Raw genomic sequence first — 51,409 nt, forward strand, 5'->3', positions numbered from 1 at the left:
GGGGGCGCGTCGGCCGCTGATCAATGCCAAGGTGGTCTCCTCGGTCATGGATGTGGCCGCCGTCCGCTATGACAAGAAGGGCGACGATCACTACGACGTGGCTTCGGCCTTCATCAAGTCCATGCGGGGTTCTGACGTGGATGCGGCCCTGCACTATCTGGCTCGGATGATCCGGGCAGGCGAGGATCCGCGCTTCATCGCCCGACGGATCATGATCGCCTCTGCCGAGGAGGTGGGCATGGCCTCTCCGGAGGTGCTGGAGATCACGGTCGCGGCAGCCCAGGCCGTGGCCATGGTGGGCATGCCAGAGGCCCGGCTGATCCTGGCCGAGGCAGTCATCGCCGTGGCCACTGCACCCAAGTCCAACGCCTCCTACCTGGCCATCAACCAAGCCTTGGAGGACGTGGACGCCGGGCATATCGGCCAGGTGCCCCTTCATTTGCGCAACGCTCCCACCAAACTGATGAAGGCCTGGGGCAACCATGAAGGCTATCAGTATGCGCACGATGCGCCGGATGCAGTAGCACCGCAGCAGTACATGCCGGACGAACTGGTCGGGCGACGCTACTATCACCCCAATGATCGGGGCTATGAGCGTCAGCTGGGTCCACGTCTGGAGGCCATCAGGGCCATCCTGGACAGGGCCGCCGGGCCGGAGGGAAACGCCGGGTCTGGGCAATGACCGTCCAGACTCCTATACTGGTCACCCAATAGACGTTGAGCAGCCACACAATGACCGAAACGCCGCAGGGTTCAGGCCTTCCATATTGACGGTCGCCATGCTCCCACAAGGAGCCTGTCGCTGTCGGCAGGTCTGGCATGGACGCATGGGGCATGCCTCATGCACGGGCGCGAGGGTGACGATGTCGACAGCGGTCATTGACAATGCAGACATATCCGAACAATCCAAAGGTCTCGGCGTGGCCGAGGACGACCTGGCGGTCCGCGAGATTACCCGGCGAGTAGACAATGCTCGTGAATCGGCTACTTTTTACAAGATCGTGGCCCTGGTGGCCGCGGGAATGCTCATGGACAGCATCGATGTCTATGTGGGCAGCGCTGTAGCCAGTTCAGCCTTGAGCACCGGATGGTCCACGGTCGCCCAGAACTCGCTCTTCCTGTCGGCTGGCTTCCTGGGGCTCCTGGTGGGCTCGTTGCTGGCCGGATTCATCGGAGACCTGCGGGGGCGCAAGACCGCCTATCAGATCAACCTGCTGCTCTTCGGCGGCTTTACCCTGCTGGGCGCTCTGGCCCCGAACATGGCCATCCTCTCGGTCTGCCGGCTGGGGGCTGGCCTGGGGCTGGGCGCCGAAATCGTCACCGGATTCTCCATGGTCAACGAATTCGCTCCCATCAAGCATCGCGGCCGTTGGAGCGCCATCGTCTCACTGGTGGCCAACACCGGAGTGCCTCTGGCCATGCTTCTGTGCGCCTGGATCATTCCGCGCTGGTCCTGGCGGCCGCTCTTCGTGGGCATTGGTCTGGCAGCGGCGTTGATCTGGTACCTGCGGCGTGACATCCCTGAGTCCCCTCGCTGGCTGGCCCTGCATGGGCGGATGGACGAGGCTGTCCAGGTGGTCGAGCTTCTGGAGGCCGATAATGGCCGGGGAGGATCAAGCTCCGGTTCTGCCAGCGGTTCCGCACTTGATGGAAGGAACGAGGGTGGCGAGCCATCCGCCAAGGCCTCGGGTAGCGTTGTTCGCGGCCTGATTGTGGCCACCGTGGCGGTCTCGGCCACCAACGTCTGCTCCTACGCCTTCACCTCCTGGGTGCCCACCATCCTGCTCAAGCGGGGCATAAATCTGAGCGGATCCCTGTGGATCAGCACCCTGATGATGCTGGGCGCCCCCTTGGGCTGCCTGATCGGATCCCTGCTTCTGGACCGGATCGGCCGCAAGCGGATCATCGTCACGGCCTTCCTGCTGACGGCGGTCTTTGGACTGCTCTACGCTGCGCAGACCAGCCAGGTCACGGCCATTCTGGTGGGCATCATGCTCATGGCCAGCCTCTACGTTCTCATGTCTTCGGTGGTGGCCGTCTATGCGCCTGAGCTCTTCCCGACCACGGTCCGCTTCCGTTGTGTGGGCATTGCCAATGCCGTTGCCAAGCTCTGCAATGTGCTCATGCCCGTGCTGATCGGTGCCATGCTCAGCGTATGGGGAAGCACCTCAATCTTCGTCACCATCAGCCTGGTGGCCCTGGCCTCCATGCTGGTCGTGGGCCTGATGGGTTGGGAGACCTCAGGCCGTTCGGTGGGCTGATTCTCAGTATCCGGGATCAGAGCTGATTGGCCAGCAGCCGGTTGTAGACGCAGCGCAGCTCAGTCTGAAAGGTCTCGGGGTCGATATCGGGATTCTGCTTGAACAGGTCGGTCCACCAGTTGTTGACCGACCTGATCCGTTTGCGCGCTATCTCTGCGCCCGACCTGGTCAGGGCGATGATATTGACCCGGTGATCGGCGGGGTTCTGTTCGCGACTGACCAGGCCCTGAGCTTTCAAAGCCTTGAGATCCCTGGCCAGCAAGCTGGGGTCTACGCATAGATCCCGGGCGATCTGACGCTGGCTGAGGCCTGGATGATCATAGAGATATACGATCAAATCACCTTGGGTGCCCCGTAAGGTGGAGTCGCCTGTATACCGGCTGGTGTCGTTGCGTGCATGCCGGTAGATTCCGGCTATGCAGCTACTCAGGTTGTGGTAGTGGCTCTTCTTCAACATCGCTGCTGCCCCCTAGCTGATAAGGAAGATCACAGAGTTCGGCGGACATGGTTGTCCGCATGGACCCCTTCGGCGCCGTTCCCCTTCCAGGCCTATTTTCGACAAGTCCCTAGCCTTGGCCCTATATGAACAACGCATTTTTCATCATATCAATACCGTCGACACCATGGGGATGATCCACGATCAGGACAGGGACTGCCCATTCGCGAGGCTGTTCGGGTCAGCATCTGGCGCAACAGGATCCATGGAAGTCGGGGACTATCACCGTCATTGCTCCACGGTATGCTAAGATGTTCGCTTTTTAGTGCTGAGATCTGGAAAGGACTGGCATGCGGGTACTGGACTTCGACGGCACCATCTACGATGGCGAGAGCCTGCTTGACTTCTACCTGTTCACTGCCCGCAAGGATCCGCGGGTGCTGCACTACCTGCCGATTGCCCTCTTCTACGCCGTCCGCTATCGTCTGGGCCGGGTCACCCTGGAGCAGCTGGACTCGGCCATGCGTCGGGTGGGATCGCGCTACCTGCGTCGGCTGACCTCGCGTCCCGGCTTTGACATGGACCGGCTGGTCAACCAATTCTGGGATGCCAACATGCACAAGATCATGGATTGGTACACGCCCCAGGCTGACGACGTGGTGGTGACCGCCTCCTTCGATCTGGTGGCCGGGGAGGCCTGCCGCCGACTGGGCATCACCCGCTGCATCGGCTCCACCCTGGATCTGGAATCCCTGACCGTGGGCTACCTCAACTTTGGGCCTGACAAGCCTCGGCACTTTCAGCAGATTCTGGGTCAGAAGACGGCCATCGACGCCTTTTACACCGATTCCGCCTTCGACCTGCCCATGATCGATCTGGCGCGGCGAGCCTACATGGTGGAACATGGCCGGGTTCGCCGCATCAAATAGGTCAACCCTGCCAATTGCCGCCTAGATCCGTCGGCGGGTTCAGCCCCGACCAACCCTGCTATCGTTCTGCATAGAAGCAAGTGAGCATAATGGCATGCTGAGAACGAGGGAGGGCTTCTTGTGAAAGAGCCGGCCACGATACTGATTGTCGATGATGACAAGGATCTGGGCGAGATGTTGTCGATAGTGTTGCAGACAAAGTCCTACAGGCCAGTGACCTGCACGGATGGGTCCAGGGCAGTGGAGATATTCCCTACGGTGGAACCTGATCTGGTGCTGCTGGACATCATGTTGCCCGGCATGGATGGGATTGGCATCGCCCGTTGGATCAGATCCAGATCCAATGTCCCCATCATCATGCTGACGGCCAAGTCTGATACCAAGAACATCGTCGAGGGTCTGGAGGCCGGAGCCGATGATTATGTGGTCAAGCCCTTCAGCACTGACGAGCTCCTGGCCAGGATCCATGCCCGCCTGCGCCCGGTCTCGGTCCGCACTACACAAAACGGGCAGGGATTGCCGGCCATCATTCACGGCCTGATAGAGATCAATCGGCAGAAACACACTGCGGTCAAGCGAGGCATTCAGCTTTCCCTGACCCCGACCGAGTTCGAGCTGCTCTATGTGCTGGCATCACACCCAGGTGAGGTGCTTAGTCGGGCAGAGCTGTTGCGAAAGGTCTGGGACTATCAGGACATGGGCGATACCCGCCTGGTCAACGTCCACGTGCAGCGTCTCAGGCAGAAAATCGAAGACGATCCCGAAAACCCAAGAATCATCGAGACTGTTCGTGGAATCGGTTACAAGTATGCGGCTGAGCAGCCAGGATCATGAGCACCCGCACCAGGCCCAAGGGCGCGTCCACAGTCGGGAAGTCTCTGCGCAGGCTCCGCAGAGCGGTCGGGAGCTCTTTGCAGGTACGTATGGTCCTTCTGGCGACGGTTTCGGCGCTTTTGATCGGCATCGTCTTTATGACAGCATCCCTGTATTCGGTCAGGACCTCCCTCTTGAACCAGGTTCTGCGACAGGCACAGGCCGACTTTGCTGCCGAGCTGAACAGGGCTCAGGGGGGACTTGACTCAGCAGACATCTCCGACGACGAGGGGAGCTATCAAAAGCTGGTGGTCAATATGGCAGCAAATGTTCAGAATGAGGGGGCCCCTAACATGGTTGGGGTCTTCATTTGGCCAGATGACTCCACAGCCCGCAGATTCGTCCCCGTATCGACGGCCCCGGGGGACAGCGACCTGATCACTCCGGAAATCAGGAATGCCGTCGTCTCCAATGGCAGCCACTCATACTCGCAGATGATCAATACGGCCGACAAGGGCCAGTACCCGGTCCCGGGCATCGTCATGGGGTCCATGTTGAGGCCGGCCACCACCGGAGGGATCGAGTTCTACGCCATCTACTCCTTTGCGGACCAGCAGCGCTCCGTTCTCTCCGTGCAGATGGCCCTTCTCGCGGTCAGCGTGGTGACCAGCGTGGTGATGGGGATCATCGTGTTCCTGGCCCTTCACTCGGTCATCCGTCCGGTGACCAAGGTGGCAGGTGCCGCCAAGGGATTGGCCCAAGGGGAGTCGGACGTCCGGGTCACCGAGGACCGAACCGATGAGCTGGGCACCCTGCAGCGTTCCTTCAACGTGATGGCTGATTCCATCAATGAAAAGATCGGTCAGCTGGAGGAGGCCGAAGCCTACCAACGCAGGTTCGTTTCGGACGTCAGCCATGAGCTGCGAACCCCGGTCACCACCATCCGCATGGCCACGGACCTGCTTTTCCAGAGTCGGGACGACCTGGATCCAAACAAGCGCAGGACTGTGGAATTGCTGGATAAACAGGTGTCGCGCTTCGCCAGCATGCTTGAGGATCTTCTCGAAATATCCAGGTACGAGGCTGGTCAGACATCGCTGAATCCGGACCTGTGCGATGCCTGCGATCTGGTTCGCAAGGTGGTGCAGCAGGTCGCCCAGATAGCCGGAACCAAGGGGGTTGCAGTGAATGCGCTCCTTCCCGACCACAAGGTGATGATCACCGTCGATGCCAACCGTTGTACTTCGATTCTGCGCAACCTGGTCAACAATGCCATCGATTTCGCTGAGGACGGGCCGGTGCAGCTGCGGCTGGCCGTCTCGGAGCAGGCCGTGGTATTCAGTGTGCGCGACTGGGGAACCGGCATTGCGCCCGAAGACCTGACTCATATATTCGAACGGTTCTGGCGAGCCGATCCCTCACGGTCTCGATTGACGGGCGGTACAGGTCTGGGGCTGTCGATAGCTCTGGACAATACCAATCTCATGCATGGGCTGCTCCAGGTGCGCTCGCAGATCGGGCAGGGGACCTGGTTCCTGCTGACCCTGCCCAGGGATGTCTCCGAGCAACTGGATCAGGGCAGTGCGCCGGTTCGATTCCAGCCTGGCCAGGGTCTGGATGTGGAAGGCTCCTTTGAAGAGGCTGCATCATGAGTGTTTTCAGATCCTTCCGTTGGCCAAGAGCCCTTCGCTCTGTGCGGATGCTGGGTCTGTGTGCCGCCATGGTGGTTGCCCTGGTCGCCGGAGGTTGCTCCATTCCATTCGGACTGCCTACTTCCGGGTCGGTTCGTCAGCTCAGTCCCGTCGAGAATCAGCCCCATCGGGTCTTTTCCTCCCCGGAGGGTCCTGTGGACGGAGCCGGACCTGAGAGCATCGTCAAGGGCTTCCTGGCGGCTCTGCCTACCGGCATTCAAAGCGATGGCTTTGCTGTCGCCAAGTCCTACATGACCAAGCGGGCCTTTGCGGGATGGGACTTCAATGCATCCGTCTCGATCTACAAGGGTTCCCCTGTCTATGACCGCGTGGATGACGAGGGCAGCGGGAAGAGGACCGCCCTGGACCTGACGACCGAGTGCATCGGCTCCTTGGACGCCCATGGCATATTCTCCGTCACCGAGCAGGACTGCGGCTCAGGGTACAGGACCGAACGGTTTGAGCTTGCTAAGGTTCGCGGTCAATGGCGGATCAGCAAGGCCCCGGCGGGGATAGTGATCTCTTCGGATGATTTCATGCAGGTCTACCGTCAGGTCGTCATCTATCAGTTCCCCCTGGCCAAGGGTGTGCCTGTTCCTGACAACCGTTGGTTCGGCTGGCGCAACTGGAGGACCCTGGCCCTGAAGGAACTGCTGAAGGGCCCTCCGGCTTGGCTACGGGATTCCGTGACGAACTTCAATACCGCCAAGGTCTCCCTGGCGGTCGACGCGGTGCAGCAGGTCAAGGGAAGCATGGAAATCAAAGTCAGCAGCTCCTTCGCCACCCTGAGCAGCGAAAACAAGGCCATGCTGGTTCATCAGATGCGGATGCTCTTGGGCGACGGCAACGGCGAGTTTGATCTGCGCGTGATCGATGCGTCAGGGATTGATTACTCCCACGCGGATGATGATCTGACCCTGGCCTCAGGGCAGACTTCCAACCGCATCTACAGTCTGGGCAGCAGCGGGGTGGTAGGTTTCAACTCCTCGAACCTGATCAGGGTCGGACAACCCCCCGTCTTTCATGAGCCCAAGGGGCTGGTCTTTTCCTCCAATGGCGGAGCGCTGCTGTCCGATCATGGCCAGGTGACCTGTCTGAAGCCTGATGCTTCATCCTGCGGGAAACTGTTTGCCGACACGCCCATTGCCGCCATAACCGGCAGTCTGACCGATGAGATCTGGGCGGTCAGGCAGAGCGATTCCGCCATCCTGGTCGATACAGGCAAGCCGGACGCCCTGGAATTCACCCTGCCTTGGCTGCATGGGCGGCGTGTGGTTGCCCTGGCTCTGGCGCCTGAGGGGCAGCGTCTGTGCCTGGTGCTCGACGACGGCTCGCAGGGTATGAACACCCTGGTCATGCTGGGTATTGTCCGAGGCGAGAATCAGCGGCCCAAGGGCTTGAGCGACCAGATCCAGGTCATCGCCCGACATCGGGACATCAGGGCCTTAACCTTCTACAACGACAACACCCTGGTATACAAGGATGGCGACATGGATGCGGGCGGCCATTCCCAGATCGCCCCCGGCCCGGAGACGGTCCAGCATCTACCGGCCGGAACCACAGGCTTGGCTGCAGGGCAGGTCAATCAGATGCAGAGTCTGATCGCCCTGGACCGTTCGGGCATTGTCCATTGCTTGTCCGGAGCCTTGGAGGGCATGTGGTACATCATTGATTCCCAGGTGGATACGGTTACCAGCGGCAGGTAACAAACACAAGGATGCGCGGTATCGACTGCGGATCGACTGTGGCCTATTGGTCAATGTGATTGAACTGTTATCGATTTGTTATCGCAGCGCCTTGAGCTCGGTGAGCGGAAAAACCATACTGAAAATCGTGGATGTCATCATCGATGATCATAATGCTGTGGCTTCGATGCTGACTACTCAAGGAGGAGAACAATGAATACAGTACTGAAGAAGGCGCTGACCATCGCCACGGCCTCGGCTGCGGTCTTGGCCATGGGAGCTTGCGGGTCTTCCGGATCCAGCTCCAGCAAGGGCGGCGACAAGCAGAAGACCATCGGGTTTGTGGCTGTAGGTCCCGAGGGCGGCTTCCGTACGGCTAACGAGAACGATCTGAAGAAGGCCTTCAAGAACGCCGGATTCAACATGATCTATTCGCCGACCCAAAACAACGATCAGCAGAAGCAGATCCAGGCCTTCAACAAGTTCGTCAATGACGAGGTGGATGCCATCGTCCTGTCCTCCACTGAGGACAGCGGCTGGGACGAGTCCCTGAAGAAGGCCAAGGAGGCCGAGATCCCGGTCTTCCTGGTCGACCGCAACGTGCAGACCAAGGATGAGAGCCTGGTTGCCTCCCACATTGGGCCTTCCAACGAGTGGGCAGGACAGCAGGCTGCGGAGTTCGTCAACAAGAACTTCCCTGATGGAGCCAATGGCCTGATCCTGGAGGGCCCTGCCGGCCTGTCGGTGGTCAAGGACCGCCAGAAGGGTTGGGATTCCAAGGTCGGTGGCAACATCAAGGTTCTGGAGAGCCAGTCGGCCAACTGGTCCACTGACGAGGCCAAGACCGTGACCGCCGGACTGCTGGATAAGTACAAGAGCCAGAATGTCCAGTTCATCTTCGCGCAGAACGACGAGATGGGCCTGGGTGCTGCACAGGCTGTCGATGCCGCAGGTCTCAAGGGCAAGGTCAAGATCATCACCATCGATGGCACCAAGCCTGCTCTGAAGGCCCTGATCGACGGCGACCTGTCGCTGGTGATCGAGTACAACCCGCTCTTCGGCGAAACGACCGCCAAGACCGTCAAGGATTACCTGGACGGCAAGAAGGTCAAGAAGAACATCGTCATTGATTCGAAGGTCTTCACCGCCGATGAGGCCAAGAAGGTCATCGATTCCAGAGCGTACTGATCTATCGCTGATCGCATAGGAAACAGGACGGCGCACCCGGGAAGGTTGCGGTACGCCGTTTTTCATGGGCGGGAAAGGGTCTTGGGACCTCGGTACCGCCCCTCGATCAGCATTCAGTTTGATGAGGCAAGACAATGACAAAAGAAGAACCCTTGGTCTCCATGAAGGGAATCAGCATTGAATTCCCTGGTGTCAAGGCGCTCGACAATGTCGATCTGCGTCTGTTCCCCGGTGAGGTCCATGCCCTCATGGGGGAGAACGGTGCAGGCAAATCGACCATGATCAAGGCGCTCACCGGGGTATACAAAATCAACGCGGGAACCATCACCGTCAACGGCCAGAACAGGATTTTCAACGGCACAGCCGATGCGCAGAACGCCGGCATCGCCACGGTCTACCAGGAAGTCAACCTGTGCACCAACCTGAGCGTGGGCGAGAACGTTATGCTCGGGCACGAGGTGAGGGGGCACCTGGGCATTAACTGGCGCAAGACCCATGAGGCAGCCAAAACCTATCTGGCCCAGATGGGACTGACGGATCTGGATCCCCACACTCCGCTCAATGAGATATCCATAGCCATGCAGCAACTGGTGGCCATCGCCAGGGCCATGGTCATCGATGCCAAGGTCCTGATCCTGGATGAGCCGACATCTTCGCTGGATGCCAATGAGGTTCAGGATCTGTTCCAGATCATGCGCAAGGTCAGGGACAGGGGCATCGCCATACTTTTCGTTTCCCACTTCCTGGACCAGGTCTACGAGATCGCCGACAGAATGACCATTCTGCGCAACGGCAAATTCGTCGAGGAGACCATGGTCAAGGACATGCCGCGCGATGTCCTTATTACCAAGATGATCGGCAAGAACGCCGACGAGCTCTCGCTGATCGGTACCAAGTCGAGGAAGGAAATACCCCAGGCTACAACGGACCGGCCCCTGGCCAGCGTCCGCGGCTTCGGCAGAAAGGGCAGCATCTACCCCTTCGACATGGATCTCTTCAAGGGCAAGATCATGGGACTGGCCGGCCTGCTGGGTTCCGGCAGAACCGAAATCGGCCGTCTGCTCTTCGGCGCAGACAAGCCCGACAAGGGCACCTACACCTTTGATGGGAAGAAGATCTCCATCGACAGCCCGGCCACCGCCCTGAAGAACCGAATCGCCTACTCCACGGAGAACAGAAGGGATGAGGGCATCATCGGCGATCTGACGGTCAGGGAGAACATCATCCTGGCCCTCCAGGCCACCCGGGGCATGTTCAGGCCTATCCCCAAGAAGGAAGCCGATCGGATAGTCGACAAGTACATCAAGGAGCTCAACGTTCGCCCGGCCGATCCCGATAGGTTGATCAAGAACCTGTCAGGCGGAAACCAACAGAAGGTCCTACTGGCCAGGTGGCTGGCTACGGATCCGGAGCTGCTGATCCTGGATGAACCGACCAGGGGAATCGACATCGGCGCCAAGGCGGAGATTCAGCAGACGGTGCTGGATCTGGCCGCCCAGGGCATGAGCGTGGTCTTCATCTCCTCCGAGCTCGATGAGGTCGTCCGCTTGTCCGATCAGATAACCGTCCTCAAGGACCGTCACAAGATCGACCTGATGGACAACGACGATACGGTTTCCCAGCAGACCATCGTGGAAGACATAGCCAACACCTCGGTCTCTGGACAATCTCAAGGAAAGGAGGAAAGATGAGCAAGCCCGCCAAGCAGCAATCGGAGGATGAAGGTCCATCCTTCCTGCGCCGTATATTCGGCAATCAGCTGATTTGGAGCGTGGTCGCCTTCCTCGCGCTGATTCTGGTCTGCACGCTGGTTGATCACTCCTTCCTCAGCCTGTCATACAATCCGCGTACAGGTGGCCTGGCAGGACCCCTGATCACCATGATCCAGGAGTCTGCACGATACCTGATGATCGCCACCGGCATGACCCTGGTCATCTCGACCTCGGGCATCGATCTCTCGGTCGGCTCGGTCATGGCCGTGGCCGGAGCTGCAGCCATGCAGATGCTGATCAACGGGGTGAACGTCTGGATGGCCATTCTGATCTCCCTGGCCGTGGGTCTGGTCCTGGGCTGCATCAACGGCGCCCTGGTCTCCATCCTGGGACTCCAGCCCTTCATCACCACGCTGATCATGATGCTGGCAGGCAGGGGACTGGCCAAGGTCATCACCAATGGCCAGAATGCCGACGCTTCAGGTGTGGCCGGCAGCGGACCATTGCGCTGGATGGCCAACGGTTTCATTCTGGGAATCCCGGCCAATTTCGTCATAGCAGTGATCATTGTCTGCCTGGTCGGTCTTCTGATGAGGAAGACGGCGGCCGGCATGATGATCGAGTCGGTGGGCATCAACCAGGAGGCCAGCCGAATGACCGGCATCAAGCCTCGGCGGATCCTCTTCCTGGTCTATGCCATCTCCGGTCTGCTGGCCGCTGTGGCAGGGCTCTTCGCCACTGCATCAGTGATGAGGGTCGACGTAGTCAAGACCGGTCAGGACCTGGAGATGTACGCCATTCTGGCTGTGGTCATTGGAGGCACCTCCCTGCTGGGCGGCAAGTTCTCGCTGCTGGGGAGCGCTTTCGGCGCCGTGATTATTGCGATGATCCGCAAGACCATCATCACCCTGGGCATTGATTCAGCCGCCACGCCAGCCTTCTTCGCTGTGGTGGTCATCATCATCTGCGTCATGCAGGCGCCCAAGGTGCACAACGCGGTCGCTGAGTTCAAACGCAGGCGTGCCATGAGGCAGTCTGCAAAGGTGGTGGCATGATGAAGAAGAGTGCAAGCAGACAAACAGGTTTCCGGCTGAGCCCTAGGGCCATTCCGACAGTTGCTGCCGTGGTCATCTTCCTGCTCATGCTGATCATGGGCCAGGCGCTCTTCGGCACCTATATCCGGCTAGGATTCATGTCCTCCCTGTTCATGGATCACGCCTACCTGGTGATCCTGGCAGTAGCCATGACCTTCCCTATCCTCACCGGCGGCATCGATCTGAGCGTGGGGGCCATAGTGGCCATCACCGGCGTGGTCGGTGTCAAGCTCATGATTGCCGGTGTGCCGGCGTCACTGGTCATCGTCATCATGATCGCCATCGGTGCGATCTTTGGACTCCTGGCCGGTGTGCTCATTGAAGAGTTCAACATGCAGCCCTTCATCGCCACACTGTCCACCATGTTCCTGGCCAGGGGCATAGCCTCCATCATCTCGACCGATTCGCTCAATATGCCGCAGAACAACAACTTCAGCTGGATCGGCGGCGAGGGACTGAAGATCATCGACAACCCGAAGATTTCCAACGACCTTTCGTTGAACTTCGGTGTGATCGTCGCCCTGGTTGTCGTGGCGGTCAGCTACGTCATCCTCCACAAGACCAGGACGGGCCGTACCATCTACGCCATCGGTGGTTCACGGTCTTCGGCTGAGCTGATGGGCCTTCCGGTCAAGCGGACGCAGTATGTCATTTACCTGACCTCGGCCGTCCTGGCCTCCATCGCCTCCATCGTCTATGTGGCTGGCATCGGTTCAGCCAAGAACACCATGGGCGTCGGATGGGAGCTGGACGCTGTGGCTGCGGTCGTCATCGGCGGCACCCTGATCACCGGCGGTTACGGCTACGTGCTGGGTTCTGTCATAGGTGCGTTGGTCCGCTCGATCATCGATCCTCTGACCTCGGACTTCGGCGTTCCTGCCGAGGCCGTCACCATCGTGGTTGGTCTGATGATCCTGGTCTTCGTCATCCTCCAGCGTCTGGTGACCTTCGTCAGAAAGGAATGAAGCAGAGTTTTCCTGGATGATCTGAATGGGGGCTGATGCCGTGGCGATTGCGGCATCAGCCCCCATTTGCGCTGCTGGTTCATGATTCGAAGGGGAAGACCAATCCCCACTGACGGCGCAGAGAGTCCATGAGCTCCATGATGCGCAGGGTGTCCTTGTGGGGCATCTGGGCGCACTCGGTCTTGCCATCCAGGATGGCCTGTGCCGCGCTGGACACCTCATACTCATAACCGGTCAGCTGGTCGGGAATGGGGTAGTGCTTCTTCAATTGGTGATCCGCGTCGTACAGGTCGATGGACTCCACGTTGTTGATGTTGGCGCACTGCAGGTAACCCTGGTCTCCCCAGATGCTGCCGATCCGGTCACTGGCCGAGACCATGGAGCTGGTCGCCGCGCCCATGGATCCATCCTGGTAGAAAATGGTTGTGGAGTTCTGGCTGTCGACGCCCTCCGGGCTGCGGACCCAATCCGTGCAGACCCGCTCAATAGGCTTGGGTCCCATGACCATGTCAATGAAGTTGAGTGGGTAGACACCTACGTCGAGCAGAGCGCCACCGGCCAGGGCCGGGTCGGTCATTCTGGCCTTGCCCACGGTCACATATCCCAGGTTGGCGGTGACCGTTCTGATGGTGCCGATTTCCCCTGAGGAGACGATGTCGTCGATGATGGAACGCGAGGGCATGTACCTGGTCCAGATGGCCTCGGTGCAGAGCAGGCCGGTGCTCTCGGATGTATCAATGACTTGCCTGGCCTGATCGGCGTTGGCGGTGAAGGACTTCTCGACCAGCACGTTCTTTCCCGCCTTCATGCAGGCGATGGCCTGTTCGGCGTGGAGGCTGTGAGGCGTAGCGATGTAGACCAGATCCACATTAGGATCGTCCATGAGCTCCTGGTAGGACCCATAAGAATGCTCGAATCCATATTTTTTGGCGAAGGCGGCTGCGCGATCCCCGTCCCTGGAAGCCACGGCGTAGGGGGAGATCAGATGACTGTACTGCGAGTCCTGAGCCATCATGACCACCGTCTTGGCCAGGGCATTGGCTATCCGTCCGGCGCCGAGAATGGCAAAGTTGACCCGCATGCCCTTCTGCTCAGCCTCTTGTCGTTTGCCGTTCAATCTACTCATCCTTGACTCCTTCGTTTGGATGGTCATCTGCTGTGATGGCCTCATACAATTTCTGCAGGGTTTCCTGGGCATGGCGGGCATCCAACTGGCACTCCCAAACGGTGAATACCCGCCAGCCCATGGCTTTCAGTTTTTTGCCCTGCTCCTGATCCCGCAGACGGTTCCTTGTCAGCTTGGTAGTCCAAAATTCCACATTGGATTTGGGAAGCGAGAATTTGGCACAGCCCTGATGCATGTGCCAGAAACAGCCATTGACGAATACCATGGCCCGCCACTTGGGCAGTACCACATCAGGATGGCCCGGATACCTCTTGTCGTTTTTGCGAAACCGCAGACCGCGTGAGAAGAGATAGGACCGGACCTGGCGCTCTATTGATGTTTCCGTGCCCCTGATGCGGGACATGGTGTAGCTGCGTGTGCCGGGCTGGAATCTACTGGCTGTTTTTCTTGAAACCATCCCCGGCCCGGCTCAGAGGATTTCGACGCTGTTGATGAAGACCGGCTCAAGGGGACGGTCACCCGAGTCGGTGGCCACGGCGTCCAGCTTGTCGACCACCTTCCGGGAATCATCATCGGCCACCTGGCCGAAGATGGTGTGATGACCGTTCAGCCAGGGGGTTGGCACGGTGGTGATGAAGAACTGTGATCCGTTGGTGCCGTGGGTCTTCCCGGTGGCGGGGTCCCGGCGCAGCCCTGCATTGGCCATGGCCAGCTTATAGGGTTCGTCAAAGGTCAGGGAGGGGTCGATCTCGTCATCGAACTCGTAGCCGGGGCCGCCTGTGCCCGTACCCAGCGGGCAGCCGCCCTGGATCATGAAGTCCTTGATGATCCGGTGGAAGGTAAGCCCGTCGTAGAAAGGATCCTGACGCTTCTGGCCCGTCTCGGGGTCGGTCCAGTCCCTGCGGCCGGCGGCCAAATCGAGGAAGTTGGTTACGGTTTCAGGGGCCTGATCGTCAAAGAGGTCCAGGCGAATATCGCCCTCTGAGGTATGCATAATGACTGTGCTCATGTCCCAATCCTTTCATAAGACGGCGACGCGCACCGAGGATCCGAAGGGCATCAGGGCCAGGCGGGCCATCTTGAAGGCCTGCAGGCCGAAGGGTATGCCCACCACGGTCAGCATGGTGACCAGCCCGGCCGCCAGATAGGCCAGAGCCAGCCACCAGCCGCCCAGGATGATCCAGAGCAGGTTGGCCAGCCAGGATCCCAGTCCGCCGCCATAGATGACCTGTCGGCCAAAGGGGGTCAGGGTCAGTCTGGCCATCTTGAAAGCCTGGATGCCCAGGGGGATGCCCACTACGGTCAGGCAGAGCACGATGCCCACCAGGGCCCATGCCAGGGCGATGGCCAGTCCTCCCAGCACTAGCCAGCAGATGTTGCCGATCAGGCGCATGTTGGTCCTTCCGTCAGAGTGGCGGTGACGGCCTTGGCACAGGCGGTCACTTTCTCGATGATGCAAGTCAGTCGTTTCTCCCGCTGCTCGGGCGCAAGCTCCTGGTCCAGGGCATCAATCAGTCGCATGCCGGATTGAACGATCCCTCGCGTCACCTCCACGCCCATGGCCGGGTCTGTTGGGCGCAGGGCTGTCCATGCCTGGATCAGCGGCTGGTTGACCTGCCCGTGGAAGTCCAGCAGGGCTTGGATCTGCCGGTCTGTGGACCGATCGTTCCTTGGTGCGGGCTCATGAGGATTCGATGGGCTGCCGTAGATCAGAGCCTGGCGTAACTGCTCGTCATGCTGCTCGGCGTAGAGGTTCATCAGCCAGCCGTGTCCGTGTAGCCCCGCCTGTTCAAGATTGGTGCGGGTCCAGACCTCGATCGTCCGGCGCGGGTCCTCAGTCGTGCCCAGAGCCTGGTCCAGGGCGCGACCCCAGTCCGGCAGATGCCGTTCCATGACCATGTCGCAGAGCTGGTCGGCATCCCGGGCGTAGCGGTAGAGGGAGTTGCGGGCCAGATTGGTGCGTCGGGCCACCTCGGCCATGGTCAGCTGGCCGCGTCCGCCGGTGCGCAGGATAGCCTCGGCGGCGGCGATGATCTGATCCAGGGTTTTGGCACGGTGCTCCTGGAGCGTGGATTCGCGAATCCTGGGCATGATCCTCCTCGGTCCGGCCTGCTGGGTGCAGCGATCGTGAATCGGGCTGGGCCGGTCATGGGGCATATGATATGGCCTATTTGCAGTAGAGCCAAGTTGCCAGGACCGGTTCAGCGTGCGGCTTGTCCGCGCTGAGAGAACTTGCCAGACAAGTTTTCGCGACGTATAGTCGCAAAAAATCGCAGAACAGGGTGAGGGGAGATCTGATGACCGGATCGGCCAGTATGGACTTGAAGAAGGGCAGCCAGAAGAATCGTCAAGAGTCTCAGGAGGCGGCACCGCCCTGGCGCGCCCTCTGGGTGTTGGCTCTGGGTCTGGCCATGATCGTGCTGGATTCGTCCATCGTCAACGTCTCCATACCTTCCATCATCGCTGCCATCCACATCAACCTGGCTCAAGCCCAGTGGGTGACCGCCCTCTACAGCATCGTGCTGGCGGCCCTGCTTCTGCCTTCCGGCCGACTGGGGGACATGATTGGACGCAAGCGCATCCTGCAGGTGGGCACGGTCATCTTTGTACTGGGTTCCGTCTTCGCCGCATCGGCTTCCTCCGGCACATTGCTGCTTTTGGCCAGGTTTGTTCAGGGAATCGGCGGCTCCCTGGTTATGCCTTCCACCCTGTCTACCGTGTCCGCTACTTTCCGGGGTCGGCACCGGGCCACTGCATTCGGCATCTGGGGGGCCGTCATGTCGTCCGCAGCGGCGGTCGGCCCCTTCCTGGGCGGGGTCTTCACCAGCACCATCGGATGGCGGTGGATCTTCCTGGTCAATCTGCCCCTGGGACTGATCGTCTTCCTGGCCAGCGCAGTCTTTGTGCCAGAGACCAAGTCAGCACCCAGGCAGGCCGGCGACCGGTGGGGGATGCTTGCCGACTGGAAGGGCATACTCCTTTCGGCCCTGGGGTCGGCCCTGGTGGTCTTTGCGCTGATCGAGGGGCAGACCTACGGCTGGTGGCGTCCCCGCGCCGCACTTGAGCTGGGCCCACTGCACTGGTCTGCATCGGCGCCCCTGTCGCCGGTTCTGGTCAGTCTGCTCCTGGGGCTGGCCCTGCTGGCCGCCTTTGCGCTGACCGAGTTGGCCAGGGCGCGCAGGGGCAAGATGGTCATCCTGGATGTATCCATGTTCGCCATCGGCACCTTCGGCTGGGGCAACCTCACGGCCGCCATCGTCAACGCCGGTCAGTTCGCGGTCATGTTCATCCTGCCCCTCTATCTGATCAACGCCAGAGGCCTGAGTCCATTGGGAGCCGGATCCATCCTGGGTGTCATGGCTCTGGGGTCGGTTGTTTCGGGCGGCCTGGCCCGGGTGGTCTCGGCCCGTCTGGGAGCCGGCGGCACGGTCCAGACGGGCCTGCTGATGGAGATCGTCGGCGTGGCCCTGTCCATTCTGCTCATGCGTGGGTCGGTACCTGTTTGGCCCATGACCCTGACTCTGATTATTTACGGTGCCGGCCTGGGCTTTGCCTCGGCACAGCTGACCAGCCTGGTGCTCTCGGGAGTTCCGGTGGCTCAGTCCGGCCAGGCTTCGGCTACCCAGTCCACCATCCGCCAGTGGGGAACCGCCTTGGGCGCCGCAGTCTCTGGTTCCGCCCTCTCCCTGGCTCTGAGCCTGGTGCTGCCGAGGCATCTGACGGCCCTCAAAGGTATCTCGGCGCAAATGGCTGATGGTCTGGTCAGATCGGTTCAGTCTTCTGCCGGAAACGCCATTGTCGGCATGCGAGCTCAGGGCACCCGGGGCCGACTGGGAGCCTTGGGTCCCCAGGTGACCAATGCCTTGACCGAGGGATTCACCCAAGGCGCCCAGTGGGCCATGTGCTTCGCAGTCCTGCTGCTTCTTCTGGGACTGGTCGCCTCGGTGCTGGTGCGTCGTGCCGCCCGTAAGGCTGGCGCCGATAAGATCTGAGGCATCCGCGACCCTGCCTTCTTCGGGTTCGGCACCGCATGGGGTTGTCTGCCCGTCGGCCGGCCCTGGCACGGTTTAGAATCATGGATATGGGCATACAAGAGGAACAGCCGCGGCGGGATGGCGATCTGCTGGTGGCTCTGGCTCAGATCGACACCTGTGTGGGCGATCTTGACGGCAACGCTGACATTATTATGGACTACTCCCGAAAGGCGGCTGGGCAGGGGGCGACCCTGGTGGTCTTTCCCGAGATGAGCCTGACCGGTTACCCAATCGAGGACCTGGCATTCCGCGCCAGCTTTCGTCGGGCCGCCTGGTCTCGGGCTGACCGTCTGGCCAGGCAGCTGGAGGAGAAGGGTCTGGGCAATCTGTATGTGATTGTGGGGACCGTGGGCACCGATACGGATCAGGACCGGCCCCGCAACCGGCTGGTGGTCCTGCACCAGGGTCGGGTCGAGGCCGGCTACGACAAGCACTTCCTGCCCAACTACGGGGTCTTTGACGAGTACAGGATTTTCACCCCGGGGGATAGGACCGTGGTCCTGGAGGTGCAAGGGCACCGGATAGGGCTGGCCATCTGCGAGGACATCTGGCAGGAGGGCGACCCCATCAGTGACCTGGCTGGCCGGGACATCGACCTATTGGTGACCATCAATGGCTCCCCCTTCGAGGAGGGCAAGGGGCATGTCCGCTACGAGCTGGCGACTCGTCGGGCCAAACAGGTCGGCGCGCCTTTGCTCTACCTGAACCAGGTGGGCGGGCAGGACGACCTGGTCTTTGACGGCGGCAGTTTCGTGGTGGATCAGGATGGCACCCTGCTGGAGCGCTCGCCCAGATTCGTTCAGGATCTGTCCACATGGACCCTGCCTGCATCAGGGGAGCGCCCCCTGCCCAGCAAGTCCTGCATGGTCGAAGAGATGCCTGGGGACGAGGAGGTCTATCGGGCCTGTGTGCTGGGTCTAAAAGACTATATGGCCAAGAACCACTTCACGGGTGTCTGCCTGGGTCTGTCGGGCGGGATCGACTCGGCCCTGGTGGCCACCATGGCCGCCGATGCCTGCGGAGGGGAGCATGTGCGTGGCATCTCCATGCCCAGCCGTTACTCCTCGGAAGGTTCCCGGGATGATGCCGCCGACCTGGCCCAGCGTCTGGGCGTGCGTTACGTGGTTCAAGCCATAGGCCCGGAATTCGACGCCTTCCAAGGGCAGTTGCACCTGGAAGGAGTTGCTGAAGAGAACCTCCAGGCCCGGATACGCGGCGTCATCGTCATGGCCTACGCCAATGCCGAGGGGCTTCTGGCCCTTGCCACGGGCAACAAGTCCGAGCTGGCCTGCGGTTACTCAACTATCTATGGCGATGCAGTAGGCGGCTACGCGCCCATCAAGGATCTGCTCAAGACCCGGGTCTGGCAGCTGGCCCGCTGGCGCAACGCCCAGGCTCAGGCAAGAGGCGAACGTGAGCCCATCCCGGTCAATTCCATCGTCAAGCCGCCCTCGGCCGAGCTGCGACAAGGGCAGAAGGACTCTGATTCCCTGCCTGACTATAGCCTGCTCGATAAGGTCCTCGAGGCATACATCGAGCATGCCCACGGTCGGGCTGATCTTCTGGCCGATGGTTTCGATCCCGATACGGTCGACACGGTCATGCGGCTGGTGGATCGAGCCGAGTGGAAGCGGCGCCAGTATCCGCTGGGACCCAAGGTCACCTCCCTGGCCTTCGGTCGTGATCGTCGGCTGCCCGTCACCAACGCCTTCAGGGAGTGATCGCCATGGGTTCCGAACAGGAGAGGACGGCATGGTACTTCAACACCGTCACCGGCATACCCGAGCAGGGCAAGCTGTCTCCCGAGGACAGGCGGATGGGCCCCTACCGCAGTAGGCAGGAGGCCCTCGATGCCTGGAAGATCGCCAAGCGCCGGAACAAGGAATGGGATGAGGAGGACCGTCGTTGGCGCCAGGCCTGGGAGGGAGAACCTGAGCAGGGACAGTCATCAGCTGACAGATGAAGCTCCAGCCGGATCGGCAACCTGTCTTGGCGACCAGTTGGCTGAGCAATCAGAACGGATGGGGACTCAGGCCGTGTGCCGGGCGAGTTTGCTAGATATGGGCGTGGCGGCCATTGCGAGTCCGCCTTCAGTGTGATATAGCTCACGTCGCGATTCGGTTTCCCGTGGTATTGCGCCCCCTATACTTGAAAGTGACAGTGGTGTGAGGAAGCGCCATTGACCATATCAACAAGGAGTTGACTATGACAGCAGTTGAGACCAACACCGTCTCTCCCGCAGAGCTGCAAGCCAAGGCTTGGAAGGGCTTCAAGGGCGAGGACTGGAAGAAAGACATCGACGTTCGCGACTTCATTCAAAAGAACTACACGCCGTACACCGGTGACGAATCCTTCCTGGCACCGGCCACGGAGAAGACCAAGTTCCTGTGGAATTACCTGGACGATAACTTCCTTGCCGTGGAGCGCAAGCAGCGCGTCTACGACGTGGACACCCACACTCCGGCGGGCATTGACGCCTTCCCGGCCGGATACATCGACGGCAAGCCTGCCGGCGAGACTCAAGACGACGTGATTGTCGGCATGCAGACCGACGTTCCCTGCAAGCGTGCGATGATGCCCTACGGCGGCTGGCGCATGGTTGAGCAGGCCCTCAAGGAGGCCGGCAAGGAGCCCGACCCCGAGGTCAAGAAGATCTTCACCCGGTATCGCAAGACCCACAACGATGGTGTCTTCGACGTCTACACCAAGAGGATCAAGCTGGCCCGCCACAACAAGATTCTGACTGGTCTGCCCGATGCTTACGGCCGCGGCCGTATCATTGGCGACTACCGTCGTGTGGCCCTGTACGGCATTGACGAGCTGATTGCTCGCAAGAAGGCCGACAAGGATTCGATTCCTTACCGCAACGACTTCACCGAGGAAGAGATCGAGCACTGGATCCGCTTCCGCGAGGAGCACGCTGAGCAGATCAAGGCTCTGAAGCAGCTGCTGACTCTGGGCAAGGAGTACGGCCTGGATCTGAGCCGTCCTGCCATGAACGCCAAGGAAGCTGTCCAGTGGACCTACATGGCCTACCTGGCCTCGGTCAAGAGCCAGGACGGCGCCGCCATGTCCATCGGCCGTCTGTCCGCCTTCTTCGACGTTTACTTCGAGCGTGATCTGGCCGCTGGTCTGATCGACGAGACCGATGCTCAGGAGATCATCGACAACATCGTGATGAAGCTGCGCATCGTGCGCTTCCTGCGGACCAAGGACTACGACAACATCTTCTCCGGCGACCCCTACTGGGCCACCTGGTCCGACGCTGGCTTCGGCGACGACGGCAGGCCCATGGTCACCAAGACCTCCTTCCGTCTGCTGGCCACCCTGACCCTGGAGCACCTTGGACCCGGCCCTGAGCCCAACATCACCATCTTCTGGGATCCGAAGCTGCCCGAGGGCTACAAGCGCTTCTGCGCCCGTATCTCCATCGACACCTCCGCCATCCAGTACGAGTCCGACAAGGACATTCGCGCCCACTGGGGCGATGACGCTGCCATCGCCTGCTGCGTGTCTCCTATGAGGGTCGGCAAGCAGATGCAGTTCTTCGGCGCCCGTGTCAACTCCGCCAAGGCTCTGCTCTACGCCATGAACGGCGGCCGTGACGAGATGACCGGCATGCAGGTCATCGACAAGGACGTAATCAAGCCTGTCACCCCCAAGGAAGACGGTTCTCTGGACTTCCAGGAGGTCAAGGACAATTACGAGAAGGCCCTGGAGTGGCTGAGCGAGACCTACGTCGAGGCCCTGAACATCATCCACTACATGCACGATAAGTACGACTACGAGTCCATTGAGATGGCCCTGCACGACAAGGAGGTTTACCGCACCCTGGGTTGTGGCATGTCCGGCCTGTCCATCGCCGCTGACTCCCTGTCGGCTATCAAGTACGCCAAGGTCTACCCGATCTACAACAAGGATGCCAAGGGCACTCCTGAGTATGTCGAGGGCGCTGACGACGACCTGATCGTCAACTACAAGACTGTTGGCGAGTTCCCGATCTACGGCAACGATGACGATCGCGCCGACGACCTGGCCAAGTGGACTGTGTCCACCGTTATGGGCCAGATCAAGCGCCTGCCCGTCTACCGTGGCGCTGTGCCGACCCAGTCCATTCTGACCATCACCTCCAACGTGGAGTATGGCAAGAACACCGGGTCCTTCCCCTCCGGCCACAAGAAGGGCACCCCGTATGCTCCCGGCGCCAACCCCGAGAACGGCATGGATTCGCACGGTATGCTGCCCTCCATGTTCTCCGTCGGCAAGATCGACTATGACGATGCCCTGGACGGCATCTCGCTGACCAACACGATCACCCCTGACGGTCTGGGCCGCGACGAGGATGAGCGCATTAACAACCTGGTGGGCATCCTGGACGCCGGCAACGGCCACGGGCTCTACCACGCCAACATCAACGTCCTGCGCAAGGAGCAGCTGGAGGATGCCGTCGAGCACCCCGAGAAGTACCCGCACCTGACCGTGCGCGTCTCGGGCTACGCCGTCAACTTTGTCAAGCTGACCCGCGAGCAGCAGCTCGACGTGATCTCCCGCACCTTCCACCAGGGCGCGGTGACCGACTGATCGCACTTGTGCGATAGTCAACCGTTGATGAGACGGTGAATCATGGGGCGGGGCGCACCAAGGCCCCGCCCCCTTTTCGTCTTTTTCAGGAGGATCCGATGACGGAGACCACCACCTTCCGTACCACACAGCCGCACATGCTGAAGGAATCCAAGGTCTACCAGAGCCAGACCCTGATGGGCGGCCTTTCGGGGTTCGAATCGCCCATAGGACTGGATCGCCACGACCGAATGAATGCCCTGCGCACGGGCGACATTGGTTTTGTTCACTCCTGGGACATCAACACTTCAGTGGACGGGCCGGGCACAAGGATGACCGTCTTCATGAGCGGATGCCCCCTGCGTTGCCAGTATTGCCAGAATCCGGACACCTGGAAGATGCGGGATGGCCAGCCCGTATACCTGCAAGCCATGATCGACAAGGTGGCCCGCTACCAGGATCTTTTCAAGAGCACGGGCGGAGGAATCACCTTCAGCGGCGGCGAATCTATGATGCAGGCCGCTTTCGTCTCAAGGGTCTTCCGAGCCGCCAAGGAAATGGGCGTCCACACTTGCCTGGACACCTCGGGCTTCCTCAACCGCAACTACACCGATGCCATGATTGACGACATCGACCTGTGCCTGCTGGATGTCAAATCCGGCGATGAGGCCACCTACAAGAAGGTGACCGGCGGTACGCTGGCCCCTACGATCGAATTCGGCAAGCGTCTGGCTGCACGCGGCAGCAAGATCTGGGTTCGCTTCGTGCTGGTGCCGGGGCTGACCGACTCAGAGGAGAACGTCGAGAACGTTGCGCGGGTATGCGAACAGTTCAAGGATGCGATTGAGCACATTGATGTGCTTCCCTTCCATCAACTGGGACGGCCCAAGTGGCATGAGCTGCGTATCCCCTACCCGCTCGAGGATGCCAAAGGCCCCTCTGCGGCTCTGAAGGATCGGGTCAAGAAGCAGCTGGAGGCCCACGGCTTCGTGGTCTACTGAGCCTCAGGACCCAGGAGGAACCAGAATAATTGCTTGTAACTCCCCACGGCAGATGTCGTGGGGAGTTTTGTTTGCCTGAGTGAAGGCCCGCCGGCCAATCAGCAAATGACTGGCACGAAGAATGGATGGCTTGGGAAATGGCTGACCATGTTAATCGGTAAATTGTCGACGAGGTCTGCTCAGCAAATGATTATCGGTGGGTTGAGGCCATGGACTATGCTTTCAGGCGTGTGTTTTCCGGGCCGATCGGCCCGGTGGCGTGATGGAAGACAAACTACAAAAGAGGTTGAGCGCAGGTGACCACGGAACCTAAGACGCAGCTGCTTTCAGAGCCCGCCCAGGGTGTACCGTCGGTCATCGACGATATGGACGGATACCACCGGGCCTGTCGGTTGCTGTCTCAGGGGAGCGGTGCACTGGCCGCGGATGCTGAACGGGCCTCGGGCTTCCGCTATGGCCACGACGACTATCTGGTCCAGTTCAAGCGCCAGGGGGCGGGTATATTCCTGCTGGACCCACCAGCTCTGATGCAAGCGGGCTGCGACTGGTCGGAATTCAATAAGGCTGTCGATGGGGCCCAGTGGATCATTCATGACTCCCCTCAGGATCTGCCTGGCTTCTATGCATTGTGCATGAGGCCCTCATCGCTCTTCGACACCGAGCTGGCGGCCAGGATGCTCAACCTGGGTCATTACGGCCTGTCTGCAGTGACTGCGCACTATCTGGGACTGACGCTGGCCAAGGAGCACTCTGCCGCTGACTGGTCCTACCGCCCTCTGCCCCGTGATTGGCGTAATTACGCCGCCTTGGACGTGGAGCTGCTGGATCAAGTGCGAACGCGAGAGCTGGAGGACCTGCGCCGTCACGGCAAGGATGAGTGGGCCAGGCAGGAATTCGCCTGGCTGCTGGAGCAGGGCAAAATCCCCAAGCCGGAGCCTGAGCAGCCCTGGCGGCATATCTCGCATATCAACTCCCTGCACAATGACCGCCGAGGCCTGGCTGTGGCCCGTTCGCTGTGGACCACCCGAGACCAGCTGGCCAGAAGCAACGACATAGCACCGACGCTCCTTCTGCCTGACAAGGCCATCATCGAGGCAGGCAGGCTCAAGCCCCGCAACAACGCCCAGTTCCGAGCCATCCGATCCTTGAACGAGCGGGTCAGAATCCACACCGGCGGCGAGCAGGACCGCATGTTCGAGCGCTATGCGCCCATCCAGCGCCGGGTCAGGCCCTCGGTATGGAAGCAGGCCATTCTGGATGCCTTGCATCTGCCCACCGAGGAACTGCCGGTGCCTCCCAAGCCTCGGTGTGAAGAGACCAACGCCCCCAAGTCCATGCAGGTCTGGCGGCACCGTCATCCGGACCGGTTTGCCAGGCTGGAGGCAGCCCGCAAGGCGGTGACTGAAGTGGGACGCCAGACCAACACCCCCGACGATATTCTGATCAAGCCCCGCTACCTGCGCAACCTCTGCTGGACCGATCAACCGGAGAAGCGTGACGTAGCCGACTTCCTGCGTCAGGAGGGTGCCCGTCCCTGGCAGGTTTCGCTCCTGTCAGAGTCCCTGACTCGCGCTATTATGTAACGGTTGCCTTACTGGCAGATCAAACGGTTTGGATGAATTGGAGCGCAGCGTGAAAATCAGCGTCAGAAACCTCGAGCCCACCAAGGTCAGGCTCACCATCACCGTCGATCCCGATGAGCTGAACCCCTACCTGGATCAGGCCCGTAAGGAGATCGGCAAGCAGGTGACCATCCCCGGCTTCCGTAAGGGCCATGTGCCCGGACCCATCATCGATCAGCGCGTAGGCTTTGCCAGCGTGGCGGGCGAGGCCGTCAACGCCGGCGTGCCCGAGCTCTACTCCAAGGCCCTGGAGGAGAAGCAGCTGCACGCCATGGCCCAGCCGCAGATCGATGTCAAGGACATCCCCTCCTCCGCTAAGGACGACACCAAGCTCAAGTTCACCGCCGAGGTGGAGATTCGTCCCAAGTTCGAGCTCCCCGACATTGAGGGCATGGAGATTGAGGTCCCCAAGCCCGCCGTCACCGACGAGGACGTGGACAAGCGTCTGGACAACCTGCGTCAGCGTTTCGGCACCCTGGTCAGTGTGGATCGTCCCGCCTCCAAGGGCGATTACGCCAACATCGACCTGGATGCCGTCATCGACGGCGAGTCCGTGGACTCCCAGCAGGGGGTCAGCTACGAGTTGGGCTCCAACACCATGCTGGACGGCCTGGATGAGGCCCTGGACGGGCTGTCCGCAGGGGAAGAGACCACCTTCGAGGGCACCCTGGAGGCCGGTGAGCACCAGGGCGAGAAGGCCCAGATCAAGGTCAAGGTCAACTCGGTCAAGGCCGAGGAGCTGCCCGACCTGGACGACGAGTTCGCCAAGGAGGCCTCGGAGTTCGAGACCCTGAAGGAGCTGCGCGAGGACGTGCGCAAGCAGTGCCAGGTGGATGCCGAGGGTCGGCAGGCCACTGACGCCCGCGACGCCTTCATTGCCAAGCTTCAGGACGGCCTGGACATCCCGGTGCCCAAGGGCATCAAGCAGTCCATGGTGACCGATCAGCTCAAGAACACTGGTAAGGATCCCGACAAGGCCAGCAAGGACGAGAAGGCCGAGGCCGAGAAGAGCGTGGAGAAGGAGCTGCGCGACCAGATGACCCTGGACGCTCTGGCTGAGAAGCTGGGCATCACGGTCAGCCAGGCCGACGTGACCAACTTCCTGGCCTCCATCGCCCAGCAGTATGGCATGGATCCCAGCGCCTTCATCAACGGCATCGTCCGCAACGGACAGCTGGGTTCTGCTGTGCAGGAGGTCGGCCGCTCCAAGGGCATGCTGGCCGGCATGCGGGCCGTCACCTTCAAGGATCCCGATGGCCAAGAGGTGGACCTGAGCCGCTTCCTGGGCGAGGATGAGCCCGAGGCCCAGGAGGAGCAGGACGAGAGCGTCCAGGCGGCCTCCGCCGCGGCTGAAGTGGCTGACCAGCTCTCCCAGGATCAGGAGTAGCTTTCAAAGCAGCGAATAGGGCCGCACCCAGTGGCGAAACAGCCTGGGTGCGGCCCTGTCGTAGCGGTTGCGCAAAGAGCGGAAAGACCAAGACCGCGTCGATTGCGGGGGCTACTCTCAATACAGATACGTTTATCGAAGGAGACAGGGTGAACAACTCATTGGCAACCAGTCCCGTGATGGAGGAGGGGGAGGCCCCTGCGCCGACCGATCCCATCTTCAACCGACTGCTCAAGGACAGGATCATCTGGCTGGGGGACGAGGTCAAGGACGCCAACGCCAACGTCATCTGCGCACAGATGCTGATGCTGGCGGCCGAGGATCCCAAGAAGGATATCTGGCTCTATATCAACTCGCCTGGCGGCTCCATTACGGCCGGCATGGCCATCTACGACACCATGCAGCTGATCGAGCCTGACGTGGCCACGGTTGCGGTTGGCATGGCGGCCTCCATGGGCCAGTTCCTGCTCTCCAGCGGGGCCAAGGGCAAGCGCTTCGTCACCTCTCATGCACGGGTGCTCATGCATCAGCCCTCGGGCGGCGTCGGAGGCACGGCCACTGACGTCAGGATCAACGCCGAGCTGATCATGGACATGAAGCGCACGCTCTCCCAGCTGACGGCCGAGCAGACCGGCCACACCCTGGAGGAGATCTACCGGGACAACGAATACGATCACTGGTTCACGGCCCAGCAGGCCCTGGAGTATGGCTTCGTCGACCGGATCGTGACCACCCACGGCACTATGACCGCGGATCAAGGGAAGTGAGCACTCCACATGGCATCTGAAGAAGCGCAATTCGTAGCACGGGCCCGTCGACTGGCCGGCCCTCGCGGCCTGGCCGCCATGCCCGCCGACCGCTATGTGCTGCCGCAGTTCGAGGAGCGCACCCCCTACGGCTACAAGCGTCAGGACCCCTACACCAGGCTCTTCGACGACAGGATCATCTTCATGGGCGTCCAGGTGGATGACACCTCCTCGGACGATATCATGGCCCAGCTCCTGGTTCTGGAGAGCCAGGATCCCAATCGCGACGTGATCATCTACATCAACTCGCCGGGAGGATCCATGACGGCCATGACCGCCATCTATGACACCATGCAGTACATCAAGCCCGATGTGCAGACTGTCTGCCTGGGCCAGGCTGCCTCGGCTGCTGCCGTTCTGCTGGCGGCCGGCACCAAGGGCAAGCGGCTGATCCTGCCCAACGCCCGTGTGCTGATTCATCAGCCGGCCATGGAGCAGGACTTCGGCAAGGCCACCGAGATCGAGATCCAGGCCAAGGAGATGCTGCGCATGCGCACCTGGCTGGAGGAGACCCTGGCCAAGCACACCGGCCAGGATGTCGACAAGATCCGCAAGGACATCGAGGTGGACACCATTCTGACCGCCCAGCAGGCCAAGGATTACGGGATGGTGGACGAAGTCCTGGAGCACCGCAATTAGCTCCAGTGACTGCGCGCAAGATTGATCGTCCGGATGGCGGCGGGTCCTCGGGACCCACGGCCTCCGGACGTTTTTGGCATCATGGACGATGTCAGTCAGAATGTGATTTCGGCGATCCTTGCGGATTCTCCGGGAAGGGAGAGCCATGGGCCGTGTGGTCAGCTACAATGACGGACTGAATCGCTGCGAGTTCTGCGGCAAGGACGAGCACCAGGTGCGCCGCCTGGTCAAAGGGCCTTCCTGCGCCATCTGCGACGAATGCATACGTCTATGCGCCCAGATCATCCAGGAGGATATGGCCAAGGATGCTGCCGACCGGCGGGTGACCCTGCCTGCACCCTCAAAGATATTCGCCTATCTGAATAGGTATGTGATAGGCCAGGAGGCCGCCAAGCGCACCCTGTCAGTGGCTGTCTACAACCACTACAAGCGCGTCAATATGGACCTGGGAGACCGAGGCCGTATTGCCGACGCTGCGTTTGGAGGCAAGGATGCGGCCCCGCGCGTCCAGGTGGACAAGTCCAACATCCTGCTCATGGGTCCCACCGGCGTGGGCAAGACCTACCTGGCACGAACCCTGGCCACCATCATGAATGTCCCCTTCGTCATTGTGGACGCCACCAGCCTTACCGAGGCCGGATATGTGGGCGAGGACGTGGAGTCCGTCCTGCAGGGGCTGCTTCAGGCTGCCGACGGCAACATGGATCTGGCCCAGCGCGGCATCATCTACATCGATGAGATTGACAAGATCGCCAGAAAGTCTGGCGAGAACACCTCCATCACCAGGGATGTGTCCGGCGAGGGGGTTCAGCAGGCCCTGCTCAAGATCATCGAGGGCACCCAGGCCCGTGTGCCGGTACAGGGTTCGCGGCGGCACGGCGATGTCCGCACGGTCGTCATGGACACGGCCAACATCCTCTTCATCTGCGGCGGCGCCTTCGTCGGTCTTGAGGAGATCGTCCGCCGGCGGCTGGGTCTGCGGGAGAGCGGATTCTCGGCAACTCAGGGGAGCGATAGGGTACCCGACGATCGGGTCATGAGCCAGGTCAGGGCCGAGGATCTGGAACAGTTTGGTTTGCTTCCCGAGTTCGTGGGGCGGTTGCCGGTCATCTCCACCCTGGAGCCGCTGGGCGCCCATGAGCTGCGGCGGGTGCTGACCGAACCGGACAATGCCCTGGTCGACCAGTACCGGCGCATGTTCCTGGATGACGGGGCCGATCTGGTCTTCACCGATGCTGCCCTAGACCGTGTTGCTGCCATCGCCCTGGAGCGCAAGGTGGGCGCCCGGGGGTTGCGCGGAATCATTGAGCACACCCTGGAGGCGACCATGTTCGAGCTGCCCGACAGGACGGATGTCTCCCGTGTTGTGGTGGATGCCGATGCCGTGGACGGGACGGGATCGCCCCGCTACGAGACCGGGCAAGGCATGGCCGCAGCCACTGGTCGTCGTTTGGCCTGACCCCGCCGTGATGAGCACCGCTGTTGGCCGGGCCCGATAGGATGATCATTGATGCCGGAAGGGAGGACCCATGGGTGCTCGTAGCGCTGTCGTGGTCACGCACAGCAGGGTCCTGGCAAGCGGCCACCTGGTGGACGAGGTCGAGGAGCAGCTGCGCCGGGACGGATTCCGCGTCTCGGTTGTCGACAACATCGCCGCCCCGGAGTTCGGCAGCCCCAGCCAGAAGGTTGCCGACGACACCGAGATCGTCATCGTTCTGGGCGGCGATGGGACCATTCTGCGTGCTGCGGAGCTGGTCAAGGGCACCCAGGTGCCCATCCTGGGGGTCAATCTGGGTCATGTGGGGTTCTTGGCGGAATTCGAAAGCTTCCAGATAGGCGAGGCCATTCGTCGAGTGGCCGATCATGACTACTCCATCGACGAGCGCATGGTGGCCCATGTGGACCTGTGGATACCCGGAGCCGATCGACCACTGAGCGACTGGGCCCTTAATGACATGACCCTGGAACGATATGATCGGGGCAAGATGATCGAGGTGTCGGTCCGAGTGGACGATGTGGAGATGAGCTCCTTCGGCTGCGACGGCATGATTGTGGCCACCCCGACCGGATCGACGGCCTATGCCTTTTCGGTGGGCGGGCCCATCGTCTGGCCGGATGCGCAGTCGCTGCAGATGGTGCCCATAGCTGCCCACGCCCTCTTTGCCCGATCCCTGATCATCGGCCCGAAGTCGCAGTTCACCCTGGATATTCTGGGTGATTCCCAGTCGGCCGGCTGGATCTGCAATGACGGGCGCCGTCAACGGCCTGTGCCCAAGCAGTCCCGCATTGTGGTGCGGCAGTCCCATGACATCCTGAGGCTGGCCAGGCTGTCCGGGGTGCCCTTCACCAGACGGCTGGTCTCCAAGTTCGACCTGCCGGTGGTCGGCTGGAGGGAGCAGCATCGCCCCTCGGCGGCTGCAGACGGGCAGGACCAGGGGGAGCCGCAGGAGTCGAACAAGGAGCACTGATGCTGGAAGAGCTGGAAGTACGAGACCTGGGTCCCATCCATCATGCCCTGCTACGGCCTGCTGCTGGCATGACGGCCATCACCGGGGAGACCGGGGCTGGCAAGTCCATGCTGCTCAACGCCATCAGGCTGATCTCGGGATCCACTGCCCGTCCGCAATTGGTGTCGCCTGGAGCACATGAGTCCTGGGTCCAGGGGATTTTTGATGCTGGTGCGGCAGGAGCCGGGAATCCAGTGACCGCTGCCATAACCGAGGCTGGCCTGCCCTTGGAGGATGAAGGACAGATCTTCCTGGCGAGAACCATGCCTGTCAAGGGGCGTTCCCGTGCCGCTCTGAACGGCAGGACGGCCCCTCGTGGCCTGCTGGAGGAGGTGGCCGGCATGCTGGTCACCGTCCATGGCCAGGCGGATCAGATGCGTATGGCCAGTCCGGCCCGGCAGCGCGAATTTCTGGATGCCTATGCCGGTGACGGTCTGCAGCTGGAGGCTTTTTCCAAGGCCTGGAGGCAGTACCGACAGGCCCAGGACCATCTGGAGGAGCTGCGCAACCAGCAGTCCGGCGCTATGGCCCAGGCTGATTATCTTCGCGAGTCCATCGCCCGGATCGACCGTGTCGACCCCCATCCCGGCGAGGATCGTGAACTCAAGGCCCAGAGAGACCGGATCGAACATGCTGCCCAGATCAGTCAGGGAGTCATGTCCGCACTATCCGCCTTGGACGCCGGCCAGATTGACCCGGATGCAGACTCACCATCGGCTACGGCCCTGGTAGAACGAGCCATCGCCGCCTTGGAAGGCATCGGTGTAGAGGGGGTCTTTCAGGAGTCGGCCCAGCGGCTGCGCTCGCTGAATGCCGACCTGTCCGACCTGGTCTTCACCCTGAGCAGCCAGCTGGACGACGAAGGCCAGGAGGGCGATCTTGACAAGATCAACGCCCGCATCCACGATCTGGATGAGCTGACCCGGCGCTGGGGACCAGACATCGACGACGTTCTGGCCTGGCGCAAGAAGGCTGCGTTTGAACTTGAGGACATGGATGCCTCACCTGAGAAGCTGGAGGAGCTTCAGGTCCAGGTTGAGCAGCTTCGCGGGAGCGCCCTGAAGGCCGCGCGGAATCTGTCTGCGTCACGGGGCAAGGCTGCACGAAGGCTGAGCGAACTCGTCGACGGCGAATTGCGCTCCCTGGCCATGGCGGGCGCTGGGTTGGAGATCCGTGTCAGACCACGCCAGGACCAGGCTATGGATGCGCATGGTCTGGATCAGATCGACTTTCTCTTCAGACCATATCCAGGTTCGGACCTTCTGCCCATGGGCAAGAGCGCCTCGGGCGGCGAACTCAGCCGACTCATGCTGGCCCTGGAGCTGGTGGCCGCCGAAGGCCGGACCTCATCGGGATCTGACGGCGCTGGAGATGGGCATAATGGTCTGGATTCCCAGGTTGGCGACCCGACGATGACCTTCATCTTCGACGAGGTGGATGCTGGAGTCGGCGGTCGGGCTGCCGTCGAGCTGGGTCGTCGTCTGGCCCGGTTGGCCGTCACCGCCCAGGTGATCGTGGTCACCCACCTGCCGCAGGTGGCTTCCTGGGCCGATCGGCAGTTCGTCGTGGCCAAGGGACGTGAAGGCGGCGATGCCGTAGAGACCCTGGTCCGCCAGGTGGAGGGCGAGGACAGGGAGCGGGAGATCGCCCGGATGCTGGCGGGCAGCGAGTCCACTACCTCCCTGAAGCACGCCCAAGAGCTTCTGGCCTCCAGCAGGCTCCAGGCCCGATAGGTCTGATTGTCGGCTCAACTTTGCCATGCCGAAGTCCCTCGATTCAGCGACTTTGACCAGTTGCGACGACTTTGTTGCTGACGACTTTGTCGCTTTTTGCGGCGTGCTGCTGCATGCTCTCATTCTGACGCTTTGACGGTAGGCAATCGGCTGTTGGCGGCCGTGCGGCAACGAACATGCTGGATTTTCGTTGATGATACCGTATCCGCCCTCGACATGAACAATGCGGCGGCGACCTGGCCCAAATGGATTTTGTCTGAAATTGTGATCGGCCGGGAATTTCGGCACTAGAGACGTATCTATCAATCCATGAACTACCCCTTGGAAGATCAAGGTCGGAGTTTGTCTCCATGATTGAACTGTTATAGTGTATATATGAACACCGGCACAGCTCAGCCAGGGTCGTGCTGACAATCAATGAAAGGGGTTTGGATGAAGCTGATCATCTCATCCCTGTCCGGGCAGCCGATTTATCGGCAGATCGAGGACCAGATACGTTCGGCCATCCTGACCGGAGACCTGAAAGCGGGGGAGGGACTGCCTTCCCTGCGACATCTCTCACAGGAGCTCAGGGTGTCCGTGCTGACCGTGACCCGCGCCTATACCGAACTCGCTCAAGAGGGTTTGGTGGAGAACATCCAAGGCAAGGGGACCTTCGTGGCCGACAGCGGCGACCAGGTCATGAGGCAGCATCTGGAGGACCGCGTGCAGTCCCTGCTGGGAGAGGCAGTCGATACGGCTCGTCGGGCCGGCATGGAGCCGGATCGGATTCGCGGCCTGCTCGACGGCCTGATTGGCAACAGGGGTTCTGCGCCCGCGTCCGAAGAAGGAAAGGAATAGCAGCATGTGCGCATCACCGGTGATGACAACCTCTGGCGAAGATGTCGACTATGCCCTGCGCGTCAGTGACCTGGGGAAAAGCTACGCCAAGGCCGACGGCACGGGTTTCCGCCTGCACCAGGTCACCATGGACCTGCCCATGGGCTACATCATGGGATTGATAGGTCCCAACGGCGCAGGCAAATCCACTCTGATCCGGCTCTTGCTCAATATGACCCGCCGGGACAGCGGAGCAATCAGCATTTTGGGCCGTGATCCCTTGAGCCAGGAGGAGGAGGTCAAAGCAGACCTGGGCGTGGTCTTCGATTCCATTTATTTCCCGGAGGCATGGAAGGTCAAGGCCGTCGAGCCAGTGATGGCACCCATGTATCCCTCTTGGGACAGTGATCGCTACCACGACTATCTGCGTCGGTTCGGTCTGCAGGAAAACCGTAAGATCGGCAAGCTTTCCCGTGGCATGCAGATGAAGCTGATGCTGGCCGTCGCCCTCAGCCACGATGCAAGGCTCTTGATTCTGGACGAGCCCACCAGCGGTCTGGATGTCCTGGCCAGGGACGAGCTCATGGATATTCTGCTGGACTACATCGGCGACGGCCGTCACTCGGTGCTTTTCTCCACGCACATCACCGCGGATCTCGAACGGGTGGCTGACTTCGTCACCTATATCAATCGGGGGTCTGTCTTCTACACCGGCCCCAAGGACGAGTTGATGGAGGCTTTCCAGGTCGTAAGAGGGGGGCCGGACGATCTGGCTAGAGCGCAGATACCCTATCTGATGGGTTTGCAGCGCTCCGCCACAGGTTTCGAGGCTCTGGTGCCCACTGAACGCTTGAAGGATTTTCTGGCATCGGCTTCCCCAACCGCCATGGAGCCTTCAGAGGACCGCTACCTGGTGGAGCGGGCCGACTTTGACAACATCATCAGACTGACCGCAGGCCCACCTGCTGCGGCCGACAAGAACAAGAAGGTGGAGTCATGAAGGCGATAGCCGAGCAGATCAGGCTGGACATGCAACGTTTCTCAGGAGCAGGGAGAACTTGGGTTGGTGTGCTGATTTTCCTGTCTGCGCCCGTCATCGGAATCCTGCTGAACCTGGTCATGGCCCTGACGGGCAATGATGGGGATGATGCACGGAATGCGTTGACGGGATTGGTGGCCGGCACGGGAATCGGACTGATTGTAGGCCTGGTATCTGGTTTGTTTGTCGATTTCAGCAATGCGGCGATTCGGTTGAACGGTCTGCTGCCCATAACACGTGATCACCAGGTATTCGGACGCTATGCTGCTGTAAGTCTGCTGGTCCTGGTTCAGTCTTGCGGCTATGCAATATTCTATTTCTGCGTTGCTGATTCGTTTTTGCAGGGTCAGGACCATTGGCGTGCTACCGTCCTGTTTGCTCTGGGATTGTTCATGTCGGAGTCTTTGCTCTTTGCAGTAGCTGCGCCCCTGTTTTATTGGCTGGAAATGGCCAAAGCCGTGATAGCTTTTCTGGCGCTTCTTGGTTTGGTACCACTAACGGCCCTTGTCGGCAGTTGGCTGCCCTTTGACTGGGGGGCCGTCTGGAATTCAATCATGCGTTTTTTGACATCCGACCTGTGGCGGCCGGTGCTCCTCGGGCTGGCGGTGATTCTGGCGGCTGACATGGTTTCGATAGCCATATCTCGCAAGGTCTATGCCAGGAAGGAGATCTGAGTCAATTCGCTCAGGCTTCAGGACTGCATGACCGCGTGGCGGACGTAGTCGGACATATCTCCGGGATCGATGCAGTCCTGGAAGCGCACAGGCGCGTTTTCCAGGGTGCGCAGAGCCTTGGGGGGCCTGGTGTTGGTGGACTCGGCCAGGATGTCCATGCAGTCGAAGTCGCTGTCCGGGGTCTCCAGGCCCAGGGATTGGCAGACCACCCGGGGGAACTTATAGGGGCTGGCCGTGGACAGCAGCACCCGGGGCACGGCAGGATCCCTGTCGGTCTGCCCTGTCATGACCTGGTAGCCGCAGGCCGTGTGCGGATCGATCAGGTATCCCCGGTCCTCCCAGCAGCCGCTGATGGCTGATCCCACCTGGTCCTCGTCGGCCCAGCCGCAGGAGAAGAGCCCGCGGATTCTGGTCAGCAGGGCCTCAGGCACCTGGTAGCGTCCCTTGGACTCCAAATCGGCCATAAGCGAGGCGATCAGCTCGGTGTCGCCGCCGGCCATGTAGTAGAGCATCCGCTCCAGGTTGGAGGAGATCAGGATGTCCATGCTGGGGGAGGTGGTGGCGTAGAAGGGGCGGTTGCGGTCATAGACGCCTGTGGTCAGGAAGTCGTTGAGGACCCGGTTGCGGTCCGAGGCCACGGTCAGGCGGGCCACCGGAAGGCCCATCATCTTGGCGTAGTATCCGGCCAGCACATCGCCGAAGTTGCCAGTGGGCACGCAGAATTCGACCGGATCCCCAGGTCTGATCACTCCCCGTTCCATCAGGGACCCGTAGGTCCGGAAGTAGTAGACGACCTGCGGGGCCAGGCGGCCCACATTGATGGAGTTGGCCGACGAGAGAACCGTTGAGGCCTTCTCGTCCAGCTCATGAGCCAGATCAGCGTCGGCGAAGATGGACTTGACTGCGGACTGGGCATCGTCGAAATTGCCCCGAACCGCGCAGACCTGCAGGTTGCCGCCCTCCTGGGTGACCATCTGCAGGCGTTGGATCTGACTGACCTTGCCCTGAGGATAGAAAACAGTGATGCCCGTGCCCGGCGCGTCTGCGAAACCGGCCAGCGCCGCCTTGCCCGTGTCTCCGGAGGTGGCCGTGAGCACCATGATCCGTTCGCCATCGTCCCCGGCCAGGGCCATCAGTCTCGGCAGAAGCTGCAGGGCCACATCCTTGAAGGCCGAGGTGGGCCCGCGGAAGAGCTCCAGTACGAAGTCGTTGCCGCCCAGGTCCACCAGAGGGGTTATTGCCGGATCGGACCACTGCTCTCCGTAGGCTGCGTCCAGGCAGGAGTCCAGCTGAGCGGAAGAGTAATCGCTCAGCAGTCTCGAAAGGACCAGTTTGGCCGTGCCCTTGTAGTCCAGGCCGGCAACGTCGGCAGGGTCGATGGTCAGTGCGTCCAGTCCATCGCTGACGTAGAGTCCACCGTCAGGAGCCAGGCCTCGTCTGATGGCCTGCTTGGACTGCAGCTGCTCCTTGCCGCCTCGGGTGCTGTGGTATGTGCTCATGGTTGCCTGCCCCTCCGCCATGTCGCCGAACTGATCATTACCAGGGCATTCTACCCCGTGCAGGGGTCCGAACCATGGCCTTGCTCGGCTCGCGGAGGAAACTGTCTGTGGACGCCAGGGCCTGCCAGGGGTCGGCATGGCGTACAGTGTTGCCCACCAGCCCCTGTATCCGAGGCTGTACGTTACAGACAAAGGAGCGACCCATGGTCGAAGAGAACCCGGTACAGCAATCCTACGATGTCCTGAACTCTTCGATCTCGCAGGTGGATCCGGAGATCGCAGCACTGCTGGATGGAGAGTTGGAGCGCCAGCGCGGCGGTCTGGAGATGATCGCCTCTGAGAACTTCGTGCCCAAGGCTGTCTTGCAGGCCCAGGGCTCCGTGCTGACCAACAAGTATGCCGAGGGCTATCCCGGCAAACGCTACTACGGCGGATGCGAGTGGGTGGACCAGGTCGAGAACCTGGCCCGGGACCGCGCCAAGGCCCTGTTCGGCGCCGAATATGCCAACGTCCAGCCGCATTCGGGCGCCCAGGCCAACGCCGCCGTCTATCAGGCCCTGATCAAGCCCGGCGACACCGTGCTGGGCCTGGCCCTGGACCATGGCGGCCACCTGACACACGGCATGAAGATCAACTTCTCCGGACGCTTTTACCATGCTGAGTCCTACGGGGTCGATCCGGACACCTTCCGCATCGAGCCCGAGATCATCCGCCAGCGGGCCCTGGAGACCCATCCGGCCCTGATCATCGGCGGGTGGAGCGCCTATCCGCGCATTGAGGACTTTGCAGCCATGAAGGAGATCGCCGACGAGGTGGGGGCCAAGTTCTGGGTGGATATGGCCCACTTCGCCGGCATGGTTGCGGCAGGTCTGCATCCCAGCCCAGTGCCCTATGCCGATGTGGTCTCCTCCACGGCCCACAAGACCCTGGGCGGACCCCGGTCAGGGTTCATCCTGGCCCGTCAGGAGTATGCCAAGAAGCTCAACTCCTCGGTCTTCCCCGGCAACCAGGGCGGCCCGCTCATGCATGTGATCGCCGCCAAGGCTGTGGCCTTCAAGCTGGCCGGCACGCCTGAATTCAAGGAGCGGATGGAGCGCACTCTGGAGGGCGCCAAGATTCTGGCTGAGCGCCTGATGGCCAAGGATGTGGCCGACAACGGCATCACCGTGCTCACTGGAGGGACTGATGTCCACCTGGTCATGGTGGATCTGCGCAACAGCGAGATGGACGGCCGTCAGGGGGAGGACCTGCTGGCCAGGATCGGCATCACCGTCAACCGCAATACGGTCCCCTTCGATCCGCGTCCTGCCTCTGTGGCCTCCGGACTGCGCATCGGGACCTCCGCCCTGGCCACGCGCGGATTCGGCCCGGCCCAGTACGAGGAGGTGGCTGACGTAATCGGCACTGCGCTGGCCCAGGGTCCCCAGGCGGATCTGGATGCCCTCAAGGCCCGGGTGGACCGCCTGGTCGAGGCCTTCCCGCTCTATCCTGAGCTGGACCAGACCCACTGATCGGCCCTTGGAGGAGGCAGGCGCGGCAATGCCCTCCCTCCTCCTGTCGTCATTGCCCTCGCTGAGGGTTACAATCGGTACAGAATACGGGTCTGGCAGACCCGTGAGGGCGAAAGGATCTGACGAACATGAGTGAAGACGAGAACTCCGATCGTCAGGATGTGTTCGATCGTGTCTGTGCCATGGCCGATGCGGCGGCCGCTGCACAGGCAGGCCTGGCAGGCATGAACGGCCAGGCCAGGAATGCCCTCTTGCTGGCCCTGGCCGATGCACTGATAGATCAGGCCGATCAGATTGCCGCAGTCAATGAGCAGGACTGCACCCAGGCTTTTGAAGAAGGAATGAGCGCCGGTCTGATAGACCGTCTGCGCTTGGACAAGGTTCGTATCGCGGACGCCGCCCGGGGCGTGCGCATGGTGGCGGGGCTGACCGATCCCCTGGGCGAGGTGGTTCGCGGCCATGACATGCCCAACGGCATGCGGCTCAATCAGGTGCGGGTTCCCCTGGGCGTGGTGGCCATGATCTACGAGGCCAGGCCCAACGTCACCATCGATGTGGTGGCCCTCTGCCTCAAGTCCGGCAATGCGGCCCTCCTGCGGGGAGGTCACGCGGCCCAGCGCACCAATCGCGCCCTGGTGGAGCTGATAGGCGGGGTCCTTCGTGAGCAGGGGCTGGATCCGGCTTTGGTGGCTTCCGTGGATCGATACGGCCGCGAGGGGGCCCAGGCTCTGATGAAGGCACGCGGTCATATCGATCTGCTGGTGCCCAGGGGCGGCCGAGGGCTCATCCGCAGCGTAATCGAGCAGGCCACTGTGCCCACCATCGAGACCGGGGCAGGCAATGTTCATATTTACGTGGACCGCTCAGTGGATATGGATCAGGCCATCCCCATCATCGTCAACGCCAAGACCCAGCGGGTGGGTGTCTGCAACGCCGCTGAAAAGCTGATCGTCCACAGGGATGTGGCCGCCGACTTCCTGCCCCGTGTGGCCCGAGCGCTGACGCAGGCCCAGGTCGAGCTGCACCTGGATGCGGTCTCCATGGACATCCTCGCCGGGCATGGTTTGCCTGAAGAACTGCTGGTTCGCGCTGAGGAAGCCGACTGGGACCGTGAGTATCTGGATCTGAAGATGGGGGTGCGTGTGGTCGACTCCCTGGATCAAGCCATCGAACATATCAACCGTCACTCCACTGGCCACACCGAGGCCATCCTGGCTCGGGACTATGAGGCTGTGGAGGAGTTCTCCCGTCGGGTGGATTCGGCCGTGATCATGGTCAATGCTTCGACCAGATTCACCGATGGCGGCATGTTCGGCATGGGCGCCGAGCTGGGCATCTCCACCCAAAAGCTGCATGCCCGAGGACCCATGGGTCTGCAGGAGTTGACCACCACCAAGTGGATCGGCTACGGCAGGGGGCAGGTGCGGCCGTGAACGAGAAGATCGAAGAGCTCTTCCAGCGCGAGCACGACAATCCGCGCATCTGGCTGAGGGTGGCTTCAGAGCGGCTGAGCCTGCTGCGGTACGTCTTTCTGGTGCAAATCGAGGACGGCATCCCGGATGCAGACCAGCGCTCCTGCCTGGAGTACGCCGATGCGGTCCTGATTGGCTGGCCTGACGAACATGCCGATGATGTGTACGACCTTGACCAGGACCAGCTCAATCAGGTCAGGCACAACATCACCGTCATGGAGGAGCGGGTGCCGGTCTTCCGCAAACAGGAGCAGGAGGGGCGCATCGCCGACCTGTCCGATTCATTGGTAGCTGTCACCGGATGCGTGGCTCAGGTTCGTCGGGCCTACCAGCCGGGCTTCCCCCTGCCCACCTACTCCGAGATCCGCCGCGTGGTCCAGGAGGAGTGGAATGCCGACATGGAGCGGATCGATCCTGACCGGGTCAACCCCAGCGCCGAGCAGATGCGCCAGGAGGCCAAGTCAGAGAACGAGGAGAACGCCTCGGAAGCCAGACGGGAGGGCGAGCAGGGGTGAACCGGATGATGTCTGAACTGTCCAAGGAGGGGGAATCCGGGCAGGAGCCATCAGATATTGACGGATCCTGTAGGCCTTCTCACCATAACCGCCGACCCCGGGTGGGGATCATGGGCGGCACCTTCGACCCCATTCACAATGGCCACTTGGTGGCTGCCTCGGAGGTGGCATGGGTCTACGACCTGGATGAGGTCATTTTTGTGCCCACCGGCCGTCCGGCCTTCAAGCTGAACAAGACCGTGACCAATGCTGAGGACCGCTATCTGATGACCGTGATCGCCACGGCCTCCAACCCCAAGTTCACCGTCTCCCGGGTGGACATTGAGCGTCCTGGCATCACCTACACGGTGGACACTCTGCGCGACATCAAGCGAATGCGCCCCGACAGCGACCTCTTCTTCATCACCGGGGCGGACGCCGTGGCCGAGATCATGCGCTGGAAGGATGCCAACCGGATGTGGGATCTGGCCAAGTTCGTGGCTGTCTCCCGGCCCGGCTACTCCTCCAGCCTGGACGACCTTCAGGTGCCTGCCCAGCGGGTGGATACCTTGGAGATTCCGGCCCTGTCCATCTCGTCCACGGATGTGCGCCGTCGTTCGGCTCGGGGCATGCCCGTCTGGTACCTGGTTCCGGACGGGGTAGTGCAGTACATCAACAAGCACGGGCTCTACCGCTCAGCTTCCTGAGCTTTGCATTCCGCCTGACTCGTCAACACGGACTGCTCGGCTGTGTCAGCGCGCGCCATTATTATGGAGGCTGTCCGCTTCAGCGAAAACAACGTTTGGAGATATGGTGAGCGCGATACTCAAAGGCAGACCAGGAAAAAATCTCATACTTGTCACAGGCCGGACCCATCCCAGACTCGCGGCGGACGTGGCCGATCAGCTCGGCATCGACGTCCTGGAGACGACAGCCTACGACTTTGCCAATGGCGAGATGTATGTGCGTTATACGGAGTCGGTGCGTGGTGCAGATGTCTTCGTCCTGCAGACCCATTCCGACCCGGTCAACAAATCCATCATGGAACAGCTGATCATGATCGATGCCCTCAAGAGGGCCTCGGCGCGATCTATCACCGCAGTCTGCCCGCTCCTGGGGTACTCCCGTCAGGACAAGAAGCACCTGGGGCGCGAGCCCATTTCCTGCCGCCTCATGTTCGACCTGCTCAAGGCGGCCGGTGCGGATCGAATCATGTCGGTCGACCTGCACGCTGCCCAGTCACAGGGCTTCTTCGATGGGCCTGTGGACCACCTGATCGCCATGCCTGTGCTGGTGGACTATGTGCGCGACCGGATGGATCTGTCCAAGGTGGCCGTGGTCTCGCCAGATGCCGGCCGTATCCGGGTGGCCGAGCAGTGGGCCCAACGCCTGGGTGGCGTGCCCCTGGCCTTCATCCACAAGACCCGTGACATCACCCAGCCCAACAAGGCTGTGGCCCATCGGGTGGTGGGCGACGTACGCGGCTTGGACTGCGTGCTGGTGGACGACCTGATCGACACCGGCGGCACCATCGCTGAGGCCTGCAATGTGCTGGATGAGGCTGGCGCCAATTCCATCACCATCGTGGCCACTCATGGCGTCATGTCCGGACCCGCCGTGGAACGTCTCAAGTCCTGCCAGGCCAAGGAGGTCATTCTGACCGACACGGTTCCCATTCCCCAGGAGAAGCGTTGGGATGGATTGACTGTGCTGTCCATCGCCCCCCTGCTGGCCTCGGCCATCAAGGCGGTCTTTGAGGATGGCTCAGTGGCCCGGCTCTTCGATACGTATCCAGCTCATCACGGCCAGGGCTTCCTCTTCGCTTAAAGTCTTGCCTGTCCGGCATGGCGTGGCGTAATCGTCCGGCTGTGGCATAATAAACCTGGCGGGGCCTCAAGGGTTCCGCCCTTCCCCCATGGTGTAAAGGCAGCACACGGGTCTTTGGAACCCTTAGTCTTGGTTCGAATCCAGGTGGGGGAGCTTACGCTCGCCGATTCCGGTCGGAGACGGCCTCCTTGGGGTCGGTGACCAACCGAAAGGAACTGTCTTGGCAGTCAAGAAGATCGAAACCTGGCTCACCGACATGGACGGCGTGCTGGTGCACGAGAACACGGCCCTGCCCGGAGCTGCCGAATTCATCGACACCCTCAAGCGCAACAACCGTCAGTATCTGGTGCTGACCAACAATCCCATCTACACCCCACGTGACCTTTCGGCCCGCCTTGGTCGTTCGGGCATCGACGTGCCCGAGGATCGGATCTGGACTTCAGCCTTGGCCACCGCCGACTTCGTGTCCCGGACCATGCCGCAGGGATCGGCCTATGTGATTGGTGAGGCCGGGCTGACTACGGCCCTGCACGAGGCCGGGTTCATTCTTTCCGACATCAACCCGGACTATGTAATCCTGGGCGAGACCCGGACATACTCCTTTGAGTCCATCACCACAGCAATCCGCCTGATTCTGGGCGGCGCCCGCTTCATCTGCACCAACCCTGACGCCACTGGCCCCAGTGAGAACGGCGTCCTACCGGCAGCCGGCGCTGTGGCGGCCCTGGTGACCAAGGCCACCAACCGGGAGCCCTACTTCGTGGGCAAGCCCAATCCCATTATGTTCCGCACGGCCCTGAACAGGGTTGGCGGCCACTCAGAGACCACGGCCATGATCGGCGACCGAATGGACACCGACGTGGTGGCCGGAGTCGAGGCTGGCCTGAACACCTTCCTGGTGCTGACTGGCATCACCACACGATCCGAGGTGGAGACCTTCCCCTACCGCCCTGACCAGGTGGTGGATTCCATTCAGGATCTGATTGACATCGCCGAGAGCGGGGTGGTGGAGTTTTGAGCGGCGGGCAGACGCTGACCGCTGGTATCATCCTGGCCGCAGGCGAGGGCACTCGCATGCACTCGGCCCACCCCAAGGTTCTGCATACCTTGGCTGGCAAGACCTTCCTGCAGAGAGTCATGACTTCGGTGACCGCCCTGAATCCCGAGCTGACGGCCGTGGTGGTTCATCATCAGGCCGACCTGGTGGCGCAGGCCGCACGGTCCTACGATCCCCAGGTGCGCATCGTCCGCCAAGACAGCAGACCGGGTACAGGGCGTGCGGTCCAGTGCGCCGTAGACCAGCTGGATGGGGAGCTTCGGCATGACGGTCAGGTGCTGATCGTGGCCTCGGACATGCCCCTGCTGGACGCGGACACGCTGCAAAGCCTGCTCGACTATCATGTCAATTCCGGTGACGGGGCCACTGTGCTGACGGTCAATCTGGACGACCCTACCGGGTACGGCCGCATCATTCGTGACCAGGATGGACGGGTCCTGCGCATCGTCGAACAACGGGATGCCACCGGCACCGAGCTGGCCGTCAAGGAGGTCAACACTTCCGTTTACGTCTTCGAGGCTGATCTGCTTCGACAGGCGGTCCGTGGCTTGGACGACAGCAACGCCCAGGGGGAGTTCTATCTGACCGATGCCTTGGAAACAGCCCGTCGCTTGGGTCGGGTGGGGGCCTTTGCCGCTCCTGATCCGCTCAAGGTTGAGGGCGTCAACGACAGGATCCAGTTGGCTGATCTGGCCAAGGCCCATAACCTGCGGGTCTGCCAAGAGTTCATGCGCCAGGGGGTGACCATCTTGGATCCGTCCACCACCTGGATCGAGGACGACGTGGTCATCCAGCAGGATGCCGTCATTCTGCCCGGATGCTTCCTGCAGGGTCATACCGAGATCGCCTCGGACGCGGTCATCGGGCCCTATACAACCCTGATCGATGCCATCGTCGAGCCGCAGGCCAGGGTGGAGCGTTCCCGCGTGCAGGAGACCCGGATCGGAGCCAGGGCCAACATCGGTCCATGGACCTATCTGAGGGCCGGCAACGTCCTTGCCGAGGACACCAAGGCCGGGGCCTTCGTGGAGATGAAGAAGGCCACCATCGACCACGGGACCAAGGTGCCCCACCTTTCCTATGTGGGTGATGCCCACATAGGCCACGACAGCAACGTGGGCGGCGGGTCCATCACGGCCAATTACGACGGCGTGCACAAGAACCGCACCGAGATCGGGTCGGAGGTGCATGTGGGCGCAGGAAACCTCTTCGTGGCCCCCGTTCAGGTGGGCGACGGGGTCACGACCGGGGCCGGATCGGTCATCCGCCATCCGGTCGAGGACGGAGCCATGGTCTACTCCACCAATGACCAGCATCAGGTTCCGGACTGGAAGCCCGCCTGGGAGCGGTAATCATGGGAGCATCGGCTTCACAACAAGGAAAGGCGTGACAAGTGCCAGCATTGCAGGAATCCATCGACGCGGTCCGGGTGGCCGCTCGGGCTGCCAACGATGTCAAGGCCATGGACATCGTGGCCTTCGACGTCTCCCGGCCTATCGCCATCACCGATATCTTCATGGTGGCCACCGGCAGCAACGAACGTCAGGTCCTGGCCATCGCCGAGGAGGTGGAGAAGCAGCTCCACCTGCAGAAGAACCTGGATCCCCGCTCGCGGGAGGGCGTCCAGGAGGCCCAGTGGGTTCTACTGGACTACGGTGATTTCGTCATCCACATCATGCACAAGCAGGCCCGGGCCTACTACGATCTGGAACGGCTTTGGAAGGACTGCCCCCAGGTGGACCTGCAGCTGGAGCACCCCTTCACCCTCGCCGATGATGACCCGGATAGCCAGTTGGCCTCCAAGGCGGACGATCTGAATGGGGATGATCTGCGCAGCCGTTTCGCCGATCCGCAGGAAAGCCATGACTGACTCGATTTCCACCGTCGAGGATGGACGGCATGTGCGCTCCATGACCGTGGTCCGTCATGGGCAGACCTCATATAATGCAAAGCACCGGATGCAGGGCCAGATCGACATTCCCCTCAACAGTGTTGGCCGCTGGCAGGTGGAGAGGGCTGCCGAGGAGCTTCGGGCTGAGTACGTGGATGGCGCTCCTCAAGACCGTCATCTGCTGGTGGTTTCCTCTGACCTGGGTCGGGCTGCCGCCACCGCTCATGCCTTTGCCGACCCCTTGGGCCAGACGGTCCATCTTGATCCCGGGCTGCGCGAGCGCAGTTTTGGCGAGTGGGAGGGGGCCAGCGCCGAGGAGGTTCGTCAACGTTGGCCCGAGGACTATGAATCCTGGTCCCGGGGTGCCGGGGGAGAGCTGCTGCACGGTGCCGAGACCAAGGCCCAGGTAGGTAAGCGCGGTCTGGAAACCCTGAACCGTTGGATCCACCGGGCTGGTTCAGACACGGATCTCATGGTCTTCTCCCACGGGTCCTTCATAGCCCAGGCCCTCCAGGCTCTGCTGGGCATGGCCAGTGAATATCCCGAATACCTGGGTCTGGTCACCATGCGCAATGCCCATTGGGCGCGATTGATGCCACGAGACCTGCCAGACGGCGGTCTGCGCTGGTCCATGATCGACTACAATCGTGGTCCTGCCATCGCCATGCGTGGGGACTGGGACAATCCCCGAGGGCTGGTCCAGACCGATTGAGGTGCTTGGGCGGTCGGCCGACCATCACAGGATCGCCATGACCACCAGCTACCATAAGAGCGCAGCAACCAGCCATTGGATCAAAAGGGGTCGGAGTGAAGCAGTTCTTTCATGACATTTCCTGGGCGCAGATCGTCGCCGGCGCTCTTGCAGCCATGACCTCCTTCTGGCTGGCCGCCAAGATCGGCGTGGCGGGATCCATCATTGGTGTAGCCATCGGTTCCATCGTTTCTGCTGTGGCCTCGCAGATCTACAAGAATGTCTTGGAAGCCTCCGGTCAGAAGCTGCAGGAGTCCGTGGTTGGCAGTGCCGACCAGGATGATGACGATTCCAAGACGGATTCGAATTCCGATTCAGCCGCGGATGGACAGACCACGGTCTTGCCGGCACAGGGGAAGGGCACCTCGGACGATTCCAGCGGTGCTGCAGACGGATCCACCCAGGTCATGGCCCCGGTTGATGGATCCACCCAGATCATGCCTCCTGTCGGTGATGAACGGTCGGCGGCCAAGACGGGTCGGACCGTTTCGTCCAGCAACGGTCCTCGGGCCCATGCGGCTCCCACTGCGGCAAACAGCAAGAAGAAGCTGGATCAGCGACGCCGTAACGTCATCATTGTCTCTGTGGTCAGCGCTCTGGTGGCCGTGCTGCTGTCTGCTCTGGCCATCAATGCCCTGACCAAAGGCGAAGGCACCGACAAGGTGGTTCGTAACGTGGTCAGCCCTTCTACCAGCCAGGTAACCCCCAGCCATGAGGAAGAGACCCCTTCTAAGCCTGCACAGCGTACTGAGCAGCCAGAGGATCAGTCAACCTCGGGTGTCCCCCAGAATCAGCCATCGGGAGCGAATCAAAACCCAGGCACTGAACAGGGAACCGGACAGGGTCAACAGCAGGGAGGAAACTCCATGAGCTCGCCCTCGCCGTCTGCGGATGCGACCGGCTCCACGCCCAGCCCCTCAAATACGGCTTCCACACCTCAGTCGTCGCCGACGAGTACAACCAATTCCTTGCCTCATAACTGACCTGCCTGTCGGCGCGGCACACCCATCCCACCATGTAATGTGACTAGGGTCACTTTCAGGCGGGCCAAGAGGCCCGTCCCTAAGGACCTGGTCCCGAAGGCGGGATCAGCGATGAGAAAGGTGTATGTATGCGCAAGGTTCTGTGCTCTCCCGGCTCCTATGTTCAGCAGGAGGGCGCCATGGGAAAGCTGGCTGGAGAATACGCGGCTCTGGGCACCAAGGGCGCCCATCTGATCGTCGATCCGGTCATCGACGGGCTCTACCACGACGACATTGTCGCCTCATTTGAGCACGGTGGGATCCCCTACGAACTGATGAAATTCGGCGGCGAGTGCTCCATGGAGGAGATCGACCGTCATCGTGCCCATTTGGGCAGCAGCGACGCGGTGATCGGCATCGGCGGCGGCAAGACCTTGGATACCGCCAAGGCTGTGGCCCACTTCGCCCACCTGCCGGTCATGATTGTTCCCACGGCGGCCTCCTCGGATGCGCCCTGCTCAAGGCTGTCCGTGCTCTACACGCCCGAGGGCGTCTTTGACCGTTACCTGCCCCTGCCTGCCAACCCCAACGTGGTCCTGATGGATACCGACGTCATCGCCAAGGCTCCGGTGCGCTTCCTGGTGTCAGGACTGGGCGATGCCTTCGCCACCTATTACGAGGCAGCCGCCTGTGTGCAGTCGAACGCGGTGACCATGACCGGGGGACACGCCACCATGGCTGCCTTCGCCCTGGCCCGTCTCTGCCGCGACACCCTGCTGGAGGATGGGGTCAAGGCTGTGGCCGCTGCCAAGGCCGGTGTCCGCACAGCCGCCTTGGAGAAGATCATCGAGGCCAATACGCTGCTGAGCGGTCTGGGCTTCGAAAGCTCCGGCCTGGCTGCAGCCCACGCCATTCATGACGGGATGACCGCCCTGGAGGGCACCCACTCCATGCTGCACGGCGAAAAGGTGGCCTTCGGCACCTTGGCCCAGCTGGTCCTTGAGGATCGGCCCCTGGAGGAGACCCGCGGGGTCTATGACTTCTTCCGCAGCGTGGGTCTGCCCACCTCCCTGGAGCAGATCGGCATCGGCCAGGCCAGCGAGGAGGATCTGCTCAAGGTCGGCGAGCATGCCTGCGGCCCTGACGAGACCATGGGCAACATGCCATTCGAGGTGACCCCCACCGATGTGGCCCACGCCCTGCGCGCAGCCGATCAGCTGGGCAAGCAGCTCTGATACGTCATTCTCTAGTCCCTCGTTGAGAGGCCAAGCGGCCGTCGGCATGAAGTCGGTGGCCGCCTTTGTTTCCTCCGGTTTTGCTCGGGTCACCATTGCAGGGAGCTGGCGGCCTTTCGTATGGCTTCTTCACTTGGGCATGTGGCTGGACCCCGCTGGGTAGTGGAAAGTGCTCCTGCACAGTTGGCCAGCACCAGGGCCTCCTCAATGGGCAGACCTTGGAAGATGCCCGCGCAGAGGACGCCCGAGTGTGCATCGCCTGCACCGTTGGTGTCTATGGCATGGACCTGCGGGGTGGGAATGTACTGGCTCTGCATTGCATCCTTGGGCTGGCAGTACCAGGCACCGCGGGCGCCGGCCCTGAGAACCACAGGACTGTCCAGCTTCAACGAAAGCGAGCGGCAGAGGGATTCCAACTCAGTAACGTCGCCAGTTTCGGGTTGGCACCCCAGACGTTTCGCCAGGATTGGTCCCTCGCGTTCGTTGAGGGACCAGATAGGATGCAGACCGTTGACCGCATCAAGCACACCCAATGCAATATCGGCCACCATGGGTCCCAGGTCGAAGAGCACCGGAAATCCTTCGCCCTGGTGTTTCTCGGCAAAACCGAACAGGCTTCGGGTGTTGTCCTTGTGGCAGAAGGAATACCCACTCAGGTAGATGACATCACCGGGAACCAGATTCATGCTTTCGTAGGTGCCCTCCGGCACCCGGGTCTCTGCGCCCCTCGCCGATACGAAGGTGCGTTCGCCCGAGGGCTCGATCATGGCTACCGAGTATCCGGTGTCACAGTCATCCAGCACAGGCCCTTGTGCGGGAACCTGCAGGGCGGCAAGGGCTCCACGGGCCATGTCCGCCATCGGACCTGTGCCAATCGCCCCCATGTAGGCTATGGGCGCTCCCATCCGCCTGGCTGCCTGGATCACGTTGTATCCGCCGCCGACCTTTATAGCGCTTCGCCTGGCGAAAATGTCCCCTCCGCGTTCCGGGAGGTGGTCGATGTCCATGCTCAGGTCAATCACCACCTGACCGAGATGAAGGATGCTGGGTTCAGTCATTACCGCTGCTCCTCACCGCCACCGAGTCCTTGGAGAGGAGATGCAAAATGGCATAGAGGATTCCTCCCAAGAGGAGGGATACCAGCCATGCCAGGCCGTTCCTGCCCAGGAAGCTGCCGGCCAGCGGTCCTGAGAACCAGACCTCGTTCTTGGAGACCTGCGCTGTCACGAACAGGAAGCCGACGACTATCCCCACCAGCCAGCTGACGATGGCCGGGAGGTTGATGCCGTGCCAGTACCAGTATGGGGAATCGGCTTGAAGATTCAGAAGGCCGTCCGAATCGTAGCGCTTGCGGAAGATCATATCTGACAGGAAGATGCCTGCCCAGGTGCTCAGCGGCACTGCCAAGAGGGAGATGAAGGTGACAAAGGGGCCGTAGAACCCGTCGGAGCCCAGCGTAAAGTACAGGGCTCCGCAGGTGGTCACCACCACATCGACGACGACCGCATAGACGCGGGGAATTCTGATGCCCAAAGTGATGGTGGTCAGACCGGCCGAATATACGGACAGGTTATTTGACATGAGTAATCCGGCGAAGGCGGCAATCAGATAGGGGATGGAGACCCAGGCGGGCAGAGCGCTTCGAACCGCGGCGACCGGATCAGCGGCGGAGGCAATGGTGGAGTTGCCTGCTGTCAGGACCGATCCCAGGCCGATAACCACGACCAGGGGGATGCCGGCGCCGGCTGCTGCAGTCAGGATCAGAGAGCCCGATTTCACCGAGGTCTTTTGGTAGCGGGCCATGTCTGCGCCGGAGTTGACCCAGCCGATGCCCGTCCCCGCGGCTATGGTGCCGACGCCGATCAGGAAGGCGCTGGCTGATCCGGGTGCATTGCCGATGAAGGAGGACCAGTCGACGGTCGTGGCCAGATAGATAGCCACCAGTAGAGTGAGGGCTCCGAATATCCAGGTGGCCCATTTCTGCACAGTGAGAATGAAGGCGTGGCCGGCGGCCGAGACCACCACGGTCAAGGCCACGAAGATGGCGATGCAGACAAAGGTCAGGAAGGGGGCGCGCTTGGCATCAGCTGAGGTGCCGAAGATGATGGCGATCAGGGAGAGCAGGGCAAAAGCGCCAGTCATCGTGTTCACCGTCTCCCAGCCCAGCCTGGATAGCAGAGCCACCAGTGTGGGGCCCGCATTGCCTCTGACGCCGAAAATGGCTCGGGACAGGGTCAGCGTGGGGGCGCCGCCTCTTTTGCCGGCTATGGAAATGATGCCGACCAGTGCGAAGGATCCGAAGGCTCCGATGGTCGTGGCGAGCACGGCCTGCCAGAGGTTGAGGCCCTGGGCAATCAGGGTAGCTCCCAGAGGGATTCCCAGGATCGAGATGTTGGCGGCGAACCAGACCCAGAAGAGCTGACCGGGCGACCCGTTCCTCTGATCCTCGGGCACGGGTTCGATGCCCCTTTGCTCAACTCTGGAGAGGATGGTGCCCTCTTTTGGTGCAGTTGACATGGATTGTCTCCTTTGACTCACGATGTACTGGATGCAGCGATGGATTGTCTGGTCAGGCCTGTGGTGTGGTCTGGGTGGACCCCATGATCTCGGGGTTGACTGGATTTTCGTTCTTGTATTCCTGAAGGATTCTGTCGTGTCCGTTTTGCGCTTTACCTTAGGGTAATCAGGCCACGGGCAGTTTTCTGCAGGTCAAGGTGAGATACCGAAGCCACCTGGGAGCAGAGTGCAGGGTCGAACACCTCGGGGCCGGTGCATGCGCCGGTCATTGCGCCGGTCATGGCAGCGATGGTGTCCGTATCGCCTCCCAGGTTGACTGCGACGAATAGAGCCGATTGGGGATCGTCGGCGAATCTCCAGGCCAGGGCAAAAGCGGCTGCAACAGACTCATTGGCCTCAACCGAGGTTCCGCAGTCTTCGATGAGGTGGCGTTCGAAGTCATCCTCATCGCTGAATTCTTCGGACACTTGTATTGCCTGGCGGGCCCGAGCGGGAACCGATGCCTTGGGTGTCCAGGCTCCGGCGGTTTCCATGGCGGGTACCAGGCGCAAGGACTCATTCAGTGCCTGGCGAACGGTCATTCCTTCAAGTCCCAGACTGACTGTCGTAGCGATCAGCGCTGCGCCTTGAAAGCCTGCGACCGTGTCGTGGGTGACCTGGCAGGACTCGTAGATGCGATTGGCCAGCCGTCTGGTGTCTTCGGGCCTGTTGGCTATCCCTACCGGGGCGACTCGCATGGCCGCCCCATTGGTGGTGCCGGTCCTTCCTGTTGTCATGATGTCCGCGCCATGGCGAACCTGTTCCAGGGCCAGCTTGGTGGATGGCCCGAGCAGGTCGAGTGATCCGCGTGACTTCATGCCGTCCTCCCAGGCCAGAAGGCGCTTAGCGAACTCTTTGGGATCGATGTGTCCTCTGCCCTCGATGATCAGTTCTGCGACAATCAGTGCCTGCTCGGTGTCATCGGTCACAGATCCCGCAGGCATACCTGGAGCGATCGGCTGATCCGCAATAGCATCACGAAGGGTGTCAACCCTGCCGTAGGCCTCATGGATGGCTGCTGGACTCATGCTCTGCGTGGGCATGCCCAGCGCATCTCCCAAGGACAGCCCAGTAAGTGCGCCCAGTGCGCCCTTTTCAGTTCTGGTCATTGTTGTGCAAGCCTCCAGAGTCGTTGCGATGAGCCCATGAATCTGTTTGCAGATAGACTGCGACATTTTTAATCAGAATAATTGTAAGGCCCTTGGAGGTTTGTCGGCACAAAGGTTGTGGCAGGCATGATTCACAATGAAGAATGGGAGTCTGAGCGAGCTCTATCCTGTTAGGTGGGAGATAAAAACAATGCTGGTTAGTCGAGGTTAAAGATTTGATCGAGGTGTGGGTTCTATAGATTGCCGACAGTGATTGGCGAAGATTATCCCTTGATGCCGTAACGGAGTTTGTCGGGGTGTCCTAATCTTGGCTTCGGCATGGGT

45 protein-coding genes, 1 tRNA gene and 1 pseudogene are annotated in these 51,409 nt (G+C 61.3%); 37 read left to right on the plus strand and 10 right to left on the minus strand.

All coding sequences use genetic code 11. The annotated features are described in order from the left end of the window. Positions 1 to 682: pseudogene (locus P273_RS0107910) on the plus strand (replication-associated recombination protein A); the annotation flags it as partial. A 181-nt stretch (positions 683 to 863) separates the two neighbouring features. Continuing rightward, the gene (locus P273_RS0107915) at positions 864 to 2,261 is read left to right on the plus strand and encodes an MFS transporter (RefSeq protein WP_155804741.1); all 1,398 of its coding nucleotides are present in this window, start codon (positions 864 to 866) and stop codon (positions 2,259 to 2,261) included. A gap of 16 nt (positions 2,262 to 2,277) precedes the next feature. On the opposite strand, the gene P273_RS09360 is transcribed toward P273_RS0107915, so the two are convergent. Then, positions 2,278 to 2,718 (minus strand): MarR family winged helix-turn-helix transcriptional regulator, encoded by a 441-nt coding sequence (locus P273_RS09360; protein ID WP_024627916.1) that lies wholly within the window; start codon positions 2,716 to 2,718, stop codon positions 2,278 to 2,280. 329 nt (positions 2,719 to 3,047) lie between these two features. Between P273_RS09360 and P273_RS0107925 the strand changes: the two genes are divergently transcribed. The 8 genes from P273_RS0107925 (at position 3,048) to P273_RS0107960 (ending at position 12,774) form a co-directional block, all read left to right on the plus strand. Further along, positions 3,048 to 3,626 carry a haloacid dehalogenase-like hydrolase gene (locus tag P273_RS0107925; RefSeq protein ID WP_024627917.1) on the plus strand — a complete coding sequence of 193 codons (579 nt, stop codon included), beginning with the start codon at positions 3,048 to 3,050 and terminating at the stop codon, positions 3,624 to 3,626. Between the two features lie 120 nt (positions 3,627 to 3,746). After that, the gene (mtrA, locus tag P273_RS0107930) at positions 3,747 to 4,460 is read left to right on the plus strand and encodes an MtrAB system response regulator MtrA (RefSeq protein WP_024627918.1); all 714 of its coding nucleotides are present in this window, start codon (positions 3,747 to 3,749) and stop codon (positions 4,458 to 4,460) included. Next, on the plus strand, positions 4,457 to 6,091 hold the full coding sequence (gene mtrB / locus P273_RS0107935) for an MtrAB system histidine kinase MtrB (protein ID WP_051354177.1): 1,635 nt from the start codon (positions 4,457 to 4,459) through the stop codon (positions 6,089 to 6,091). The genes mtrA and mtrB overlap by 4 nt, the downstream gene beginning before the upstream one ends. After that, positions 6,088 to 7,836, plus strand: a complete 1,749-nt coding sequence (locus tag P273_RS0107940; RefSeq protein ID WP_024627920.1) for an LpqB family beta-propeller domain-containing protein — start codon at positions 6,088 to 6,090, stop codon at positions 7,834 to 7,836. The genes mtrB and P273_RS0107940 overlap by 4 nt, the downstream gene beginning before the upstream one ends. 192 nt (positions 7,837 to 8,028) lie before the next feature. Next, positions 8,029 to 9,003, plus strand: coding sequence for an ABC transporter substrate-binding protein (locus P273_RS0107945; RefSeq protein ID WP_024627921.1), 975 nt, complete (start codon positions 8,029 to 8,031; stop codon positions 9,001 to 9,003). A gap of 134 nt (positions 9,004 to 9,137) precedes the next feature. Continuing rightward, positions 9,138 to 10,694 (plus strand): sugar ABC transporter ATP-binding protein, encoded by a 1,557-nt coding sequence (locus P273_RS0107950; protein ID WP_024627922.1) that lies wholly within the window; start codon positions 9,138 to 9,140, stop codon positions 10,692 to 10,694. Further along, positions 10,691 to 11,770, plus strand: a complete 1,080-nt coding sequence (locus P273_RS0107955; protein ID WP_024627923.1) for an ABC transporter permease — start codon at positions 10,691 to 10,693, stop codon at positions 11,768 to 11,770. The genes P273_RS0107950 and P273_RS0107955 overlap by 4 nt, the downstream gene beginning before the upstream one ends. Next, positions 11,767 to 12,774: an ABC transporter permease gene (locus P273_RS0107960; RefSeq protein WP_024627924.1), complete on the plus strand. Its 1,008-nt coding sequence runs from the start codon at positions 11,767 to 11,769 to the stop codon at positions 12,772 to 12,774. The genes P273_RS0107955 and P273_RS0107960 overlap by 4 nt, the downstream gene beginning before the upstream one ends. 79 nt (positions 12,775 to 12,853) lie before the next feature. On the opposite strand, the gene P273_RS0107965 is transcribed toward P273_RS0107960, so the two are convergent. From P273_RS0107965 to P273_RS09630, 5 genes are read right to left on the minus strand one after another with little or no spacing between them, the layout of a single operon-like run. Further along, positions 12,854 to 13,900, minus strand: coding sequence for a Gfo/Idh/MocA family protein (locus tag P273_RS0107965; protein ID WP_024627925.1), 1,047 nt, complete (start codon positions 13,898 to 13,900; stop codon positions 12,854 to 12,856). Then, on the minus strand, positions 13,893 to 14,357 hold the full coding sequence (locus P273_RS0107970; RefSeq protein WP_029676320.1) for a very short patch repair endonuclease: 465 nt from the start codon (positions 14,355 to 14,357) through the stop codon (positions 13,893 to 13,895). The genes P273_RS0107965 and P273_RS0107970 overlap by 8 nt, the downstream gene beginning before the upstream one ends. Positions 14,358 to 14,369: 12 nt before the next feature. Beyond that, positions 14,370 to 14,909: a peptidylprolyl isomerase gene (locus tag P273_RS0107975; protein ID WP_024627927.1), complete on the minus strand. Its 540-nt coding sequence runs from the start codon at positions 14,907 to 14,909 to the stop codon at positions 14,370 to 14,372. A 12-nt stretch (positions 14,910 to 14,921) separates the two neighbouring features. After that, a complete protein-coding gene (locus P273_RS0107980; RefSeq protein WP_024627928.1) occupies positions 14,922 to 15,293 on the minus strand; it encodes a YccF domain-containing protein in 372 nt (123 codons plus the stop codon). After that, positions 15,284 to 15,991 (minus strand): TetR/AcrR family transcriptional regulator, encoded by a 708-nt coding sequence (locus tag P273_RS09630; RefSeq protein ID WP_024627929.1) that lies wholly within the window; start codon positions 15,989 to 15,991, stop codon positions 15,284 to 15,286. Before P273_RS09630 ends, P273_RS0107980 begins: the two co-directional genes overlap by 10 nt. A 206-nt stretch (positions 15,992 to 16,197) precedes the next feature. Here P273_RS09630 and P273_RS0107990 point away from each other — a divergent pair, with 206 nt between their 5' ends. The 15 genes from P273_RS0107990 to P273_RS0108060 all read left to right on the plus strand — a co-directional run bounded on the left by P273_RS0107990 (position 16,198) and on the right by P273_RS0108060 (position 34,721). Beyond that, positions 16,198 to 17,892: an MFS transporter gene (locus tag P273_RS0107990; protein ID WP_024627930.1), complete on the plus strand. Its 1,695-nt coding sequence runs from the start codon at positions 16,198 to 16,200 to the stop codon at positions 17,890 to 17,892. 89 nt (positions 17,893 to 17,981) lie between these two features. Next, a complete protein-coding gene (locus tag P273_RS0107995; RefSeq protein ID WP_024627931.1) occupies positions 17,982 to 19,655 on the plus strand; it encodes an NAD+ synthase in 1,674 nt (557 codons plus the stop codon). A 5-nt stretch (positions 19,656 to 19,660) separates the two neighbouring features. Then, the gene (locus P273_RS0108000; RefSeq protein WP_024627932.1) at positions 19,661 to 19,897 is read left to right on the plus strand and encodes a hypothetical protein; all 237 of its coding nucleotides are present in this window, start codon (positions 19,661 to 19,663) and stop codon (positions 19,895 to 19,897) included. Between the two features lie 242 nt (positions 19,898 to 20,139). Further along, a complete protein-coding gene (gene pflB / locus P273_RS0108005) occupies positions 20,140 to 22,515 on the plus strand; it encodes a formate C-acetyltransferase (RefSeq protein WP_024627933.1) in 2,376 nt (791 codons plus the stop codon). A 98-nt stretch (positions 22,516 to 22,613) separates the two neighbouring features. Next, the gene (gene pflA, locus P273_RS0108010; RefSeq protein ID WP_024627934.1) at positions 22,614 to 23,495 is read left to right on the plus strand and encodes a pyruvate formate-lyase-activating protein; all 882 of its coding nucleotides are present in this window, start codon (positions 22,614 to 22,616) and stop codon (positions 23,493 to 23,495) included. A gap of 296 nt (positions 23,496 to 23,791) precedes the next feature. Beyond that, positions 23,792 to 25,078: an HRDC domain-containing protein gene (locus P273_RS0108015; RefSeq protein WP_024627935.1), complete on the plus strand. Its 1,287-nt coding sequence runs from the start codon at positions 23,792 to 23,794 to the stop codon at positions 25,076 to 25,078. 49 nt (positions 25,079 to 25,127) lie between these two features. Further along, a complete protein-coding gene (tig, locus tag P273_RS0108020; protein ID WP_024627936.1) occupies positions 25,128 to 26,504 on the plus strand; it encodes a trigger factor in 1,377 nt (458 codons plus the stop codon). 179 nt (positions 26,505 to 26,683) lie between these two features. After that, positions 26,684 to 27,271 carry an ATP-dependent Clp protease proteolytic subunit gene (locus tag P273_RS0108025; RefSeq protein ID WP_029676324.1) on the plus strand — a complete coding sequence of 196 codons (588 nt, stop codon included), beginning with the start codon at positions 26,684 to 26,686 and terminating at the stop codon, positions 27,269 to 27,271. A gap of 9 nt (positions 27,272 to 27,280) precedes the next feature. After that, on the plus strand, positions 27,281 to 27,949 hold the full coding sequence (locus tag P273_RS0108030) for an ATP-dependent Clp protease proteolytic subunit (RefSeq protein WP_024627938.1): 669 nt from the start codon (positions 27,281 to 27,283) through the stop codon (positions 27,947 to 27,949). 145 nt (positions 27,950 to 28,094) lie between these two features. Continuing rightward, the gene (clpX, locus tag P273_RS0108035) at positions 28,095 to 29,408 is read left to right on the plus strand and encodes an ATP-dependent Clp protease ATP-binding subunit ClpX (protein WP_024627939.1); all 1,314 of its coding nucleotides are present in this window, start codon (positions 28,095 to 28,097) and stop codon (positions 29,406 to 29,408) included. Positions 29,409 to 29,478: 70 nt separating this feature from the next. After that, complete coding sequence (locus tag P273_RS0108040; RefSeq protein ID WP_024627940.1) at positions 29,479 to 30,417, plus strand: NAD kinase; 939 nt, start codon at positions 29,479 to 29,481, stop codon at positions 30,415 to 30,417. Continuing rightward, positions 30,417 to 32,189 carry a DNA repair protein RecN gene (locus tag P273_RS0108045; RefSeq protein WP_024627941.1) on the plus strand — a complete coding sequence of 591 codons (1,773 nt, stop codon included), beginning with the start codon at positions 30,417 to 30,419 and terminating at the stop codon, positions 32,187 to 32,189. The genes P273_RS0108040 and P273_RS0108045 overlap by 1 nt, the downstream gene beginning before the upstream one ends. Before the next feature lie 432 nt (positions 32,190 to 32,621). Beyond that, positions 32,622 to 33,029 carry a GntR family transcriptional regulator gene (locus P273_RS0108050; protein WP_024627942.1) on the plus strand — a complete coding sequence of 136 codons (408 nt, stop codon included), beginning with the start codon at positions 32,622 to 32,624 and terminating at the stop codon, positions 33,027 to 33,029. A 4-nt stretch (positions 33,030 to 33,033) separates the two neighbouring features. Next, on the plus strand, positions 33,034 to 34,008 hold the full coding sequence (locus P273_RS0108055; protein ID WP_155804742.1) for an ABC transporter ATP-binding protein: 975 nt from the start codon (positions 33,034 to 33,036) through the stop codon (positions 34,006 to 34,008). Then, positions 34,005 to 34,721, plus strand: a complete 717-nt coding sequence (locus P273_RS0108060) for an ABC-2 transporter permease (RefSeq protein WP_024627944.1) — start codon at positions 34,005 to 34,007, stop codon at positions 34,719 to 34,721. Before P273_RS0108055 ends, P273_RS0108060 begins: the two co-directional genes overlap by 4 nt. Positions 34,722 to 34,738: 17 nt before the next feature. Here P273_RS0108060 and thrC read toward each other — a convergent pair whose 3' ends face one another. Next, positions 34,739 to 36,220 carry a threonine synthase gene (gene thrC, locus P273_RS0108065; RefSeq protein WP_024627945.1) on the minus strand — a complete coding sequence of 494 codons (1,482 nt, stop codon included), beginning with the start codon at positions 36,218 to 36,220 and terminating at the stop codon, positions 34,739 to 34,741. A gap of 203 nt (positions 36,221 to 36,423) precedes the next feature. On the opposite strand from thrC, the gene glyA reads away from it, so the two are divergent. The 12 genes from glyA to P273_RS0108125 all read left to right on the plus strand — a co-directional run bounded on the left by glyA (position 36,424) and on the right by P273_RS0108125 (position 47,420). Continuing rightward, positions 36,424 to 37,731 (plus strand): serine hydroxymethyltransferase, encoded by a 1,308-nt coding sequence (gene glyA / locus P273_RS0108070; RefSeq protein ID WP_024627946.1) that lies wholly within the window; start codon positions 36,424 to 36,426, stop codon positions 37,729 to 37,731. Positions 37,732 to 37,859: 128 nt separating this feature from the next. Then, a complete protein-coding gene (locus P273_RS0108075; RefSeq protein WP_155804743.1) occupies positions 37,860 to 39,164 on the plus strand; it encodes a glutamate-5-semialdehyde dehydrogenase in 1,305 nt (434 codons plus the stop codon). Next, positions 39,161 to 39,718 carry a hypothetical protein gene (locus tag P273_RS0108080; RefSeq protein WP_034525012.1) on the plus strand — a complete coding sequence of 186 codons (558 nt, stop codon included), beginning with the start codon at positions 39,161 to 39,163 and terminating at the stop codon, positions 39,716 to 39,718. Before P273_RS0108075 ends, P273_RS0108080 begins: the two co-directional genes overlap by 4 nt. A gap of 5 nt (positions 39,719 to 39,723) precedes the next feature. Next, positions 39,724 to 40,404, plus strand: a complete 681-nt coding sequence (gene nadD, locus P273_RS0108085) for a nicotinate-nucleotide adenylyltransferase (RefSeq protein ID WP_101432243.1) — start codon at positions 39,724 to 39,726, stop codon at positions 40,402 to 40,404. A gap of 103 nt (positions 40,405 to 40,507) precedes the next feature. After that, complete coding sequence (locus tag P273_RS0108090) at positions 40,508 to 41,524, plus strand: ribose-phosphate diphosphokinase (RefSeq protein ID WP_029676331.1); 1,017 nt, start codon at positions 40,508 to 40,510, stop codon at positions 41,522 to 41,524. 82 nt (positions 41,525 to 41,606) lie between these two features. Continuing rightward, positions 41,607 to 41,677: transfer RNA gene (locus P273_RS0108095), tRNA-Gln, on the plus strand. Between the two features lie 67 nt (positions 41,678 to 41,744). After that, positions 41,745 to 42,542 (plus strand): HAD-IIA family hydrolase, encoded by a 798-nt coding sequence (locus tag P273_RS0108100; protein WP_024627950.1) that lies wholly within the window; start codon positions 41,745 to 41,747, stop codon positions 42,540 to 42,542. 14 nt (positions 42,543 to 42,556) lie between these two features. After that, the gene (glmU, locus tag P273_RS0108105) at positions 42,557 to 43,933 is read left to right on the plus strand and encodes a bifunctional UDP-N-acetylglucosamine diphosphorylase/glucosamine-1-phosphate N-acetyltransferase GlmU (RefSeq protein ID WP_024627951.1); all 1,377 of its coding nucleotides are present in this window, start codon (positions 42,557 to 42,559) and stop codon (positions 43,931 to 43,933) included. A gap of 41 nt (positions 43,934 to 43,974) precedes the next feature. Continuing rightward, positions 43,975 to 44,451, plus strand: a complete 477-nt coding sequence (gene rsfS, locus P273_RS0108110; RefSeq protein WP_024627952.1) for a ribosome silencing factor — start codon at positions 43,975 to 43,977, stop codon at positions 44,449 to 44,451. Continuing rightward, entirely contained in the window at positions 44,444 to 45,184 is a 741-nt protein-coding gene (locus tag P273_RS0108115) for a histidine phosphatase family protein (RefSeq protein WP_024627953.1), read from the plus strand. The genes rsfS and P273_RS0108115 overlap by 8 nt, the downstream gene beginning before the upstream one ends. Positions 45,185 to 45,279: 95 nt before the next feature. Next, on the plus strand, positions 45,280 to 46,206 hold the full coding sequence (locus P273_RS0108120) for a hypothetical protein (RefSeq protein WP_024627954.1): 927 nt from the start codon (positions 45,280 to 45,282) through the stop codon (positions 46,204 to 46,206). A 128-nt stretch (positions 46,207 to 46,334) separates the two neighbouring features. Further along, positions 46,335 to 47,420, plus strand: coding sequence for a glycerol dehydrogenase (locus P273_RS0108125; RefSeq protein ID WP_024627955.1), 1,086 nt, complete (start codon positions 46,335 to 46,337; stop codon positions 47,418 to 47,420). An 89-nt stretch (positions 47,421 to 47,509) separates the two neighbouring features. Here the strand turns inward: P273_RS0108125 and P273_RS0108130 are convergent, their stop codons facing one another. The 3 genes from P273_RS0108130 to P273_RS0108140 form a co-directional block, all read right to left on the minus strand. Beyond that, positions 47,510 to 48,478 carry a PfkB family carbohydrate kinase gene (locus P273_RS0108130; protein ID WP_024627956.1) on the minus strand — a complete coding sequence of 323 codons (969 nt, stop codon included), beginning with the start codon at positions 48,476 to 48,478 and terminating at the stop codon, positions 47,510 to 47,512. Next, positions 48,471 to 49,937 carry a cytosine permease gene (locus P273_RS0108135; RefSeq protein WP_024627957.1) on the minus strand — a complete coding sequence of 489 codons (1,467 nt, stop codon included), beginning with the start codon at positions 49,935 to 49,937 and terminating at the stop codon, positions 48,471 to 48,473. The genes P273_RS0108130 and P273_RS0108135 overlap by 8 nt, the downstream gene beginning before the upstream one ends. A 152-nt stretch (positions 49,938 to 50,089) precedes the next feature. Then, on the minus strand, positions 50,090 to 51,085 hold the full coding sequence (locus P273_RS0108140) for an ADP-ribosylglycohydrolase family protein (protein ID WP_024627958.1): 996 nt from the start codon (positions 51,083 to 51,085) through the stop codon (positions 50,090 to 50,092). Between the last annotated feature and the right edge of the window lie 324 nt (positions 51,086 to 51,409).

Source organism: Bifidobacterium sp. A11 (genome assembly GCF_000499185.1).
In the GTDB taxonomy this organism is placed as follows: domain Bacteria; phylum Actinomycetota; class Actinomycetes; order Actinomycetales; family Bifidobacteriaceae; genus Bombiscardovia; species Bombiscardovia mizhiensis.

Coding starts and splice junctions, on each gene's coding strand:
- P273_RS0107915 (WP_155804741.1), top strand. CDS start 864: ATGTCGACAGCGGTCATTGACAATGCAGACATATCCGAACAATCCAAA.
- P273_RS09360 (WP_024627916.1), bottom strand. CDS start 2,718: ATGTTGAAGAAGAGCCACTACCACAACCTGAGTAGCTGCATAGCCGGA.
- P273_RS0107925 (WP_024627917.1), top strand. CDS start 3,048: ATGCGGGTACTGGACTTCGACGGCACCATCTACGATGGCGAGAGCCTG.
- mtrB (WP_051354177.1), top strand. CDS start 4,457: ATGAGCACCCGCACCAGGCCCAAGGGCGCGTCCACAGTCGGGAAGTCT.
- P273_RS0107940 (WP_024627920.1), top strand. CDS start 6,088: ATGAGTGTTTTCAGATCCTTCCGTTGGCCAAGAGCCCTTCGCTCTGTG.
- P273_RS0107945 (WP_024627921.1), top strand. CDS start 8,029: ATGAATACAGTACTGAAGAAGGCGCTGACCATCGCCACGGCCTCGGCT.
- P273_RS0107950 (WP_024627922.1), top strand. CDS start 9,138: ATGACAAAAGAAGAACCCTTGGTCTCCATGAAGGGAATCAGCATTGAA.
- P273_RS0107955 (WP_024627923.1), top strand. CDS start 10,691: ATGAGCAAGCCCGCCAAGCAGCAATCGGAGGATGAAGGTCCATCCTTC.
- P273_RS0107960 (WP_024627924.1), top strand. CDS start 11,767: ATGATGAAGAAGAGTGCAAGCAGACAAACAGGTTTCCGGCTGAGCCCT.
- P273_RS0107965 (WP_024627925.1), bottom strand. CDS start 13,900: ATGAGTAGATTGAACGGCAAACGACAAGAGGCTGAGCAGAAGGGCATG.
- P273_RS0107970 (WP_029676320.1), bottom strand. CDS start 14,357: ATGGTTTCAAGAAAAACAGCCAGTAGATTCCAGCCCGGCACACGCAGC.
- P273_RS0107975 (WP_024627927.1), bottom strand. CDS start 14,909: ATGAGCACAGTCATTATGCATACCTCAGAGGGCGATATTCGCCTGGAC.
- P273_RS0107980 (WP_024627928.1), bottom strand. CDS start 15,293: ATGCGCCTGATCGGCAACATCTGCTGGCTAGTGCTGGGAGGACTGGCC.
- P273_RS09630 (WP_024627929.1), bottom strand. CDS start 15,991: ATGCCCAGGATTCGCGAATCCACGCTCCAGGAGCACCGTGCCAAAACC.
- P273_RS0107990 (WP_024627930.1), top strand. CDS start 16,198: ATGACCGGATCGGCCAGTATGGACTTGAAGAAGGGCAGCCAGAAGAAT.
- P273_RS0107995 (WP_024627931.1), top strand. CDS start 17,982: ATGGGCATACAAGAGGAACAGCCGCGGCGGGATGGCGATCTGCTGGTG.
- P273_RS0108000 (WP_024627932.1), top strand. CDS start 19,661: ATGGGTTCCGAACAGGAGAGGACGGCATGGTACTTCAACACCGTCACC.
- pflB (WP_024627933.1), top strand. CDS start 20,140: ATGACAGCAGTTGAGACCAACACCGTCTCTCCCGCAGAGCTGCAAGCC.
- pflA (WP_024627934.1), top strand. CDS start 22,614: ATGACGGAGACCACCACCTTCCGTACCACACAGCCGCACATGCTGAAG.
- P273_RS0108025 (WP_029676324.1), top strand. CDS start 26,684: ATGGAGGAGGGGGAGGCCCCTGCGCCGACCGATCCCATCTTCAACCGA.
- P273_RS0108030 (WP_024627938.1), top strand. CDS start 27,281: ATGGCATCTGAAGAAGCGCAATTCGTAGCACGGGCCCGTCGACTGGCC.
- clpX (WP_024627939.1), top strand. CDS start 28,095: ATGGGCCGTGTGGTCAGCTACAATGACGGACTGAATCGCTGCGAGTTC.
- P273_RS0108040 (WP_024627940.1), top strand. CDS start 29,479: ATGGGTGCTCGTAGCGCTGTCGTGGTCACGCACAGCAGGGTCCTGGCA.
- P273_RS0108045 (WP_024627941.1), top strand. CDS start 30,417: ATGCTGGAAGAGCTGGAAGTACGAGACCTGGGTCCCATCCATCATGCC.
- P273_RS0108050 (WP_024627942.1), top strand. CDS start 32,622: ATGAAGCTGATCATCTCATCCCTGTCCGGGCAGCCGATTTATCGGCAG.
- P273_RS0108055 (WP_155804742.1), top strand. CDS start 33,034: ATGTGCGCATCACCGGTGATGACAACCTCTGGCGAAGATGTCGACTAT.
- P273_RS0108060 (WP_024627944.1), top strand. CDS start 34,005: ATGAAGGCGATAGCCGAGCAGATCAGGCTGGACATGCAACGTTTCTCA.
- thrC (WP_024627945.1), bottom strand. CDS start 36,220: ATGAGCACATACCACAGCACCCGAGGCGGCAAGGAGCAGCTGCAGTCC.
- glyA (WP_024627946.1), top strand. CDS start 36,424: ATGGTCGAAGAGAACCCGGTACAGCAATCCTACGATGTCCTGAACTCT.
- P273_RS0108075 (WP_155804743.1), top strand. CDS start 37,860: ATGAGTGAAGACGAGAACTCCGATCGTCAGGATGTGTTCGATCGTGTC.
- nadD (WP_101432243.1), top strand. CDS start 39,724: ATGATGTCTGAACTGTCCAAGGAGGGGGAATCCGGGCAGGAGCCATCA.
- P273_RS0108090 (WP_029676331.1), top strand. CDS start 40,508: ATGGTGAGCGCGATACTCAAAGGCAGACCAGGAAAAAATCTCATACTT.
- P273_RS0108115 (WP_024627953.1), top strand. CDS start 44,444: ATGACTGACTCGATTTCCACCGTCGAGGATGGACGGCATGTGCGCTCC.
- P273_RS0108125 (WP_024627955.1), top strand. CDS start 46,335: ATGCGCAAGGTTCTGTGCTCTCCCGGCTCCTATGTTCAGCAGGAGGGC.
- P273_RS0108130 (WP_024627956.1), bottom strand. CDS start 48,478: ATGACTGAACCCAGCATCCTTCATCTCGGTCAGGTGGTGATTGACCTG.
- P273_RS0108135 (WP_024627957.1), bottom strand. CDS start 49,937: ATGTCAACTGCACCAAAAGAGGGCACCATCCTCTCCAGAGTTGAGCAA.
- P273_RS0108140 (WP_024627958.1), bottom strand. CDS start 51,085: ATGACCAGAACTGAAAAGGGCGCACTGGGCGCACTTACTGGGCTGTCC.